The following is a 57,671-nucleotide window of genomic DNA, read 5'->3' on the forward strand; positions in this document are numbered from 1 at the left end:
CGGTCGCAAGCTCCTTATACATATTGGCCAGTGACGGTGGTGTTTTAACCCCAGGTAATACCGAAAAACTCAGGCCATGAGCCTGATCGAGACCGTGATAAGGGTCCTGTCCCAGAATAACGACTTTAACCTGATTAAATGGAGTGGAATCAAAAGCATTGAAGACATCTTTTTCTGCAGGGTAAATGACTTTTCCCTCGGCGCGCTCTGTCGCAACAAACTGTTCTATGTGCTGGAAATAAGCTTGTTGTTTTTCCTGCTCAATGATCTCATGCCAAGTGAGTGAATGGCCCATTAGATGCTCCTGATACTTTTTAAGCCCTATATTCTACCTGCATCAGGCCTGAAGGTCAGGAGCAAATTACCGTCATTGCTGACACCTCTTCAGGTATGTCTTCGTTCCGGATTAATCCGCCACTAGTCGTTTACGTTTGCGAATGAGCGTAACGTCATAATTTCTTGCTGCCAGAGATCCGGGTTAATGGTTTCCAGCACCAAGGGAATATTGTCAAATCGGTTATCGCGCATCAGGTAGCGGAAACAGTCCCAACCAATCTCGCCTTCACCTAAGCTGTGGTGGCGATCGAGATGGCTGCCTAGGCCGCCTTTCGAATCATTTAAATGCATACCGCGTAAATAATTCATCCCGACGACCTGATCGAACTCTGCAAATGTTGCCTCTGTCGCCGCTTCGGTACGCAGATCATAACCGGCAGCAAAAGTATGGCAGGTGTCGATACAGACTCCGACCCGGCTCTTATCATCAACTTGCGCAATAATTTCAGCCAGATGCTCAAAACGCCAGCCTAAATTGGAACCCTGTCCAGCAGTATTCTCAATGACCGCGACGACATCTGGCACCTGTTGATGGGCAAGATTAATCGACTCCGCAATTAACGACAGGCAATCGTGCTCTGAAATTTTCTTCAAATGACTCCCCGGATGGAAATTCAACAGGGTTAAACCAAGCTGATTGCAGCGCTGCATTTCATCAATAAAGGCTGCGCGTGACTTTTCCAGCTTATCGGTTTCAGGCGCCCCCAGGTTAATCAGATAGGAGTCGTGAGGCAATATGGCATCGGCACTGAAACCATATTGCTGGCAACGCGCCTTGAATGCGTTAATCACATCTTGTTCAAGGGGTTTCGCTGCCCACTGTCTTTGATTCTTGGTAAACAATGCAAATGCATTTGCTCCGATCCTGGCCGCATTTTCCGGCGCATTAAACACCCCACCCGCTGCAGACACATGCGCACCGATTAACTTCATTTTTTACCTCTTCGTTGTGTTGTTTTTCCACGATAGTTACAACAAATTGATCAGACACAGGCCACATTCCCCCGCTAAAACAATGAAAAGCACCTCACACTTTGTTGTAATTTTACTACAAATGATCGGTTAAAATTTTTTTGAAAGAATAAAAAATTATTATGATCACTCGTAAAATAAGGTTATATTGATTTAGCTCAAAAAAACAGCCCTATTTAAATAAGGTTTATTGTTGTTTTTTGATCCACATCAATATCATTTTCTTGATTGCGGGGTATATAATACGCAACTCAACAAGAAATTGAAAAATCTAACAACATCCTTCGAAGGAGAAAGTCATGATCACCGGTATTCAAATTACTAAAACAGCAAACAACGAACTACTTAACTCTATCTGGTTATTAGATAGCGAAACAAACCAGGCTCGCTGTGTATGTGCACAGTCAGGTTACGAAGAAGATCAAGTTGTAGCAACAGCAGAACTTGGTGAGATTGAGTACCGCGAACTGGCTATCGAAGCTCCGGCTAAAATCGAAGGCGGTCAGCACCTGAACGTTAACGTCCTTAAGCGTGAAACGCTAGAAGATGCCGCTAAACACCCAGAAAAGTATCCTCAGCTAACTATTCGTGTATCGGGTTACGCAGTACGTTTCAACTCGCTAACTCCGGATCAGCAACGCGACGTTATTGCACGTACATTTACTAAGAGCCTGTGATCTCAACAACACAGCTCTGGTAAACTAAGTGGTAAAAACGGCATCCTTTGATGCCGTTTTTTGTATCTGCAAGGCATAACAAAGGGAGCCGATTGGCTCCCTTTTCGATCGCTATGATGCGTATATCAGGCTTAAATTAATCCTGTACGCTTTGCAGCACCGCTTTCAACTGGTCAAAGTCATTATCACGCTCTAGTGACAGCAGCTCCATTGCACCATGTTTGGCTAATGGTGCAGGCAGATCAACATCGATATCAAGGATCTCATCAACCACTTCTTTAAACTTCGCCGGGTGCGCGGTACACAGGAACAGACCGGTTTCACCGTCTTGTAGTTGCTCGTTAAGCACGCGGTAGGCTATCGCACCATGCGGTTCACACAGGTAACCTTCTGCGTTCATCTCACGAAGCGTTTCTGCCGTTTGCTCATCGGTAACCGCACCATATCCAAGCTCATCCAGTCCCCAACCTTTCAGCTGACACAACTCTTCGATACGTGGCCAGTTATTTGGCTCACTCACATCCATTGCGTTTGAGATAGTTGGGATAGTTGCAGTTGGTGTCCACTCGCCGGTTTTCAGATAACGTGGCACAGTATCGTTAGCATTAGTCGCTACAATAAAGCGCTTAACAGGAAGTCCTAATGCTTTCGCCAGCAGGCCTGCGGTTAAGTTACCAAAATTACCACTTGGTACTGAAATCACCAGATTGCCACGCTGGGCTTTTGGCAACTGAGAAACCGCTTCGAAATAGTAGCAGATCTGCGCCATCAACCGGCTGATATTGATTGAATTGGCCGAGTTAAGGCCGACTTCCTGACGCAACTCGGCATCATCAAATGCTTTTTTAACCAGGGCCTGACAATCATCAAACGTGCCATTAACGGCAACGGTATGGATATTACCGCCAAGGGTGCAGAACAATTTTTCCTGCAGCGGGCTGATTTTGCCTTTCGGATACAGGATCACGACCTTGATATTGTCCATACCATAGAAGGCATGAGCAACAGCCGCACCGGTATCGCCGGATGTTGCAGTTAAGATGGTCACTTTACCATTGCTATCCGACACTGCAGCCAGCGACTGGGCCATAAAGCGGCCGCCGAAATCTTTAAATGCCAGCGTCGGGCCATGGAACAGCTCCAGGGCATAAACACTGTCTTTCACCTTTGCAATCGGTGCCGGGAATTGAAATGCGCTACTGACCATCTGGCTGACGGTCTCAGAAGCAAGCTCATCACCAATAAAGGCTGAGAGAATTTTACTGCTGCGGCTAACAAAATCCATCTCTAATAAGGCATCAATATCGCCCAGCTCAGGTAACTCTGATGGGAAAAACAGGCCTTGGTTACGGCCCAAGCCCTGACGTACTGCCTGGCCAAACGAAACCTGCTCTTGAGGTTCTTTTAAGTTATACAACTTCATAGTTTATAGCTCACTTCCTGTTACTTTTGAGCCCTGGCTGTCAAGGCGACAGACATGGACAAATCCTTCATCATTCTGAACATAATTCTCTTCGAGCCAACGTGCAATACGTTTTGCGACTTCGAGGTCATTACAGACACTAAACATCGTCGGCCCAGAGCCAGAGATCCCACTGGCCAGTGCGCCGGCTTCCAGCGCATATTGTCTTGCATTGGAAAAACCCGGTAATAATCTTTCGCGATATGGTTCTGCAACCACATCTTTAATCATTTTCGCTGCAAGCTCCGGCTGTTGTGAATAACACGCATGAATAAAGCCGCCAAGGTAGCGACCATGTGCAATGACATCCTGTCGGCGATATTGAGCCGGTAGAATTGCACGAGCCTCTGCGGTTGGCACTTTAATACCCGGATATGCCATGACCCAATACCAGTCATCAAAACACGGCACGGATTGGCTGATGATCCCCAGTTCTTCAACCATAAACTGCAGCCCCCCCAAATAACAAGGGGCAACATTATCATAGTGCAAACTGCCAGAGATCAGCGCTTCCATCTCGCCCATTAAGGCCAGCAGCTCAACCTCACTGAGGGGCAAATCATGAAAACGGTTCAGTGCATCTAAGGCTGCAACAACCGAGCAGGCACTTGAGCCGAGCCCAGAACCAATCGGCATGTTCTTTTCCAGGGTCATGGCAACGGGCTTTATCACCAGCCCTTTTTTATCCAGCTCGCGGGCAAACACGCGCCAACATTGATATACAATATTATCTTCCTGCTCGGGGGGTAACTTGGCAACAAATTCACCCACACAATCGAGGGTAAACGGTTGTTCGCCGTCAGCCACTCTCACCCGATCCCCCAGGAGAGTGCCATCAATCGGTGAAACTGCAGCGCCTAAGACATCAAACCCGACACTGACATTGCCAATCGACGCTGGCGCATAAACTACAACACTCATCTTATACTCCTAGCTTCCAGCCTAATGTACGCATCAGATCCGCAAACACACCGGCGGCAGTAACTTCAGTACCGGCACCATAACCACGTAGCACCAGTGGGATCGGCTGATAATAACGGCTATAAAACGCCAGCGCATTTTCCCCGTCTTTGATCTTGAACATCGGATCGTCCGGATCGACTGCCGCGATTTTCACCGAACATTTGCCGTGATCAATTTCACCGACATAGCGCAGCACTTTATCTTCTTTCGCAGCCTCTTCTGATAACTGTTTAAAGTACTCATCGGCTTCAGGCAACCGCGCCATGAAATCTTCAATCGAACCTTCAGAGTCAAAACCAGGCGGCAAGGCTTGCTCCACAACAACATCATCAAGTTCCAGTGCCATGCCAGCTTCACGGGCGAGGATCAGCAGCTTGCGCGCGACATCCATTCCTGAAAGATCATCGCGGGGATCGGGTTCGGTAAAGCTATTGTTACGGGCAACCGTCGTTGCTTCGCTAAAGCTCATTCCTTCGTCGAGTTTACCGAAGATATAAGAGAGTGATCCCGATAGAATGCCAGAAAAGCGTTCAAGTTCATCACCCGCAGCCATCAGATTTTGCAGGTTCTCAATTACCGGCAAACCGGCACCGACTGTCGTATCGTACATAAACTTACGACGTTTAGAACGTGCCGCCTGACGCAACTGGTGGTAATACATCATACTTGCAGTATTAGCTTTCTTATTCGGGGTAATGACATGGAAGCCCGCAGCCAGAAAATCGACGTATTGCTCGGCGATACCTTGATCCGATGTGCAATCAATAATAACCGGGTTAATGATGTGATGACGCTTTACTAGCTGGATCATCCTCGCCAGACTCAGCGGCTCATGGGCCGCCCCCATCTGATCACGCCAGTTATCAAGAGGCAAACCGTTACTATCAAGCAGCAGCCCCTTGCTGTTCGCCAACCCACAGACGCGGATAACAATGCCACTTTGGGCTAATTTGGCCTGCTGGCGATGGATCTGCTCAACCAGCTCGCCCCCAACACCACCGACACCAATGACAAAAACATCCAGGAAGTGTTGACTGTTAAACAAGTTCTCATGACATGCTTTGACCGACTCTGACACTTTGTCCACCGGGATCACGGCAGAAATCGCACGCTCTGAAGATCCCTGGGCAATCGCAATAACATTAACGTCGACTTCAGCCAGCGACGTAAAGAACTGTGATGCCACACCACGAGATGTCCGCATGCCATCGCCAACCAGGGTAACAATAGCCGAGTCATCAAGAAACTCAACCGGCTCCAACAGGCCTTCTTTCAGCTCAAGTTCAAAGCAGTTCTGCAACGCCTCCTGAGCAACGCCTTTATCCGCACTCTCAATGCAGAAGCTAATGCTGTACTCCGATGATGACTGAGTGATCAACACAATAGAGACCCCTGACGCTGACATTGCGCTAAACACACGCGCCGCCATGCCAACCATCCCTTTCATGCCCGGGCCAGAGACATTTACCATTGTCAGGTCTTTCAGGGTCGTAATGCCCTTGATAGCCAGCTTGTCTTCACCGGTATCCTGGCCGATCAGGGTTCCGGCACCTTGAGGGTTAAAGCTGTTTTTAATCAAGCAGGGAATATGGAACTGGGCAATCGGCGCGATCGTTTTAGGGTGCAGTACGGAAGCCCCGAAATAAGACAACTCCATCGCTTCCTGGTAGCTCAGGGATTTCAGCAGGCGGGCATCGGGAACGATACGCGGATCACAGCTGTAAACACCATCAACATCCGTCCAGATCTCGCAGCACTCAGCACGTAAGCAAGCCGCTAAAACCGCAGCGGAATAATCGGAACCGTTACGGCCTAACGTCACCAGTTCACCTTTGCTGTTGCCTGCAGTAAAGCCCGGCATGATATTAACGTGACCTTTAGGGAGTGGGTTACGTTTGAAATTTTCGGTGGAAACCTCAATATCAACATGCGCTTCAAGGTAATCACCATGAGCAAGCAAGTATTCAACCGGATCAATCAGGCTCGCCGCCAGGCCTTTGGCTTCCATCAGCGCCTTCATCGCCACAATCGACAGGCGCTCACCTTTACTGATCACTTTGGCATACACATTATCAGGACACAGGCCTAACAACTTCATTCCATGCACATACTGTTTCAGCTGCCCCATCGAGCTGGCCAGTTTGGCATCAAGCAAGGCTTTATCGAATTTAGGCTCCAGGGCCAATAGGCCTTCAAACAGCGAAGTAAATACCGCTTCCAGATCGGCAAGTTGAAGCTCTGCATCGCCGGTATTTACCGTACTGTCGATCACTGACACCAATTTATTCGTAACTTTGCCCGGCGCAGACAGCACCACAGACACATCCCCTTGCTGGACATTATTGGCGATGATATCCGCTGCCCTTAAAAATCGTTCAGCATCAGCCAACGATGAACCACCAAACTTAAATACTCGCATTCCCTACTCCCAAGTTCCTAATTTATTGACTACCACATTGCATAAGTAGCAAAAAAGACCGAATTCATTCAATTCCGTGAAGTTAAAAAAAAGCCCGCACTGTGTGGAGTGCGGGCTTTTTCATATAAATCGTATACGTATCAGCCCGCCCCAGCACTCATTGTGCCGGTAATAATAATGGTGGTGGTTGTGCTGATAACGTTAAACATGTGTTTTGTCGATTTACTCAAAATTCTTCATTGCTTTAGGTGTACCGGAACCAGGATTCAGAGTCAACCTCGTTTTATCGCTTAGTCGATAAAATCACAACAGCCGTAACCCGCTTCGTATACCCAAGTTACCTCTGAAACGAGCATCTTGAGGTTACTTGGGTATACAATCTTATTATTTGTAAGAAGTATAAAAAACAACCATCGTTTATTGCAGTTAGCTTCCCCACGTTGCATAGTGGATAGTAATGACATAAAAAATCAATTCGGAGGGACTCCCGAATGACAGCAGCAATGGAACAGCTTGTCGCCCATACCATCTTGCAAGGCTTTGATGCCATGTATGGCCGATTCCTCGATGTGACCGCTGGCGCGCAGGAAAGGTTTGAACATCAAGACTGGTCAGCGGTTCACCTGGCACTCAAAAAGCGGATCAGCTTTTATGACCACCATGTCGGCTTAGTCACCAGCCAAATTCAGATCATGCTGGGTGAACGCTATGCTAACCGCTCTTTTTTAATGGCCGTTAAATCTGCCTATGAAAATCTGCTGCTCGATTACCCCCGATATGAGATCGCAGAAAGTTTTTTTAACTCAGTCTATTGCCGGATTTTCGAACACCGCAATATCAATCGTGACAAGCTATTTGTCCATAGTTCACAAGAAAACCGTATTCCGACCTATCCGACTCAGCTAACACGCCGCTATACCGCCAACTCTGCTCTCTCGGCGCTATTTGAACGCGTACTCGACGACACTCCTTTCACCTTGGGCTGGGAAGATAAAAATCGAGATATCACGTTAATCATTGACCACTTACAACACGAATTCGGAGGAGCCCTCAACCAAGACACCGCCCTTGAACTGATCCGGGAACCTTTCTACCGTAATAAAGCGGCTTACTTAATCGGATGCATCACACTCCGCCACAACAACCAGGAGCAGACCATTCCTTTGGTATTGCCGGTACTGAGCAGCAGCAACAAGCAGCTCTATATCGATGCCTGTATCTGCCATGTCGATGATGTCAGTATTATCTTTGGTTTTGCCCGTTCTTACTTCATGGTCTACGCTCCGGCCCCGGCGGCCTTGGTACGCTTTCTGTCGAATATCATTCCCAACAAGACCAAAGCCGAGCTGTATACCGCAATTGGTTGTCAGAAACACGGAAAAACCGAGTTATACCGGGAATTTTTAGATCATCTGGAACACTCTGACGATTTGTTTGTCCCAGCTCCGGGGATTAAAGGGATGGTGATGTCGGTATTTACCCTGCCATCTTATGATTTTGTCTTCAAAATCATCAAAGATAAGTTCGCTCCACAAAAAGCCATCAGCCACGCCACGGTAAGAGAGAAATATCAGCTGGTAAAAGAACACGACCGGGTCGGTCGCATGGCTGATACCCAGGAATACCGTAATTTTACCTTTGAACGCCATCGCTTCAGCGACGAGTTGCTGGCTGAACTACTCGACGTCGCTCCTTCGATCATCAAAGTGACCAGGGATAAGATCATTATCAAACATCTCTATATGGAGCGACGGATGATCCCGTTGAACATTTATATTGAGCAGGCTAACGATGATGAGCTTCGTCATGCTGTCGACGAGTATGGCAAAGCAATCAAGCAATTAGCTGCGGCCAATATTTTCCCCGGTGATATGCTATTTAAGAACTTCGGCGTTACCCGTCATAAGCGAGTCGTGTTTTACGACTATGATGAGATCAGCTACATGACAGAAATGAACTTCCGCAAGATCCCGCCGCCTCGCTATCCAGAAGATGAGATGGCCGCAGAGCCCTGGTACAGTGTGGGGATCAACGACGTCTTCCCTGAAGAGTTTCGTACCTTTTTGCTGATCAATCCAAAAGTCCGCGCGCTGTTTAATGAACTGCACAGTGACTTATTTGAGGCCCAATACTGGCAGCAGCTCCAGCAAAACATCACGCACGGCCAGTATGAAGATGTCTATCCCTATAAAAAAGAACATCGGCTGCGAAAATAACGCATTCCAGCCTGATCTTAGTGGTAGCTAACACACCATATCAGGCTGAAAAAAGCCGTCTATTTTGTGACAAAGCCAAATTTTATGCAGAAAGTCTCATTATGTGTCTCATTGCGTTTTAATAATTAGAATTGTGTCCTAATATGGATAAGCATAAGCAAAATTAAGAACAGGGATGGTGAAGTAATGAAAAAATTGCTGATCACATTAGCCCTGCTGATCGTGGCTTTACCAACAACAGCAGCAGAAAAGGGACTTTTCAGCTTAATCGGTGATAATGCTCCCTCTGGGTGGTTCATATCTTCACATTCACGAGCCGCAGATCAATTCGATCTATGGCAGATTGATAGTGGCTATGCCTATTCGCTCAATAATAACCTCGAGCTTTATCTCAGTACCCGACTCTCATCTGGCAATGATCTTATCTCTGCCGGCCGCGGGGTTTTATCGGGGGTAAAATATCAAGTCACACCCAAAGTTAGCCTGAAAAGTGCCATCACATCCGAAACGGTTGATCGGGATACGATACTCGGCGTTGAATTTAGCAGTCAGTATAAAATGACGGAGAAGGTCGACCTGCATGCAACCGTTGATTACGAAGCCTTAGAGCAAATTTACCTGCTTGGAATTGGCTATCGCTTCTGATTCCTAATGACGGCCCATGATGGCACCGCCACTTAATCTGATCAGTTTTATCAGTATTTACAGCACAGACAAGTTCAGAGGCTGACGGCTTAACAAGATACCGTTAAGATCTGCGTAGACGTAATCGCCGGGATAAATCATGGTGTGTCCGACAATCAACGTCATATTCTTATCGCCGCTCTGGCGTTTCACCGTTTTAAACGGGCAGACGCCCAGTGCTTTAACCCCAAGATCCAGCGTAGCCAGAGTACCAACATCGCGAACCGCACCATTAATAATGATCCCCTGCCAGCCATTTTCAACAGCCAGTAAAGCCAGCTGATCACCCAGTAACGCCCGATTACATGAACCATGACCGTCAATAAACAGTACTTTTCCTCTGCCATCATGCGACACAATCTCACGCACTAAACTGTTGTCTTCAAAACAGCGGAGGGTAACGACTTCGCCATAGAATATTTTTTTGCCTCCATAATTGTGAAATATAAGAGGCAGCCAGCTAACATCCTGTTCATAGTGATCACACAAGTCAGGCAATAGATCTTTCATCTCACTTACTCCTTTGTTAACCTTCTCAAGGTTATGGATTCCAATTCCACGAGCAATCTCGAATTCTACTTACCAGCACAAATACCTTTCACATTGAACGCCGTAAATAGATATGAGTTCCATTAAGTGTATACCTAAGTGACCTCAATATGCGGGATCGCTCCCGAAGGGCGAGTTTTCCAGGCACTAATGTTGCGTTGCTGATTTTTGATGTAGAGCGACTATCTCTGCAAATCAGCGCCTGACCTTAGCGCCTGACCTTAGCGCCTGGAAATTCTCGCTGAAACGAGCATCTTGAGGTCACTTGGGTATAGAAAAAAAGGCTGAAAATTCACCTAGTCTTTGTTTTTCAAACCCCTTAAGTAACACTGGCACCAAATATAACTGATTGGCCTCAACCCAGTAGATAGCGTTTTGTTGCCATTTTTTCGCTAATAGATATGCCTGCTCTGCCCTTATATCGACGATATAACCCGCCTCTTCCCAACGACCATCTGACGCGCAACAGCTCACAGGAAAATATGACTCAGTTAACATTGCCAACTCTTTTTCTAATATTTTGTTACGTTTTTGATTGTCCAAACTATTAAGAACAATGCTTCTGGGATTAAATGCTGTTAGAATTGCAAAGGAATGGTAAACGGGGTGTTGCCCAGCCTTGAATGAAATGGTTTGATAGCTTCGCCACAGTGAGGTGTTTTTACACATCGCAGATTATGTCTGTTAATGATGTCTCAATTTATCGCGAAAGTTAATCAACCTGATTAACCGTAATGCATCTTCACCCGATTTGATGTAAATCAAAAAACACCCAGAAAGCGGTATCGAAACAAAACCGCAATATTGTTAGCGAGCTGTTAAGTGCTTACAATCGTCGCCATCCCAGGGAGATTGTAGCCAATACCCGTAGAATATCGGGCCTTTCAGTCTTGTGATGACACAAAACCACACTGAATTTATGGATGGCATACCAAACAGGCTGCTTTACAGCGTAAATAAAAGTATTTTGTCTAATACTTTGCCTGTATGTGAATTTTTTTTATAGAATTTAACTATTCTATTTTTGACCAGTTTTAGTTTTTTGAAATTAGGTACTGCCAATGCAAACCCCTCACATTCTAATTGTAGAAGACGAGCACGTAACACGTAACACCCTTAAAAGTATTTTTGAGGCCGAAGGTTACACGGTATTCGAAGCCAACGATGGCGCTGAAATGCACCAGATGCTTTCAGAGCACCATGTTCACCTGGTGATCATGGACATCAATCTTCCAGGTAAAAATGGCCTATTACTCGCGCGAGAACTGCGTGAACAAGGTGATATGGCGTTAATGTTCCTGACGGGACGCGATAATGAAGTTGATAAGATCCTGGGTCTTGAAATTGGTGCCGATGATTACATCACCAAGCCATTCAACCCTCGTGAGCTGACCATTCGTGCGCGTAACCTGCTGACTCGTGCAATGAATCAAGGCCTGCCAACTGAAGACAAGAAACTGGTAGAGCGATATGAGTTCAACGATTGGTCGCTAGAAATTAACAGCCGCTCTCTAGTCAGCCCAAATGGTGATCAGTTCAAACTACCGCGTTCTGAGTTCCGTGCCCTGCTTCACTTCTGTGAAAACCCGGGTAAGATCCAGACCCGTGCTGATCTGTTGAAGAAAATGACGGGCCGTGAGCTAAAACCTCATGACCGGACAGTTGACGTAACGATTCGTCGTATCCGTAAGCACTTCGAATCCGTAGCTGATACCCCTGAAATCATTGCTACGATTCACGGTGAAGGCTATCGCTTCTGCGGTGATCTCGGCGAAGAATAATTGGCATTGCAGCCATGGTAAGACCCCTTACCTGTCAGCAGCAACCAGTTAGAAAGAAAGAAGGCTCCCGTGGGAGCCTTTTTTAGTGCTGTAAAGTAATAGTTTGCCCGCTGCGGCATCTATGCTTGCTTTTGCTTAGCAAGCCATTCCTTCAAAACCTGAATATCATTCCGATAACCATTTTTGATCTCATCAACCCAATCATTAATGTTCTCCCACCATGCAGGGAGCTCTGGCGACTGAGCTTTCTGGGCGATCTGTTGGATATGTTTCAAACCAATCGAGCCTGCCGCCCCTTTAATTTTATGGGCTTCAAATTTGATACCGTCTTTATCTTTAGCGGTCATATTAGAATCTAAGATCGCAATGTACTCCGGCATCATTTTTTCAAACATCGCGATACTCTCGTACACCGGTTTTGAACCAACAATGTCAACATAAGAGGTGAGCATTTCCAGATCAAGCAGCTGATTAATCATCTCATCACTCGGGCTGTCCGTCGCATTGTCATACCCAGGCTCATCCGGCTCATCAAGGGAGCAAGTCAGTACCAGACGTTGGATCACATCGGTTATAGCTTTAACGCTCAATGGTTTACTCAGGGCCTCATCCATGCCCTTATCAAGGTATTCGGCCTTGTCACTAATGACGTTAGCTGTTAATGCCACTAAAGCTGGCAAATGATCATACTTTTCACGCAGTGCCTGAGCAATGTCAAAACCGGTCATATCCGGTAACTGGATATCGAGCAGAACCAGATCAAAGATTTCAGGATCAAACAGCCGCAGGGCCTCATCACCACGCATTGCAACCGTAACGTCATGACCCAGGCTTTCAAGCAATGCCTTGGCAACGGTAATATTCAGCTCAATGTCTTCAACCATTAAGATATTTAAACTGGCTTGCGGAACCACGGGCATCACTTCCTCTTCATCAACGCTTTCCACCAGCGGAACACGAATGGTGACGGTAAACGTACTGCCTTCACCCACATCTGATGTCACGGTAATATCCCCCCCCATCAGCTGCACCAGCTGACGCGATACCGCCAAGCCGATTCCGGTACCCACGGCATGGAGATTATCGTCACCCTCTTTGACCTGATAATACATCGCGAAAATCTTATCCAGCTCTGATGCCGGAATACCGATACCGCTATCTTCTACCTCAAAGATGATCTCAGCCTCGTTATCGTGGGTCTCGCTACTGATCGACAGAACCACCCCACCTTCTTTGGTGAATTTGGTGGCATTACCGATCAGGTTCCACAACACCTGACGTAGGCGGGTACTATCGACTTCAATGCATGCAGGCAACTCCGTTAACCGCTCTAAATCAAAACGCAGCCCTTTCTGCTCTGCCATTAAACTGGAAATATTTTCCATATCGGCAACAAATTCATGAAAGTCCAAGGGCTTAGGCAACAACTCCAAACGACGGCGATCCGACTTATCCATATCGATAATGTCGTTAAAAATATTACCTAAGGTGATTGCACTGACATGAACGGTTCGCATGTAGCCTCGCTGCTCGTCATCCAGCTTGGTGTCCAGCAACATACGGCTTAAACCGACAATACCATTTAACGGGGTACGTAATTCATGGCTAATGGTTGAAATGAAGGCGGTCTTATCGCGACTGGCTTTTTCCTGTGCATCCTGATACTGCTTACGCTCGGTAATATCCCGGCCAAATCCCATCAGCCCTAAACGGCGTCCGTCACGGCTGTAAAACGGCACTTTACGTAATTCAAATATCGCTTTTCCTCCGTCAGGGTATTCCAGCCACTGCTCATAAGTGAGGGAAACATTTTGCTTAAACACCTGCTGATCCGTTTCAGCGATTTTCGTGGCAACTTCCTTGCTATAGACATCCCACGGGGTCAAACCCACCAGCTGTTTTTCTGTTTTACCCGTCAACTCTTCCATCGCCCGGTTACAACCGGAAAATTCGCCTTTTTCATTGCGGTAATAGATCAGATCCGGTGAAGCATCGAGGAATGACTTTACCAATGCACTCTGCTCTGCCAGCTCAAGCTGAGCATTTTCACGCTGGTATACCTCATTTTCTAAATCTTGCATCGCGAGCTGGCGGGCTTCTTCCGCTTTCTCTCGTTCTTCAATTTCCTGATTCAACTGTGTGATATTGCTCTGTAGCTGTTTATGCAGCTGCATATCACGGGAGCGCATCTCTTCCAGCTTGGTCACAAGTTTAGACAGGCGCTGGCGGGAATCTTCTAACTGATCCACCACCACTGATAAGAAGTAAACAGCCCATGGTGTGATCAACAAACCGAAAAACACCGAACGGACAATATCAATGTCAAGCACTTCACCCTGAAGCACTAAGGTCACACCGACCTGAACCACCACAGCAAGAGCCACCAAGGCCAGCGCCAGTAGCATACTGAACCGCACAATGCCTAACTTAACCAGCAAGTCGACATAGAACTGAGCCAATACTTTGATTTGTTTCATTATTTAACCCGTAGCCTAGAAGTGCTTCATTCGATAATATCGTGCGTAGTGACAGATCCAAAGGATAAGTCCCACAGTTATACTTTAATGTTGTTATTCCTGCCCAGAAAATCCTGCAATTGCAGACTCTAAAATTACATGTAGGTTACATTGTGGTGGGTATAATTACTGTCATTGTTCAATTCGTCGTTATCAGACAGGGACATCGTACAGTTACGTCCTGCGGCTTTCGCTTTATACATCGCAATATCAGCCATTTCGACCAGCTCACCATAGTCCTGTGAAGGCAGCGGGATGAGCGTTGCCACCCCAAGGCTAACCGTCAGTTTCGTGTCCACATCAGAATACTGATGAGTAATCCCTCTGGCTGCCAGCTGTCGGTGAATATTTGCGGCCACGACTTCGCCGCCTTTTAAATCAGTATTTGGCAGCAGGAAGGCAAACTCTTCCCCGCCGTAACGGGCGACCTCGTCAGTTTCACGGTGTATGACACTGCGCAGCACTTTTGCCACTTCCCGCAGGGCAAAATCACCTTGCTGATGACCATAGTTATCATTAAAAGCCTTAAAGTAGTCGATATCGCATAAAATCAACGTCAGCGACTTTTGTTCTCGGACGTGGTTATGCCACATTCTGCGCAACAGCTCATCAAAACTACGGCGGTTGGCGACTTTAGTCAGGCTATCAACAAAGCTGAGTTCCTGAAGCTCCATGATCGCGTCGGCTAATTGTTGCTCCGCCATTTTACGCTCAGTGACATCGCGTGCCATGATCAATACGCCCACAGAGCCATCAGTTGGGTCACAATAGGGAGATTTCGCGACCTCGTACCAAATTGGCGTACCGTCTTCTAAGATAACGTAATCTTCGGTCTTGCTGGTGACTCCTTTTTCCATCACTTCACGATCGATGCCTTCAAATATTTCCCATTTATCCGGTTCAAGCACATCAGAAGCCACTTTACCCAGCAACTCTTCCTGGGTATAACCGAGCGATTGAGCAAACGGTTCGTTACAACCGACATAGACCCAGTGCTCGTTAAACAGACCAATAGGATCCTGGCTCGCACTTAAGATCGTATCCAATAGGTTATTTCGCTGGGCAAGTGCTTGCTCTGTAACTTCCCGTTTCTCAATTTCTTGCTTCAGACTTTCCTGCATCTCATGCCAGTCGGTCACATCATGGCTGATACTCAAGGTACCGATGGTTTCGCCGTGATCATCAATAAGTAACGTCTTATTCGTTTCCAGTAGCCGACTTGAACCATCCGGCGAGGTCGTCCAGGTATGGGTCGAGTTATTGCCTGATAATGACGCTTCGGCTGAATACGACATTTCGTCACTGTCGATCAAGCCTTCATTAACTCGCCCGCGCCAGAATCGATCAAATGCTTTATTGGTTCCGAGAATATTGCCCGCGTTATCCTGGAAGTAGACTAACTCCGAGAGTGAGTTAAGTACGCTCTGGAATACCCGCTGCTCTTGCTCCAGCTGGGTTTGGGTTGACTGTTGATCTTGTGGCTTGAACAAAAACAGCATCCAGGCTGACTGCCACTTATAGCGCACCTGCTGACCTGAAACCTGTAATTTCAATGCCATCCGATCCGATAACTGCAGCACCTCACTTCTGCCTCGCCCTCTTTTGTCATGGCTATAAGGGCGTAGCACATCGCAGATCATCTGGGGTTCGATATCATCCGGATAAAAATAGCTGCTACCGACTTTACGTGCACCGATCAACTCCCGGCAGGTTTTATTGGCATATAACAGCGCGCCGTCTTTACTTCTGACGATCACGACCGCAACGGGCATATTCGTCAGAGTGGCATACATTTTTTTAAATGAAGAGGCTTCAATATTATGCAAGACGAGTACAAGTACGGCGCTGCCCAGGAGAATAAGCAGGACCATCAGGGTAAAAACAAGGATCGGACTGGCCATATCCGCAACGGAAAAAGCAGCCCAGCCCGGTGAAGGGCAGAGTAATAAGGCAAATATGATCAAACTACGACTAAAAAACACCGCGCATTCCCGAACAGCAGTAACAACTCACCTGATCACACCATCAGGCATATACAACCAACCCAATACAGCCTCGAATACAACAAGCTGTTATCAATCAGTTAATTGATGACGCCGGGCTAATCTAACATAATTGCAATTACTCAGTATGTTTATGCCGCTATTTTATTAAAAAGCAAATAAGAAAGCATAACGCTCACCAAGAGGGATGAGCAGTTGTTCAAAAACAGCTTCAAAATGCGGGGGTCTGCATTTGAAGCTGGCTGTCACGGGAAAGGCCGCGATAAGGTGAATATGACACAGGTCACTATTTTTTAGGGGTAACAGGCTGATACACGAATGGCTGGTTCAAAGCTGTCCCCTGCGCGCCGAGCTGATCCAGATTCCGACCGATATCAGTCATCGCCAACCAGCGGTTTTCACACCACGTAGGGGCTAACAATGTGGGACGACGTGCGCTGGCAGAGACACGATGATAAACCACATCAGGGGGGGTCAGACGGATCATCTCAGAAGCAATATCGACATACTTTTCAAGGCTCAGCGCTTCAAGGCGATCGGCTTTCCAGGCTTGTCCCATTTTACTTCCTTCCACAATATGCAAAGGATGAAGCTTAATGCCATCAACACCAACGGCTATCGTGCGCCTGATGGTATCGAGATTATCGTCTTTCGTATCGCCCGGCAGCCCAACAATCAAATGGGTACACACTTTGATCCCCATTGCACGAGCACGCTTTGTGACTTGCTCATAGCAAGCAAAATCATGCCCGCGATTAATCCGTTTTAAGGTTTTATCGTTGGCTGTTTGCAACCCGAGCTCAAGCCAGATTTCATACCCTTGCTGACAATACCCCGCTAGTAAATCCAATACCGCGTCGGGAACACAGTCGGGACGAGTTCCCACACACAGACCAACAATATCTGCAGCTTGCAATGCCTCTTCATACATATTTTTCAGCAGCTGAACTTCAGCGTAGGTATTGGTATAAGCCTGAAAATAAGCCAGATAACGCTTCGCCCTGTCCGTTTGAGCGGCACGTTGAGCAAGTTGCTGGCTAATAGGTAAATACTGGGCTTGTTCATCCGCAAAAGAAGCTACATTACAAAAAGTACAACCGCCCCGTCCGATCGTGCCATCGCGATTTGGACAACTAAAGCCACCATGCAGGGTCAGTTTATGCACCTTCTCCCCATAGCGACGTTGGAGGTCTTGTCCAAATGTATTGACTAATTCGTGCAGCTGCATCATTTCACCTAAGTTTTTATCTCTGTATGTGTTGTCGCCAGTTCTCCACAAGGAGCATGCGAAATAACCTGCGAGCATTGTGCAGGGGCATTTTAAAGTCGCGCAGAGTAACATCACAGCCGCCACTGAATGTTGTGCCAAAGCAAGAAAAAAACGTATATCTCATACCACCAAGGTAATGCCTTTTTATTGTTGATAAAAAACTACAGATAATATTCTTTAGCTCCACCATAAAACCATGAAAAAAATAAGGGTTAGTGCGTACTCAGGCCGGTCAGTATTCATAGTGAGAACCATTATCGAATATCCAGTCATATTGAAACGGATTAAATGCAGATGATGGGGATTTAATGCCAATCTGGCGCTAATTTTTGTTGGTAATTAATGTGTCAAAAATGTAGGATAGTTACACTTGTGTGCAAATTATGAACAACAAATGTGACTAAATCTCCTCGTAAAATAGTGATTTATGCCGCCCATTTGGCAAAACTGCAGTGTTTTTGCATACCAGGTCAAAAGCACTTCAGAATTTAGTTTGCTAATGAATAAGAACTTCATCCCATAGCAAACGCGCATCTCATCAGTGAGCCGGACAGGCCGTCCGCGTATAAAGCTCGATGAAAATGTGACAATAAGATTAGGGATAACCAAGCCTTTGGATAAGGGCTTGTTGAAACTGGAAGGATGTATCTATGACAGATCAAGAGCTTAACGCCCAGGGACTCTATGTGCCTGAATTGGAACACGATGCCTGCGGTATCGGCTTTGTCGCCCACCTGAAAAACCGTAAATCTCACGAGATTGTAACTCAAGCCCTCGACATGCTCGCTCGTATGGAGCACCGCGGTGGTCAGGGTTGCGATCCATGCAGTGGTGACGGTGCCGGTATTCTTCTGCAAAAGCCCCATGAGTTTTTATTAGAAGAAACGGTAAAACAAGGCATTAAACTACCGTCATTTGATAAATACGGTGTCGGTGTTGTGCTATTCCCTAAAGACGAGCACAAACGTCAGCAGTGTCGCGATATTTTAGAGCGTAATGCAAAGCGCCTTGATCTTGAAGTGATTGGCTATCGCGTATTGCCGGTCGACAACTCAATGATTGGTGAAGATCCACTCAGCACTGAACCACAGTTTGAACACGTATTTATTACCGGCGGTGCAAACTTAGACCCTGCCGTACTTGAACGTAAACTGTATGTACTTCGTAACTATACCGTTCGTGTCTGCCTCGAAAGCATTTCAAATATCGGCGATGATTTCTACATCAACTCATTGTCGTATAAAACCTTGGTCTATAAAGGCCAGCTAACCACTGAACAAGTACCGCAGTATTTCTTAGACTTGCAAAACCCATCCATGGTTACCGCGCTGGCATTGGTGCATTCTCGTTTCTCGACCAACACCTTCCCAAGATGGCGCCTGGCTCAACCATTCCGTTACATTGCCCACAACGGTGAAATCAATACTGTTCGCGGCAACCTGAACTGGATGAAAGCACGTGAAGCGATCCTTGAATCTGACCTGTTCAGTCAGCAAGAGATCGACATGCTCCTTCCTATCTGCCAGGAAGGCAGTTCAGATTCATCTAACTTCGACATGGCACTGGAGCTTCTGGTTCTTTCTGGCCGTAGCCTGCCACACGCATTGATGATGCTGATCCCTGAAGCGTGGCAAGAAAACAAAAACATGGATCCGAAACGTCGTGCGTTCTATCAGTACCACGCTAACGTTATGGAACCCTGGGATGGCCCGGCGTCTGTCTGTTTCACCGATGGTGTTCAGGTCGGTGCAACACTTGACCGTAACGGTCTGCGCCCGTCACGTTATACCGTGACCAAAGATGACTTCCTGGTGATGGCATCGGAATCAGGCGTGGTTGAAATCGAACCGGAAAACGTTCAGTTCCGTGGTCGTCTGCAACCAGGCCGTATCTTCGTTGCCGATCTGGAACAAGGCCGGATTATTTCTGATGAAGAAGTAAAAGACAGCATTGCGACAGCACAGCCTTATGAGCAGTGGGTCAAAGACAACCTGCTGACTCTGAAAGCGCTACCTGAAGCTGATAACATGCACCACCAGCCGACACCAGAACGTCTTCTTCACCACCAACAAGCGTTTGGTATGAGCTCTGAAGAAGTGAACGAAATCATCGTTCCTCTGGCAAAAACAGCTTACGAGCCTCTCGGGGCTATGGGGGCCGACTGGCCACTGGCGATCCTTTCGCATCAATCACAGCACTTGTCGAACTACTTCAAGCAGCTATTTGCCCAGGTCACCAACCCGCCGATCGATCCGATCCGTGAGCGCATGGTGATGTCGCTGAACACTTACCTCGGTAAAGATCAGAACCTGCTGACAGAAACACCCGAGCACTGCCAGAAAGTAGAACTGGAATCTCCGGTACTATCAAACGCTGAACTTGAAAAACTGCGAGCTATCGACAAAGAGCACTTGCAGGCTAAAACACTGGATATCGTATTCCGTGCCAATGGTGAGCAAGGCAAATTAGAACGAGCGCTAAAGCGTATTTGTCAGTACTCAGAAGATGCCGTACTTGACGGCTACTCAATCATCATTCTGACGGACCGGGCGGTTAACTCAAACCATGCTGCGATCCCTGCGATGCTTGCGGTAGGTGCTGTGCATCACCACCTGATCCGCAAAGGCCTACGAGCTAAGTGTGACATCATTGTTGAAACCGGTGACGCACGTGAAACGCACCACTTTGCCACCCTGGTCGGTTACGGTGCTAACGCGGTTAACCCGTACCTGGTAACAGAAACGCTGGTTGATCTGCAGAAAAAGCGCAAGCTAGACCCAGAGCTGCCAACAGACGAGTTATTCAATAACTACCGTAAAGGTGTGAATGGCGGCCTGCTTAAGATCTTCTCGAAGATGGGTATTTCAACTCTGCAGTCATACCACGGCGCGCAAATCTTTGAAGCGCTGGGGATCAGCAAAGCCGTTGTTGATAAATACTTCACCGGTACCGTTTCCCGAATTCAGGGTCTGACCATCGATGACATTGCCCAGGAAGTACTGATTCGTCACCGTGTCGGTTACCCGACGCGCGAGATCCCAATCCAAATGCTGGACGTGGGCGGTGTCTACCAGTGGAAACAGCGTGGTGAAAAGCACCTGTTCAACCCTGAAACGATTTCACTGCTGCAACAATCCACCCGCGGCAAAGATTACAGCCAGTTTAAAGAATACTGCCATGCGGTTGATTCTCAAGGTGACCACGCGGCAACCCTGCGTAGCCAGCTTGAGTTCATTAAAAACCCGGCAGGTTCCATTCCGTTGGCTGAAGTAGAACCCATTGAGAGCATCCTGAAGCGTTTCGCAACAGGCGCTATGAGCTTTGGCTCTATCTCCTACGAAGCACACTCTACACTGGCCGTTGCCATGAACCGCATCGGCGCGAAGTCTAACTCCGGTGAAGGCGGTGAAGATCCGGATCGCTTCGAGAAGAAAGATAACGGTGACTGGGAACGCTCTGCGATCAAGCAGGTCGCTTCAGGCCGCTTTGGTGTAACCTCTTACTATCTGACTAACTCTGACGAAATTCAGATCAAGATGGCTCAGGGCGCGAAGCCTGGCGAAGGGGGTCAGCTACCGGGTGATAAAGTCGATGATTGGATTGGTGCTACCCGTCACTCCACCCCTGGAGTAGGCCTGATTTCACCACCGCCACACCACGATATCTACTCAATCGAAGATTTGGCTCAGCTGATCTACGATTTGAAGAATGCGAACCGCAAGGGTCGCGTAAACGTCAAGCTGGTATCAGAAGCCGGTGTCGGTACGATTGCCTCGGGTGTCGCGAAAGCAAAAGCTGACGTCGTGCTGATTGCCGGTTTCGATGGCGGTACCGGTGCATCGCCAATCTCATCAATTCGCCACACCGGTTTACCTTGGGAACTTGGTCTGGCTGAAACTCATCAGACCCTGCTGAAAAACGGCCTGCGTAACCGTATCGTTGTTCAGTCAGACGGTCAGATGAAAACACCTCGCGACCTTGCAGTAGCCACACTGCTGGGGGCTGAAGAGTGGGGTGTCGCAACCGCTGCATTGGTTGTTGAAGGCTGTATCATGATGCGTAAGTGTCATAAGAATACCTGCCCTGTCGGTATCGCGACCCAAAACAAAACATTGCGTGAGCGCTTTGATGGTCGCGTAGATGATGTTGTCACCTTCTTCCAGTACATGGCCGAAGGCCTGCGTGAAGTGATGGCTGAGCTAGGCTTCCGCACCATTGAAGAGATGGTGGGTCAATCTCACAAACTGAAAATCCGTGACGATATCAGCCACTGGAAATACAAGAATCTTGATCTGAGCCCTGTGCTATTTAACGAACCGGCACGTGAAGACGACGGGATCTACAATCAGCGCCAACAAGAACATAACTTAGAAAATGTCCTTGACCGTAAACTGATTAAAGCTGCAGCGCCTGCACTTTACGAAGGCAAACAAGTCGACGTTGAATTTGACATCATCAACACCGACCGAAGTACCGGAACCATGCTGTCGAACGAGATTTCAAAAATCTATAAAGACCAAGGGTTACCACAACCAATGAACGTCAAGTTCAATGGCTCGGCAGGCCAGAGTTTCGGCGCCTTCCTCGCGAAAGGCGTGAACTTCGAAGTCGAAGGCGATGCCAACGATTACTGGGGTAAAGGCCTCTCTGGCGGAACACTGGTACTTTATCCGAATGCGAAATCCGACATTATCCCGGAAGATAACATCGTTGTGGGTAACGTCTGCTTCTACGGTGCGACCTCGGGAGAGTCTTACATCCGCGGCTTAGCGGGCGAGCGTTTCTGTGTCCGTAACTCAGGCGCGAGAGTCGTGGTTGAAGGTGTGGGTGATCACGGCTGTGAATACATGACTGGCGGTGTTGCCGTTATCCTTGGCCAGACAGGACGAAACTTCGCAGCCGGTATGAGTGGCGGTGTGGCGTATGTTTGGGACCAATTCGATGATTTCGAAACTAAGCTGAATCCAGAGCTTGTTGATCTTGACCCGATTGAGCAAGAAGACCAAGACTTGCTCAAAGAGATGCTCACCAAACATATTGAGCTAACGGGTAGTACGGTGGCTGAAACTTTCCTTTCCAACTTTGAAGCGAACCTTCAAAAAATGGTGAAAGTGATGCCAAGGGATTACAAAGCTGTACTGCAGCAGCGTAAAGCTGATGCAGAAAACAAGGAAGAGTTGGAGGCCGTAAATGGGTAAGCCTACAGGATTTTTAGAAGTTGGCCGTGAACTGCCACAAAAGTTAGATCCAAGCGTTCGCATTCAAGACAATAAAGAGTTTGTCTTGAATCAAGAGTTTGGCACTAAGATCAATAAGCAGGCATCACGTTGTATGGATTGCGGTGTGCCTTTCTGTCATAACTCATGCCCGATTGGCAACATCATTCCCGAATTCAATGATGCGGTTTATCGTGACAGCTGGGAAGAAGCGTGGAACATTCTAAGTTCTACCAATAACTTCCCTGAGTTTACCGGTCGTGTCTGCCCGGCCCCTTGTGAAAGTGGCTGTGTATTGGGGATTAACCAAGACCCGATCACTATCTGTAATATCGAAAAAACAATCGTTGAGACGGCGTACCGCGAAGGATACGCCAAGCCGAAAACACCGCGTTCTCGTACCGGTAAAACCATTGCGATTATCGGTTCGGGCCCGGCGGGTTTGGCAGCAGCTGAACAGCTGAACAGTGCCGGTCACTGCGTGACTGTGTTTGAACGGGATGAAAAAGTCGGCGGTCTGCTGCGTTTTGGTATTCCGGATTTCAAACTGGGTATGGATATCATTGACCGTAAAATCAACTTAATGGCCGAAGCGGGAATTAAGTTCGAGGTCAACGCCCATGTCGGTGTTGAGATTAATGCCCTGCAGCTTCGTCAGGATTTTGATGTTGTACTGCTAACGGGCGGCGCAACCGTACCACGTAACCTGCCAATCCCCGGCCGTGAGCTTAAGGGGGTTCATTATGCGATGGAATTCCTTGCGCAAAATAACCGCCGTGCCAACGACATGGCTCTTAAGAGTGAAGAAATTCACGCTAAAGGTAAGCATGTTGTGGTTATCGGCGGCGGTGATACCGGCTCGGACTGTGTCGGAACCTCTAACCGCCATGGCGCGGTAAGTGTTACTCAGGTCGAGATCATGCCGATCCCACCTGAGAAGCGTCCTGCTCATCAACCCTGGCCGTCTTACCCAATGATCATGAAAACATCCACTTCACATGAAGAAGGCTGTGAGCGTCATTGGAATATTCTGACTAAAGAGTTCATCGGTGATGAAGCCGGTAACGTGAAAGCCCTGCGTATTGCAGATATTCAGTGGCAGGAAGCGAAACCCGATGAGCGTCCTGGCTTTGATGAAGTCGTCGGCTCTGAGCGCATCATTCCATGTGACATGGCATTTCTGGCGATGGGTTTCTTACATCCGGAACCTTCCGGTGTCTTAGCCCAGCTGGACATCAAACTGGATGAACGTGGCAATGTCGCAACAACAGGTTTTGCCACCAGCCAGAAAGGTGTCTTTGCCGCAGGTGACATGCGTACCGGCCAGTCTCTGGTCGTTCGTTGTATCAATGAAGGCCGCGAATGTGCCCGTGAAATCGATGACTTCCTGATGGGTAATACCAATCTGGAAGCGAAAGCTCATTCACTGATGCTGTCACGAGCCTGATCAGACATCTGATTGCACTTTATATAAAAGCCAGCTCTTGTGAGCTGGCTTTTTTGTATACCAAACCGGCAACTTGAACGAGTTAAATCACCCTTACCCTACCTAACACTCAGCCTTCCCCCCCTGAAAAATGTAAATGAAAGACTAAACCAAACTTAGGCCATCAAAAAACAATGCCTAATCAGAAAAATCTGCTGTAATTACTGAAACAAAGACAGGATGTAATGGTTATTTGATCTTTTTGTAAATTGCCGTTAACTTGAAAGTTGCTGGAAGCAGAAATGACGATCAGGGAGGTTGTCATAATTATGCAGTAACCCAGCTCAGCTGAGCTGGGCGGAAGCAAGGGAGAGTTGCAATGACACTGTATGACCCAACGCTGGAAAAAGATAACTGTGGTTTTGGTTTAATTGCCCATATTGGGGGCGAAACCAGCCACAAACTTGTTCGTACCGCGATATCGGCATTGGATCGTATGACCCACCGTGGTGGTATTGCGGCTGATGGCAAAACCGGTGACGGCTGCGGTCTGTTAATGAAAAAGCCCGAGAGCTTTTACCGTATTGTCGCGGAGGAAAAAGGCTGGAAACTCGCACGCGAATTTGCCATCGGCATGTTGTTTCTCAGCCAGGACCCCGTCAGGGCCGAACAAGCCCGGATCATTATCAACGAAGAACTCGCCAAAGAAACCCTATCAATTACTGGCTGGCGTGAAGTGCCAATCAACCCGCGGGTATTAGGCCCCATTGCCACAGAATCTTTGCCTGATATTGAGCAGGTATTCATTAATGCACCAGCGGGCTGGAAGCCACGAGATGTCGATCGCCGCCTGTATATTGCCCGGCGCCGCATTGAAAAACGCATTACTGACGATCCTGATTTCTACATCTGCAGCCTGTCGACGCAAGTCACTGTCTACAAAGGCTTATGTATGCCTGCTGACTTGCCGAAGTTCTATACCGATCTCGCTGATTTACGGCTGGAATCATCCATCTGTCTGTTCCACCAGCGCTTCTCGACCAATACCCAACCCCGCTGGCCACTGGCTCAGCCATTTCGTTACTTAGCTCATAACGGTGAGATCAATACCATTGCCGGTAATCGCCAGTGGGCGCGGGCACGCGCATACAAATTTGCTTCCCCCTTGCTGCCGGATCTGCAAACCGCCACACCGTTTGTTAACGAAACCGGCTCGGATTCTTCCAGCCTCGATAACATGCTGGAGCTATTTCTGGCCGGTGGTCTCGATCTGTTCCGTGCGATGCGCATGCTGGTTCCACCTGCATGGCAGAACCACCCGGATATGGAACCCGAACTTCGCGCATTCTACGACTTTAACTCCATGCATATGGAGCCGTGGGATGGCCCGGCCGGTATCGTAATGTCAGATGGCCGTTATGCCGCCTGTAACCTTGACCGTAACGGACTGCGCCCTGCCCGCTACGTGATCACCAAAGACAAGCTGATCACCCTCGCCTCAGAAGTGGGGATCTGGGATTACGCCCCCGATGAAGTCGCAGAGAAAGGCCGTGTCGGACCGGGGGAGCTGCTGGTTATAGATACTAAGTTTGGCAAGATCTGGCATTCCAATGACATCGATAACGAACTGATGAGCCGCCATCCATACAAAAAATGGATGGACAGCCACGTCAAACGCCTGATCCCATTCAAAGATCTTGGTGACGATCAGGTCGGCCACCGCTCCTTCGATGATAATGAACTCAATACCTACCAGAAACTCTTCGGTGTTAACCGTGAAGAGCTTGATCAGGTATTGCGGGTTGTCGGTGAAAATGGCCAGGAGCCGACAGGTTCAATGGGGGATGACGCGCCGATGGCCGTACTGTCTTCGAAAGAGCGCGCCGTCACCGATTACTTCCGCCAGATGTTTGCTCAGGTCACCAACCCGCCCATCGACCCGTTACGTGAAAAACACGTGATGTCGCTGGCAACCTGTATCGGCCGTGAAATGAACGTGTTCAGTGAAACCGACGGCCATGCCTATCGGGTGGCCTTCAACTCCCCCGTACTGCTGTACTCCGATCTGGTTCAGTTGCTGGAGCTCGATAGCCATTACTATCGCAACAGCATCATCGATATCAACTATGATCCGAACGAGAAAAACCTCAAGCAAGCCATTAATGATGTGTGCGATCAGGCTGAACGCCTGGTCCGCAGCGGCACCGTGCTGATCGTACTGTCTGACCGCGGCATTGACCCAGACAAGCTGCCGATCCCGGCGGTGATGGCGGTGGGCGCAGTGCAAAGCCGCTTAGTGGCAACTAATTTACGTTGCGATGCCAACATGATCGTGGAAACGGCCACCGCTCGCGATCCGCACCAGTTCGCAGTACTCATCGGCTTCGGTGCCACTGCGGTTTATCCCTATTTAGCGTATGAATCACTGGGAAAACTCATCGACAACGGTGCGATTACCAAACCCTACCGTGAAATAATGATGAACTTCCGCGACGGCATGAACAAAGGCCTGTATAAGATCATGTCGAAAATGGGGATTTCCACCGTCGCCTCTTACCGTTGCTCCCAGCTGTTTGAAGCAGTTGGACTGCATCAGGAAGTCATTGATCTGTGCTTTAAAGGGGTCTCAAGCCGCATATCCGGTGCCAGCTTCGAAGACTTCCAGCAGGATCTGTTTAACCTGTCGCGCCGAGCCTGGCTGAAACGCAAACCGATTGAACACGGTGGTCTGCTGAAATATGTTCATGGCGGGGAGTTCCACGCCTACAATCCCGACGTCGTCAGCACCCTGCAGAAGGCCGTTAAAACAGGTAATTACCAGGATTACCTTGCGTTTGCCACTATCGTCAATAAGAGTCCAATCTCTGCAATTCGTGATCTGCTGAAACTCAAAGAGCCAGAAGACCCGATCGAAGTGGAACAGGTTGAAGCCGCCACGGAGTTATATAAACGCTTTGACTCTGCAGCTATGTCAATTGGTGCCCTCAGCCCGGAAGCTCACGAAGCCCTGGCTATTGCCATGAACCGCTTAGGCGGCAGCTCCAACTCCGGTGAGGGGGGCGAAGACCCGCGTCGCTTTGGTAATGAGCGTAACTCTCGTATCAAGCAGGTGGCATCGGGTCGTTTTGGCGTAACACCCCACTATCTCGTCAATGCTGATGTCATTCAGATCAAAGTTGCTCAAGGCGCGAAACCCGGTGAAGGCGGCCAGCTGCCTGGCCACAAAGTCACGACTGAGATCGCTAAACTGCGTTTTGCCGTTCCGGGGGTCACCCTGATCTCCCCCCCTCCACATCACGATATTTATTCAATCGAGGATCTGGCCCAGCTGATCTTCGACTTAAAACAAGTCAACCCAAAGGCCATGGTATCGGTCAAACTGGTTTCTGAACCCGGCGTGGGCACTATCGCAACGGGTGTCGCTAAAGCCTATGCTGATCTGATCACGATCTCCGGTTACGACGGCGGTACCGGTGCCAGTCCGTTAAGCTCGGTGAAATATGCCGGCAGCCCATGGGAACTCGGTTTAGCCGAAACCCAGCAAGCACTGGTCGCCAACGGGTTACGCCATAAAATTCGTCTGCAAGTTGATGGCGGCCTGAAAACCGGTCTCGATGTGGTCAAAGCCGCCATTCTGGGGGCGGAAAGTTTCGGCTTTGGAACGGCACCTATGGTGGCTCTGGGCTGTAAATACCTCCGTATCTGCCACCTTAATAACTGCGCCACCGGGGTCGCCACCCAGGATGAGACGCTGCGCCGTGACTTCTTTAAAGGTCTGCCGAAGCAGGTGATGAATTACTTTATTGGTTTAGGCCAGGAAGTGCGTGAATTACTCGCCAGCCTGGGCATAGAAAAACTGACCGATCTGATCGGCCGCACCGATCTGCTCGCCGTGATCGAAGGGGTTACCGCCAAACAAAACAAGCTGGATCTGAGTGGCCTGCTGCATGCGCCCACCCCCGTCGAAGGTAAAACCCTGTATTGCAGCGAACCAAACACCCCGTTTGATCCCGCAGTATTAAGCAATACCCTGCTCACTGAAGCATTACCGGCGATTGAACGTCGCAGCGGTGCGGAGCTGTTCCATAGTATCCGCAATACCGACCGGTCGATTGGTGCCCGTCTGTCTGGTGAAATTGCCCTGCGTTATGGCAATCAGGGGATGGCCTCTCAGCCAATCAACCTGCACCTGACCGGCACTGCGGGCCAGTCATTCGGCGTCTGGAATGCCGGCGGACTGAACCTGTATCTGACCGGTGATGCCAACGACTACGTCGGCAAAGGTATGACTGGCGGCAAGATCGTCATCAGGCCGCCGATGGGCTCCGCATTTAAGTCTCATGAAGCGACGATTATCGGCAACACCTGCCTGTATGGCGCGACCGGGGGCAAATTGTTTGCCGCAGGTACCGCCGGTGAACGATTCGGGGTACGAAACTCCGGCACGATAGCCATCGTTGAAGGGGCAGGCGACAACGCCTGTGAATACATGACTGGCGGTATTGTCGCGATATTAGGTAAAACCGGGGTTAACTTCGGTGCCGGAATGACGGGAGGATTTGCCTACATCCTCGATGAAGACGGCGATTTCGCAGGTCGGGTGAACCAGGAGCTGATTGATACACTGCCGCTGGATAATCTGAAAATTCACCAAGAACACCTGCGGGGCCTGATAGATCGTCATCTGGAAGAGACAGGCTCAAGCCGGGCTCAGGAGATCCTGGCAGATTTCGACCGGTGGATCCCTAAGTTCTATCTGGCAAAACCAAAGTCTGCCGACGTCAATACCCTCTTGGGTCATCAAAGCCGTTCAGCTGCCGAGCTGCGCGTTCAAGCACAATAAGGAAGGGAAACCGAATGAGCCAGAACGTTTACCAATTTATTGATGTCGAGCGCGTTGATCCGCCTAAAAAGCCGCTCAGCATCCGTAAAATTGAGTTTGTCGAAGTCTACGAACCTTTTACTCCGCAACAAGCCAGTGCTCAGGCTGATCGCTGTCTTGATTGTGGTAACCCGTATTGCGAATGGAAGTGCCCGGTACATAACTACATCCCGCAATGGTTAAGCTTAGCCAATGAGGGGCGGATCCTCGAAGCGGTTGAGCTGGCACACCAGACTAACACCCTGCCAGAAGTGTGTGGCCGGGTATGTCCGCAAGATCGGCTGTGTGAAGGTTCCTGTACACTGAATGATGACTTTGGCGCAGTCGCTATCGGCAATATCGAAAAATACATCACCGATAAAGCCTTTGAAATGGGCTGGAAACCAGATATGTCTCATGTTGAGTGGGTCGACAAAAAAGTCGCGATTATCGGCGCGGGACCGGCAGGCTTGTCGTGTGCCGATATTCTGGTTCGTAACGGCGTTAAACCCGTAGTCTTTGATCGCTACCCGGAGATTGGTGGCTTACTGACCTTTGGGATCCCATCATTCAAGCTGGAAAAAAGTGTGATGGCCAATCGCCGCAGGATCTTTACAGAAATGGGCGTTGATTTCCGCCTCAATACCGAGATTGGTAAAAACATCCAGATGAAACAGCTGCTCAGTGAATATGATGCGGTTTTCCTGGGGGTCGGTACGTATAAAAACATGCGGGCAGGTCTGGAAAATGAAGAAGCTCAGGGCGTTTACGACGCGCTGCCATTCTTAGTTTCCAATGCCTACCGGGTAATGGGGCTGAAAAGTGACGCTGACTTTCTCGACATGAAAGGAAAACGTGTGGTGGTGCTAGGAGGAGGCGATACGGCGATGGACTGTGTGCGGACCTCTATTCGCCAGAACGCAAAAGAAGTGATCTGTGCTTATCGTCGCGATGCTGCCAATATGCCGGGTTCCAAGCGTGAATTTAAAAATGCCCGCGAGGAAGGGGTTAATTTCATGTTTAACCTGCAGCCTCTGAGTATCCACATTAATGGCCACGGCCAGGTGACAGGCGTCAACGTCGTCAACACAGCGTTGGGGGCGCCAGATGAAGCAGGCCGTCGTCACCCCGAGCTTGTTGAAGGCAGCGAACACGTACTGGAGGCTGATGTCGTTATTATGGCCTTTGGTTTCCAACCGCATGTCATGCCTTGGCTGGAAAACTTTAATGTCGAGCTGGATCAGAATGGCCGGATCAAAGCCCCGGAAGAATCTCGCTACCCGTTCCAGACATCCAACGAGAAGATTTTTGCCGGTGGTGATGCCGTACGTGGCTCTGATTTAGTCGTCACGGCCATTAATGAAGGGCGTTTAGCAGCACAAGGGATCCTTGATTATCTCGACATCTGACCCATGAGTTAAGGAGCAAAGCTGTTCTCCACACGTTGTCCAAAAATAACGAGAGTGCTATCCCAGCCTCTCGTTTTTTGTTGCTTCAACCATCCCCGCTCCGTGTTACAATTATTACTTTTCTCGTTGCGACTAGCGCAACAAGTATTGACCAACAAGAGAACAGATTGATGAAAATCGGCATTATTGGCGCGATGGAGCAAGAAGTTGCCATCCTGAAAGAGCAACTGACGCACTGCGAAACCCACAAAAAAGCAGGTTGTACCTTTTACACCGGTACCCTGAACGGTGCTGATGTTGTCTTGTTGCAATCTGGCATCGGTAAAGTTGCTGCGGCCATTGGAACGGCTGTTTTACTGGAAAATTTCCAGCCAGATGTCGTACTTAATACTGGCTCTGCCGGTGGTTTTGCCCCAAGCCTGAATCTGGGTGATGTGGTTATTTCAACTGAAGTACGTTACCACGATGCTGACGTGACAGCATTTGGTTATGAAATAGGTCAGATGGCACAGCAGCCAGCTGCGTTTACATCAGACGAAAAACTGATGAATTGCGCAGAACAGGCACTGGCGACGATGGATGACATGCACGCGGTTCGCGGCCTGATCTGTACCGGCGATGCATTTGTCTGCAGCGCTGAAAAGCAGAATTTTATTCGCCAGAACTTCCCGACAGCTATCGCAGTAGAAATGGAAGCCGCAGCTATTGCTCAGGCTTGTCACCAGTTTGATATCCCTTTTGTGGTGGTTCGTGCCATCTCTGATGTGGCTGACAAAGAATCACCGATGAGCTTTGAAGAGTTCTTGCCACTCGCGGCAAAGAGTTCGTCGATCATGATTACTAAAATGGTTGAGCTATTGAATCAGTAATGACTGATACCCTGGCGCTCTTGCTAAATAACAGCTCCCTGCTTGCAATGTGGGGAGCGTTAGCCATTCATTGGTTTGTTCCCATTCCTGCCACGCTTCATCCTCTGCATATCTGGCAACGTTTAGCGATTTTAATCGCTGATAAGGTGAACAACCCTAAAGATAATCGCCGGCAACGCTTACTTTCAGGCTTGCTGGCCTGGGCGCTGATGTGGGTCACGGTACTTATCTTACTCATTGCGCTGTACCAGCTGGTATGGATAGAAACCCTGTTTCAGTTAACCCTGTTGTGGATAGCGCTCGATTGGAAAAACACCGCCAGGCTCAGCAAACACTTTATCAGCGCTTACGCCAAAGAAGACAAAACCCGCTGTCGCCAGTTGCTGGCCTATCCCCTCAACCGAAATACTCAGAACCTGTCATTGCTCGGGCTGGGTAAGGCTTGCGCTGAAACGCAGTTACTCAGTTACGGCCGCCTAGTTGCCGGGGTTTTATTCTGGTATGCCTTAGCCGGAGGGATCGGGGCTCTCTTGTATCGTTTGGCTGTCAGCCTGGCTCGCACATGGTCACCAAGCCGACATCAATATGATGTATTTGGCCTTCCCGCTGTACGCATTCTGGCGATATTGGATATTGTTCCACTACGCATTTTAGCCTTGCTGATCAGTCTTGGTCACAATGCAAAAGCGGCATTACAAGGCCTGATTAAACAAGGGGAGGACTGGCTGTTACCCGGACCGGGCTGGTTACTGATCGCAACCGGTCATAAATTATCGTTATCACTGGGTGGACCTGCCATCTATGATGATAGAAAAAGGGAGCGCCCCCGTGTCGGTGGTAAAATTGCTCCGTCTGCATTTCATTTGGCCCAAATACAACAGATGATCACCAGTCGGCTGCTTATCTGGGTGATCATCCAAAGCGCTCTCATTTTCATATTTAAAGGAGAAATATAAGTGCGCCTGCCCTGTCTCTGTTTACTCTTTTTTTCAGCGGTGAGTGCTGCCAACCAAGCTGTTGAGCGTGTCATTAGCCTGTCTCCCCACACGACGGAACTGGCTTATGCCGCGGGCCTCGGTGACCAATTAATCGCAGTCAGTGATTACAGCGATTATCCGGAAGCGGCAACCAAACTGGAACGGGTGGCTAACTACCGCGGCGTTAAACTCGAACGGATAGTCGCCCTGAAACCGGACCTGATCCTGGCTTGGAAAGGGGGGAACCCACCGCGGGAAATGGCTAAGCTAGAACAATTAGGTATCGAAGTTTATTACTCAAATCCCACTCGACTTGAAGATATTCCAAATACGATTGAGGCGCTTGGCCAGTATTCTTCCCAGCCCGAATACGCCGAAAATACCGCAAATCAGTTCCGCCAGCAATTAACCGACCTTCAGCGTCAGCACCAGGATCTGCGCCCTGTTCGTTTTTTCTATCAGCTGAGCGCTTCGCCGATCATTACCGCGGCCAATGGTAGCTGGCCGACTCCGATATTTACCGTTTGCGGCGGACAGAATATCTTCGCTGACAGTATTGCGACCTACCCACAAGTCTCTGAAGAACAGGTGGTTACTCGCCAACCCGAGGTGATATTTGGCACTCCCCACTCAGGCACTGACACCAGTGTCTGGAATAAGTGGCTAGGCAAATTGCCTGCGGTCGATAACCAACATATTTTCACCTTGCAAGCTGATTGGTTAAACCGTCCGACTCCACGTACTATCAAAGCCGTCAAGCAGGTTTGCGAGTTGCTGGATAGCGTAAGAAAAGACGACCTGTAACAGGTTACCAACATTCGGTGTGAATCGGCTCACAAAGCGATGTCAGCAAGTTGAGCCGGTTTCATTTCCTCGTACAATCTCAGCCGGCTTCTCTCGCTCTTTTCTCCAATAGGTACAGACATGCTTATCTATATTCTCGATATGTTCGGCACTGCCGTTTTCGCTGCATCGGGTGTGTTACTGGCGGGCCGTTTACGAATGGACCCTTTTGGTGTGGTTGTACTGGCCAGTGTAACGGCTATTGGCGGTGGTACGATCCGTGATATGGCCCTGGGGGCAACCCCGGTCTTCTGGATCACTGATACCAACTACCTGTGGGTTATTTTCGTCACTTGCTTTCTTGCCATGCTGGCCGTTCGCCGTCCTAGACGCATGCCGTGGTACTTTCTGCCGGTCGCCGATGCCATCGGCCTGGCGGTGTTTGTTGCCATCGGGGTGGAAAAGGCCCTGCGTTTTGGCGCATCGCCTATGGTCGCGGTTATTATGGGGGTTATTACTGGCTGTGGCGGTGGCGTGATCCGTGACGTTCTGGCCAGAGAAATTCCCATGGTATTGCGCACCGAAGTATATGCGACAGCCTGTATTCTTGGCGGTATCATTCATACTGTCGGCTTGAGCTTCGACGTTGATCCTGCGGTTGCGACTCTGGCAGGGATCATTACCACCCTGACGATTCGCCTTGCGGCAATCCGCTGGCATTTATCGTTACCGACGTTAGCCCTGCGGGGTTAAATTCAATAAACATCAAAAAAAGGCGCTTTAAGCGCCTTTTCTCTATCAACTAGTCATACCCGAAAGCATTACTTCAATGTGACACGTGCAAACTTACGCTTACCCACCTGATAGACCGCAGTACCCGCTGCAGGTACCAGCTTAGTATCTTCGATTTTATCACCATCGATTTTAGCCGCACCCTGACGGATCATACGCATAGCATCAGAGGTTGAGTTAACCAAACCCGCATCTTTCAGCAAGTTACCAATCGCGATACCGGCTTCGAATTCAAATTCTGGCATCTCGTCTGGCATCGCGCCTTTCTGGAAGCGATTGATGAACTCCTGCTCGGCCGCATCAGCATCCGCTTCAGAATGGAAACGTGCAATGATTTCTTTCGCAAGGCGGATTTTGATATCGCGCGGGTTCTGACCGTTCGCCATATCAACTTTGAACTGCTCGATTTCTTCGATCGGACGGAAAGAAAGCAGCTCGTAGTAATTCCACATCAGATCATCAGAGATAGACATGATCTTACCGAACATCTCGCTTGGCACATCAGCAATACCAATGTAGTTATTAGCTGATTTAGACATCTTCTTCTCGCCGTCTAGGCCAACAAGAAGAGGCAGGGTCAGGACAACCTGAGGCTTCTGGCCATGGGCTCTCTGCAATTCACGGCCCATCAGCAGATTGAATTTCTGATCGGTGCCGCCAAGCTCTACGTCCGTTTCCATGGCGACCGAATCGTAACCCTGCAGCAGCGGATACATGAACTCGTGGATCGCAATCGGACGGCCTTCGTTGTAACGCTTTTTAAAATCGTCACGCTCAAGCATACGAGCAACCGTCTGGTTGGCTGCAAGGCGGATTAACCCCTCAGCACCCAGATCAGATAGCCATGAAGAGTTAAACTCGATTTTGGTTTTAGCCGGATCAAGAATTTTGAAAACCTGCTCTTTATAGGTTTCAGCATTCGCCAGCACGTCTTCGCGCGTTAGCGGCGGACGCGTCGTATTTTTACCCGTAGGATCACCAACCATTCCGGTAAAGTCACCGATCAGGAAAGTGACGTCATGGCCGAGTTCCTGGAAAGTACGCAGCTTGTTAAGAATGACGGTGTGACCTAAGTGAATATCAGGAGCGGTTGGATCGGCACCTAATTTAATACGTAAAGGACGGTTTTCTTTTAATTTGGCAATCAGCTCTTCTTCTGGAATCAGCTCATCAACACCACGCTTAATTTCAGCTAAAGCTTGTTCAATGCTGGCCATTCTTGTTCGCTCCCACAGAATTGGCAAAAAAGTAATAATCAACCATCTTACTTGAATAGAGATGTTTTTTGAAACCAGTTAGACTAGGCACTGTCTTATTTTTTTCTTTTGCGCTTAAATTACTTTACCAATGTTACTATCGAAACTTGCCCGACTGCCTAGGATGCATCAAATCCTCATCACTTTCCTCAGTGCCTTTGTGGTACTGCTGCTCCTTATTCCGGGTCCAGAAAAAGTCGCCCAGACGGAACGTAAGTTTGAAATTGGTAAAGCCTACTCGCTTGATCTCAGCCTTGATTCCCATCAGCTTAAACCCGCAATAGAAGACGAAGAGCCGCAATATCCGGCGTTAAGGTGGAAAAACCACCAAGTACAGTCCGGCGAAAGCCTGGCTGTGGTATTTGATAAAGTCGGGTTAAGCCCAGGAACGCTTTATCGTTTAGTAAATGCCGATGACGGTACCAAAAGCCTGACGTCATTACGTCCGGGCGATACCCTAAAATTTGGCTTTGATGATAAGAATGACCTGATTCAGCTAATCCAACCGAAAAATGCCACCCAAACCCTTGTCATCACTCGGGCGGGTGACACCTTCCATTCCAAGGAAGAAAAGAAAAAGATCGACACCCAATTCAACTTTGCCCAGGCGACGATCACTTCGAGCTTCTGGAATGCCGCTGATAAAGCCGGTTTAACCGCCAACCAGATCATGGAAATTGCCGGTATCTTTGGCTGGGATATCGACTTTGCCCTTGATATCCGTGAAGGTGACAATTTCTCGGTGCTATTTGAAGAGCACTTTGTCGAAGGCGATCCCATTGGCCGTGGCAATATCCTGGCTGCCACTTTTACCAACCTCGGGCAAACCTTTACTGCAGTACGTAGCGAAGACGGCAAATATTACGATCAAAATGGCAATGCCATGCGTAAAGCATTCCTCCGTTCACCGATTAATTTCCGTTATGTGAGCTCAAACTTCAATCCCCGCCGCCTGCACCCTGTGACAGGTCAGGTAAAAGCCCACCGAGGCACCGATTATGTCGCCCCTGTGGGTACCCCGATCTGGGCGGCAGGCGATGGCGTGGTGTTGAAATCGGGTTACAACAAGTTCAATGGTAACTATGTATTTATTCGCCATAGCTCTACTTACATCACGAAGTACCTGCACATGACGAAGCGAAAAGTGAAAACCGGAGAGCGGGTTAAACAAGGACAGCTGGTAGGGACATTAGGTGGAACTGGCCGCGTTACCGGCCCTCACCTGCACTATGAATTTCTGGTCAACGGCGTTCACAAGAATCCCCGTACAGTGAAATTACCACAAGCAGAGTCGCTGCGAGGCAAAGAGAAAACCGCCTTCCAGAAGCATGCCCGTAAGCGGTTAAGCCAGCTGACTCAATTTAGCCAGCTGCTGGCTGACAACAGTCCGTTAATTGCCAACCGGGGCTAGCGCGCTCTGGTTGGCCAATAGCCCTAGTTAGCTAAACAGAACAATAAAAAAGCCGCCACATTGTGACGGCTTTTCTTTTACCGATTCGATACTTAATCGCGGGTATCCCCGGTAACTTTCTATACGCTGAATGATGCTCCGCAACCACAAGTCGTTGTTGCATTAGGATTATTCACGAAGAAACGAGAACCTTCCAACCCTTCGGTATAATCAACAACACCACCGATCAGGTACTGCAGGCTCATGGGATCAACCACCAGAGTCACCCCGCTATTCTCGATAGTCATATCGCCGTCATTCACTTTTTCATCAAAAGTAAAGCCATACTGGAAACCACTGCAACCACCACCGGTGATATACACGCGTAGTTTCAGGTTCGGGTTTTCTTCCTCGGCGATTAGCGCTTTCACTTTATTCGCAGCAACATCAGAAAACGTCAGTGGCAAATTGGCATCGCTCATTAAAAACCTCTCAAACACATGCGGTAATTAATGTGATTATCTAATACCTGACTATCTCGTTCAAGTATTCACCACATCAGATCGGTTATCTTGCCGTAATTTTTCTTTCTTTATCGTGCGAAGCAGCAATTGTGAATAAATTGGCTGACCGCCTAGCACCTGTGCCAACATGGTGGCACCCAAAGTCGTGATAATCAATGGTAAGATCAGATCATAATTATTGGTCATCTCAATAACCAGCAAAATACCGGTGATCGGTGCCCGTACTGTTGCAGCAAATAATGCCCCCATCCCGGCAATCGCAAACATACCCGGCTCCAATCCCAAGTCCGGAAACATCAGCTGAGCGACAGAACCAAAAAAAGTGCCAAACAAGGTGCCCAATGCCAGCATCGGAGCAAAAATACCACCGGGCGCTCCCGAGCCAAAGCACAATAAGGTCGTTGCCACCCGTGCTAAGAATAGGATCAGCAACAGGCTGATACTGTAATCACCATTGGTCGCATTGGGAATAATGGCAATCCCGCCCCCCGTCAATTCTGGCAGATACAATAATATCAGACCAAAACAACCGCCCAGCAAGGTTCCGGTGATCAGATAACGCTTACGGTCATTGCGGTGAATGCGAACAAAAAGATCTTGCGACAACGTGATCAGGCGATTAAAAATCACCCCAAACACACCAAAAAACATCCCCAGCAATAAAAATAACCACAGCGCTTTCAGCATGGGGGCGTCATATTGCGGCATCGTGATCACCGCATGCTGCCCCTTAATACTGCGAAAAACAATATTCGCAACGATTGCCGAAATAATGACACATTTAATGGAGATCAAGCTGTAACGAAATTGCGGTCGCATTTCCTCGACCACAAACATAATGCCGGCCAACGGGGCATTAAAAGCAGCGGCTAAACCACCGGCAGCACCAGAAGCCAACAAAGCATGGCGGCCTTCCTTATCTTTCAAGCGAAAGATATCAGACACCATACGGCCAAGATTTCCGCCCATCTGCACCGTCGGCCCTTCACGCCCCAATACCATTCCGGATCCCAAGGCCCCCAGTCCACCGATAAATTTGACCGGTAATACCCGCCACCAGCGAACCGGACGCATATCATCCATCGCCCCTTCGATTTCAGGGATCCCCGATCCTGCAGCTTCCGGGGCAAAACGATGAACCAAAAAATACCCCACCAGTGCCAGCCCAGCACTGATCATAAAAGCCACCAACCACAAGGGAAAAACACTGCTGATCACATCACGCAGCCACTCGGTGCGCTGCTCCGAAACCCAATGCACGCCGATCTCGAACAAGGTCGCAAGCAATCCGGCTAACAGCCCTACCAACGCGGCAAGAAAAAGAACAGAAACGGGGGTTTTATCGCGAGAGAGAAATCTCCGAACCAGTCCACTAGGTTGCAGGCGTTCAGGCGCAGGAGTGCCTCGGGTGTTATCAGTCATTAGTCAGCCGTATCTTAGAGTAGATTGCTCCGGAAGGAGCAGACAGGAAGGACGAAAATCGTCCGCAACAAGAGTAGCCGAGTGAGCCCTCTTTTTACAGCATCAATGTTGAAAACTAGCTTTCCATCTGTGACCGAAGTAACGAAAATCAAACTCGCCAAGCTCCCGATATATTAGGTACAATCGCCGGATAAACTAGAAAATAGGACATCACAATGAGCAAATCAGCTGATTTATTTGCTAAAGCACAAAAAACGATCCCAGGTGGTGTTAACTCACCAGTTCGCGCCTTTGCCGGTGTTGGCGGCAGCCCGCTGTTCATCGAGCGAGCAGACGGCGCATATATTTTTGATGCTGATGGTAAAGCGTATATCGACTACGTAGGCTCTTGGGGTCCGATGATTCTGGGTCATAACCATGTCGCTGTCCGTGATGCGGTCATCAACGCAGCACAGCAAGGCCTGAGTTTTGGTGCGCCGACCGAAATGGAAATCACCATGGCTGAACTGGTTTCTAAGCTTGTGCCTTCCATGGAGCAAGTCCGTATGGTGAGCTCTGGAACGGAAGCCACCATGAGTGCTATCCGCCTCGCTCGTGGCTATACCAACCGTGACAAAATCATCAAATTTGAAGGCTGTTACCATGGCCATGCTGACTGCCTGCTGGTGAAAGCCGGTTCTGGTGCCCTTACCCTAGGCCAGCCAAGCTCTCCGGGCGTACCGGCTGATTTTGCTAAACATACGCTGACTTGTACTTATAACGACCTTGATTCTGTACGTGAAGCGTTTGCTGAGCACCCTGATCAAGTTGCTTGTATCATTGTGGAACCTGTCGCTGGCAACATGAACTGTATTCCACCCGTTCCGGGCTTCCTTGAAGGATTGCGTGAAATTTGCGATCAGTTTGGCGCACTCTTAATTCTTGATGAGGTAATGACAGGCTTCCGTGTATCTGAAGGTGGTGCTCAGGGCTATTACAACGTCAAGCCGGATCTGACGACACTCGGTAAAATCATCGGTGGTGGCATGCCAGTCGGTGCATTTGGTGGCCGTAAAGACGTCATGCAGTATATTGCGCCAACCGGCCCGGTTTATCAGGCGGGTACCTTATCGGGCAACCCGGTAGCCATGGCTGCAGGTCATGCCTGCCTGACTGTTTTAACCCAAGAAGGCAATGAGAAGCGTCTGGCGAATACCACTAAGCGTCTGGCCGAAGGCTTTAAAGCGCTGGCTGACAAGTATGGTATTCCACTGGCCATCAACCAGGTTGGCGGCATGTTCGGTTTCTTCTTTACCGATCAAGAGCAAGTCACCAGCTATGCTGACGTGACCAAATGCGACATTGAACGCTTCAAGCGCTTCTTTAACCTGATGCTGAAAAATGGTGTCTACCTGGCACCATCAGCCTATGAAGCCTGCTTTACCTCGCTGGCCCATGGCGAAAAAGAAATTGAAGCGACACTCGGTGCCGCAGAGATGGCTTTTGCTACTCTGGCAAAAGAAGCCCAAGCTTAATTCGCTATTTTGACAGCGACCCGCAATAACTAACAACGCCACTCACAGAGTGGCGTTGTTATATTGTCATCTCTAAGACGGCCCCGTATCAGCTTTCTGCACCCGCTATTTACTGCCAGAAGTAGATAACAAGCAGACACACCCCAAACACCACCAGACCCGCTAATGGTAACTTGCGTTTTTTCTTGGTGTCACCACCGCAATCACAGCATCCCATCACACCCTACCGAATAAGTTTTTGATTAAAAATATAATTAACAGCGCATTCACATTGCTACCTATGAGGAATAGATGCGATTATATGCCCAGACTACCTCAAGATGCAGAATTCAGCGAGAAGGACAATAAAGTGCCAAAACAGTTTAAAGTAGAACCTAGCCACTGGCTGCTAATGGCTGCACTGGGGCTTGCCGCCTATGCCAGCTACCGACTGGTAGAACCCTATCTTGGCCCGATTGTCATGGCGTTTATTATCTCTTTGCTCTATTCCCCCCTGCACACCAGAATAGAAGCCAAGATGCCCAAGAAGCCAAACAGTGCCGCAATGATTTCCTGCACCCTGCTGACCTTTATCATTGTGATCCCGCTGCTGATCGTATTTTCCTCCATTGTGCATCAGGGCACCACCTTCTCAAAAGAAAGCTATACTTGGCTATCCGAAGGGGGCGCCAAAGAACTACTTGCCCACCCATACGCCCAAAAAGCACTTTTATTAATCGATAAATTGTCACCGTTTGAAGGCATTGATGCCCAGGCGATCCTTCAGAAAATTGCCTTGGCGGCATCTAAATTCGGTTCACAACTACTCAATATCAGCGCAAAGATCCTTGGGGATGCTACCAATTTTGTGATCAATTTTATGCTGATGCTGTTTGTGCTGTTTTTCTTATTACGCGATCACGGCAAGATGGTTAAGGCCTTACGCCACGTTCTGCCGCTGTCCCGCAGCCAGGAAGATGCGCTGCTGACCGAAGTTGAGCAAGTCGCAAAATCAGCCGTACTCGGATCCTTTCTGACCGCATTAGCCCAGGGCTTTGCCGGTGGTTTTGCCATGTGGCTGACAGGTTTTCCTGGGCTATTCTGGGGGTCGATGATGGCCTTCGCCTCCTTCATTCCGGTATTTGGTACCGCGCTGATCTGGCTTCCCGCTGCCATCTACCTGCTCCTGATCAATCAATGGGAATGGGCACTGTTCCTCTGTGGCTGGGGGATCATAGTCGTGGGCTCCATCGATAATATTTTGCGGCCATTATTAATGCAGGGTAACTCAGGAATGAATACCTTGCTGATCTTCTTCTCGATCTTAGGAGGACTGCACTTATTCGGCTTGATTGGTTTAATTTACGGCCCAATTATTTTCTCGGTCACCTTAGTGCTATTTAAACTTTATGAGATTGAATTTAAAGAATTTCTTGATAATCAAGACCAAAGTTAATAACCACTAGTGTCAGTTAAGCCTCGGTCACCGCGAGTATCACTTCAATTCTCGCAGCCAGGCAGTACGCCCTTACTTATAGCGCCACACTTATCGTGTGGCGCCTATCAGCTTTCCATACTCAGTGTTTTATGGAACAATTCGCGCCCTTAACCTAGTTATGTTTTATTGAGGCCATCTATGTCTTATACCGCCGCGAGCCAGGTCGTTGCCCGCCAGTTAGCGTTTTTTGAAGATCGAAAGGTACTTGTCGTCGGCGAGTTAAGCGATGCATTTCCGCTTGAACTAACCAATGTCGCTAAGTCTGTTGCGATCTTTACCACTAACTATGGCTACTACCGCTCGATGAGCCACCACGCTCAGCTTGAATGTCACTTCGGCGCTCAGCTGGAGGCCTCATTAGACATCGATATGGTCTTAATTTACTGGCCGAAAGCAAAAGCTGAAGCTGACTATCTACTGTCGATGGTACTGGCAAAGTTTGGCCCTGACACTGAAGTCTGCATTGTCGGCGAGAACCGCAGCGGGGTTCGCAGTGCAGAAAAAATGTTTCAGTCATATGGACCGTTAACCAAGTATGATACCGCTCGTCGTTGTAGCTTTTACTGGGGGCGCTGTGATAACGAAGCACAGCCATTTGACATCAACCAATGGTTCCGCAGCTATCCCATCAACGTTGCAGGTGTCGAGTTAACCGTTCGTTCACTACCAGGTGTATTCAGCCACGGTGAATTCGATAAAGGCTCTGAACTGTTATTAAATACGTTACCGTCACTACGCGGCAGAGTGCTCGATTTCGGCTGTGGTGCCGGGGTGATCGGCGCTGTAATGAAAGCGAAGAATCCGCGTATCGAGTTAGAGCTGTGTGACATCAGTGCGCTGGCTCTCGCCTCGGCCAAAGAGACGTTTGAGGTCAACAACCTTACGGCAACCTTTACCGCGACAGATGTCTATTCAGCACTGGAAGGACGGTATAACTATTTAATCAGTAACCCTCCGTTTCACGCTGGTTTAAAAACCTTCTACCGCGCCACCGAAGACTTTATCGCTCACGCGCCAAACCATCTGGCTGAGGGTGGTAAACTCATAATTGTTGCCAACAGCTTCCTGCGATACCCGCCACTGATTGAACAGAGCCTGGGACAATGCGAGATCAGCGCTAAAACAAATAAATTCAATATTTATTCCTCCACAAAATAACTATCACTGCAGCAGGCTGCCTCCCACCCAGCCTGCCCGTTATCGGACTTTTTTGGCCCCATTGCTCCGTCAACATTGTCAATTCTGTGTATCAGTACACGCTTCCCTTCCAACTTACTTGATTGCAAAAAAAAACTCCGTATAAAGAGTTATACGCAAAAAATAAAATCAACAATACGCACAATACGCACAAAACGTCAAAACACATCCATCACCATGACCCAGGCATTGTTAAAAATAGATGGCCGACTTCACTCGAATTCAAATACGTTAAATTCAGGCACAGGAATGCAGAATACCAAACTATTCAAACGTCTACAGCATACTTTGATGCTGGCTTTTTTAGTGCTCAGCATAACCCCACTGACGCTATCAGCTTTCTTTTTCCTCAACTCTCACTCTAACGATCTGGCCGAGCAGAGCACCAACCATCTGGCGTCTCTGCTCGATAACAAGAAAAAACAACTCAACAGTTTTTTTGCGGCAAAAGAATCTGAAGTGCAGAGTTTTGCCCGTTCTGAACTGTCAAATGCCAGTGGCGGCCGTTTTTATGGCCTGGTGGGTGCCTTTAATCAGTTAGGAGATATAGCGGCACTCACAAAAAACATCAGCAACAGCCGCTATTATACCGAAACCCTCTCGGAAAAATCGACGAACAACCTTAATACAAGCTCAGCCAATTATGTTGGTCACGAACGTTACCGACTGATGTATAAACGTTACAACAGGGTTTATCAGGAGTACCTGAAGCGCTCTGACTTCAGTGATATTATGCTGGTTGATATCAACGGAAATATTGTTTACTCCGTTTATAACCCTGATAAGTTCGGCCTTAATCTGCTCTCGGATGAATCCCATTTCGATGCATTAACCCAGACCTTTGCCGCCATTGCTGAAAAGACCCAAAAGTATCAGGCCGAGCCGGATCAAGTGCCCGTCGTATTTACTGATTTCAGCCAGCGCCCTGATGGCACCGAAACCATCGCGTGGTTTGCCGCTCCAATCATTCAGCAAGGTTATTTACACAGCTACGTATTTTTTGAATTAAGCAATCAGGCGATCAGCGAACTGATTAATGATCGTGACAGTAGCAACAACTTCGCCCAGACCCTATTAGTCGGCCCGGATCATCAACTGCGGATCCCGCCCGGTCAAAACATACCGGGAAAGCTGAGCAGCCAAAGCATAGAAGCCGCACTGACCGGTAATACCGGAGTAGGTCGTTTTACCAATTTCAATCAAGTACCTGTACTCAGCGCTTTCTCACCGGTAAATGTTCTGGGTTACCCCTGGGCCTTGGTGATTGAACTGCCGGAAGAAGAAGCTTTTGCGCGAATTCGCCAAGTGGAAAAAATCTTTTTCGCCGCCATGCTAACCGCCATCGTGTTCGTCATTATCATTTCGCACTGGCTGTCAAATTCTATCACCGCGCCCTTACTGCGCCTGACCTGGGCTGCAGAACGGGTATCAGCCGGCGACTTAGAGCAGAAGATTGAAAGTACCGAGCGTCGTGATGAAATCGGTCGCCTGGCGGTCAGTTTTGCCCGAATGCAGCGTTCAGTCAGGGAGAAAATTACCCTGATCCGTGAGCAAAATAACGAATTGGAACAGAACCTGACCGTTATTCAGCAACAAAATGAAGACTTGCAGATCGCCGATAAACTAAAGGATGAATTTCTGGCCACCACATCACATGAATTACGCACCCCGCTTCATGGCATGGTAGGCATTGCCGAATCACTGTTGGCTGGCGTTAATGGCCCGGTACAAATTTCACAACGCCGTCAACTGGAAATGCTGATCAACAGCGGACAACGCCTGACGGATCTGGTTGATGATCTGCTTGATTACCACAAAATGCGCTACGGCGATCTTGATATCGAGAAGCATCCCGTCGATCTGGCATCTGCGATCCGGTTAGTCCTGGAGTTATCAAGCCATCTGCTGGGCAGTAAGCCAATCCGTATTATCAATCAGATCCCCGATGATCTCCCCCCCGTCATGGCCGATGAACAGCGCTTAGAACAAGTGTTGTACAACTTGGTCGGCAATGCCATCAAATACACATCGGAAGGAAAAATCGTCCTCTCGGCAACAGTGCTGGAAAATCAAATTCGTATTCAGGTCGTCGACACCGGTCAGGGGATCCCAGCTGAGCAGCTGGAACATATTTTTGAACCGCTAATTCAGGCGAACACAAGCTCCTCCAACTATCGCCAGGGTGCCGGGCTCGGACTGTCAATCAGCCGCCAGCTCATTGAGCTAATGGGGGGAAGGCTCTATGTCAGCAGCCAGCCGATGGTTGGCGCAACATTTAGCTTTACGCTAAACCAGGCCTCAAAAGACGAGATTGCCAGTAACAAGCCGACTCTGCGCAATAGTCACTTTCAGGTATCTTCACTCAATACCGCCAGCTGTGAAACGGAGAGTCTGCCGGAAAATCCTGATGGCGAGCTGCTGCTTATCGTCGATGACGAACCCGTGAACCGGCAAGTGCTCAATAATTTCTTACGGCTGGAAGGTTATCGGGTACTCACGGCAGAAAACGGCCCTCAGGCACTTAAATTGCTTGAACAACACCAACCCGCATTGATGCTACTCGATGTCATGATGCCGGAAATGAGTGGCTATGAGGTTTGTCTGACCTTACGCAAACAGCATTCACGACTTGAGCTGCCTGTCATCATGCTGTCAGCATTGGGCCAGGTCCAAGATCGGATCAAAGGATTTGAATGCGGTGCGAATGATTACCTGACAAAGCCATTCAACAAAGAAGAATTGATCGCCCGCATCGGTGCTCATCTTCAGGCTGGCCAGACAGAGATCCAACGCCAGAAGAATCAGGCTCTGCAACAGGAAATCCAACGCCGGGAGCTAATCGAAGAGGGGTTATTAGAAACCCAGAGCCGACTGCTCGGCCTGATGGAGTCGACCAATGAAGCGATCCTGTGCGTCCAGAATGAAGGCCGGATCCGCTACGCCAACAATGCAGCGGGAAAGCTGTTTAAACGCGCCCCAGAGCAGCTGGAACGACACAATATCGATGATCTTCTGCTTACCCATTTGCCAGATGATATCAGTAACAGTCATCACTTTAACGGCAGCCTGACCTATCGGATAGGTGATGAACTGAAGCCACTAGAGACGAATGTGATCAATCTACCGGAAGAATCGGGACTTAAACGGATGTTTGTCTTTGATATTGAAGGACCTTCCGTACAGCATCGCATCAACATGTTAGAAAGTGCTATTGAGGTACTGTCAGGTTTTGCATTCGATGGTGATAAAAATAACCTCCAGCAGTTACGAGAACTCGGGGGAGAATTCACTCGTCTTGCCGATAAGCTGGGTGACAATGGAAAAAATAAGACCGACATGGTTCGACAACTGCTGGTCGATGTCATGAAAGCAACACTAAAATATTGGGAAACATCTGCCAAGAAGACTAAATTTGAACTGGCCGAGGAAAGCGGTTTATGGCGGGTCTATTTAGACCGCAGTACCCTGCAAACACGTACACTCGATAAGTATCTTCATCTCGAAACGCTACCGAAAACGCCTCGCTGGCGCACTGTCATCAATACTATCGATTTTGTGTTAGATCGTTGTAATGAAGCCTCATCTGAACGTCATGACGTCAAAGCCATGCGGGACAAGCTGCAGCATATAATCAGTTAAGATTCCCAAGCGACTAAAGATAATGCCGACATAACGAAGCCCGCTGATGCGGGCTTTTCTTTATTTATCATTTCCGCCCCCAGATCTTGCTGTTATATCCGTAGTGAAAAGCGTGAATGCCATCACGCTAAAAATATAGATTCACCAACCAAAAAAAGGGGTAAAACTGCTATCACACACTCAGATTCACCACAATTGTTGGCATCAAATCGTTCACAATACGACCAGCACAAAGATATTTCAGTTTATGAGAAGCAACTCACAACAAACGACGAGGGAAAAATTCACGACAGGAATTAACTTCAAAATGCTTATTGCGTTACATCACAATATAAAGAAGCAACCAATAAGGTATTGAAAAAGAATAAAATAAACAATAGTAAACACTCACACACCATGTGAAACGTGGTTTCTGATATGTGAGCATGGACGCAAAACCATGCCTGACGTAAGTTATCAATTAATTGGAAATTAACGTTTTTGACAGCAAGTCCGCATCTTTTAACGTTTTTAACGGGCGACCACGTTGACCATTTTGGCTATCCGGAGTTTCCTAATGGCACTGAGAACCTGCAAGGCCATTCATTAGAAGAGTACTTTTCATTCTATCGAAGCAGGTTCAAGGACTACCCCTCGGGGTACTCATTTTCCATAAGTGAAACGAAAAGCACAGAGTAAGGAACAGCTATGCTTGCCAATATTAAGAAAACTAAGTTAGCGCTTGCGGTTTTTGCCGCTGCCACCTCAGCATTGACGGCGCCTATTGCCACCGCTGCTGAACGAACTGAACTAACGATGGTTCCAAAGTTTTACCCTACATTTGTACGTAACTTTAACCCGTTCCTCCAAACTCAATTAGATACCGTTCAAGACTTTATCTATGAGCCTTTAGTGGTATTCAACGAATTGAAAGGCAACGAGCCGGTGATGCGCTTGGCGACAGACTATTACATGTCTGACGACCTAATGCAGGTGACTTTCGTAATCCGTGACGGGGTGAAATGGTCTGACGGTAAAGCGTATACAGCTGAAGACGTTGCATTTACGTATGACATGCTGAAAAAACACCCTGAACTAGACCGTACAGGTATTAACCAGCGCCTGAAATCAGTGACCGCTTCTGGTGATAAAGTTACTTTCAACCTGACTGAAGCAAACTCAAATGTTCCATACCTGATCAATGAAGTATCAGTTGTTCCTAAACATATCTGGAGCAAGATAGAAGATCCTACACGCTTTACCAATGAGAACCCGGTAGGTACCGGTCCATTTACTGAAATCGAAAAATTCACTCCGCAGCTATACACCCAATGCCGTAACCCGCAATACTGGGATAACAGCAACCTGGATGTTGACTGTCTGCGTCTACCGCAAGTTGCAGGTAACGATCAGTTCCTGGGCCAGGTACTGAGCGGTCAATTCGACTGGACGTACTCGTTCATCCCGGATGTTGACAGCACATACGCAGCAGCCAGCCCTGACAATAAATACTGGTACCCAGCGGGTGGTAGCCAGGCATTTATGTTCAACTACGAGTCGCCAAATGCGGGTAACAATGAAGCAATCAATAACATCGATTTCCGTCGCGCCTTTTCTATGGCCATCGACCGTGAAACGATCATTGATATCGCTTTCTACGGCGGCGGCGTAGTCAATGATTACGCCTCAGGTCTAGGTCAGGCATTTGCCTCGTGGTCTGATAACACGGTGTACAACAAATACAAGCCATTCATGACTTACAACGTAGACAACGCCAAAGCATTGCTGAAAAAAGCGGGCTTTAAAGATCTTGATGGCGATGGCTTTGTTGAAACCCCAACAGGTAAGAAACTTGAGCTGGCAATTCAATCACCAAGTGGTTGGACTGACTTCAACAACACGGTACAGCTAGGTGTTGAAATGCTTGAAGAAGTCGGGATCAAAGCGAAAGCAAGCACTCCTGATTTCTCGGTATACAACCAGGCAATGCTTGATGCTAAATACGATGTTGCTTACACCAACTACTTCCACGGTGCAGATCCGTACACATACTGGGACAGCGCTTATCACTCACGCTTCCAGGCAAACGAAGGCATGCCTCGCTTCGCGCTTCACTACTGGAAAAATGCTGAGCTAGACAAGTTACTTGAAGGTTTCTACCAAACCGCCGATCGTGGCGAACAAGTTAAGATGGCTCACAAGATCCAGAAAATCATTGCTGAAAACCAAGTAACTGTGCCTGTCATGTCAGGTGCTTACACTTCTCAATACAACACCTCGCGCTTTACGGGCTGGTGGAACGAGAAGAACCCGAAAGGCCGTCCAATGCCTATCACTAACACCCAAGAACGTCTGCTACAAGTACTTGATCTAGAACCTAAAGTATAATTTAGGTATTAACTTGCGGTGCGCACATTGCGCACCGCCTCTTCCCCCTCCTATTGAAAGTTATGGCGCTTTGCGTCAGGGGGATTTCTGTCCTGAATCTAGCAAAAACATCAATGCTGGATGATTAAGGTGTGAGTTATGGGATTCTTTATACGACGGCTGTCTTTTTATCTGATAGCGCTTTTATTTGCGATTACGCTGAACTTTATTTTACCGCGAGCGATGCCCGGAGATCCGGTGACCATGATGTTCGCCAACGCAGCAGTACAGGTAACACCTGAGCGTATCGCTGCAATGAAACAATTATTAGGGTTTGTCGGTGGCCCAATCCACGAAGAATACTTTATCTACCTCAAAGGAATTCTTTCCTGGGATCTGGGTATCTCGATTCAGACCTTTCCGCAGACCGTGAATGAAATCATGGCCCGTGCAGTTGGTTGGTCAATGTTCCTAGCGGGTACCGCGGTTATTCTGGCCTTCTGTTTAGGCTCGACCCTCGGTATTTTTGCGGCCTGGAAACGCGGCAGCAAATACGATGCATTCATTTCACCTGGGATGATGGTCATTCAGGCCGTTCCTCCCGTGGTCGTTGCCATGCTGGTGCTATACACCTTCGCCATCGGCCTTCGCTGGTTCCCATCAACCTATGCCTATACCGCAGGTACAACGCCTGACTGGACCAGCTGGGAATTCATTAAAGATGTTCTCTACCACGCTGTGTTACCTCTGTTTTGTGCCACCATCATCCAGATTGGCGGCTTCTTGATCAACATGCGTAATAACATGATCAACTTGCTGAACGAAGACTACATCACGATGGCAAAGGGCAAGGGGTTAAGTGAAAACCGCGTGGTGTTCAACTACGCGGCACGTAACGCCATGCTACCCAGTGTGACGGCACTATCGATGGCGCTGGGTATGGCTATTGGTGGCCAGCTAATTATCGAGATGATCTTCAACTACCCCGGCCTCGGCACCGTTCTTCTTAACGCGATTAATGCGCGTGACTATCAGGTTCTGCAAGGTCAGCTGCTTATCATGACCCTGTTTATGCTGTTCTTTAACTTCATGGCTGACATCCTCATCGTGGCACTTGACCCTCGCCTACGTAAAGGAGGCAAATAATTATGAAAAGTTTAATTAAGTTACTTTCCAGCAACCATAAGGCCCTTGCCGGCCTAATCATTATCACGCTGTTTATTTTGGCCGCTATTTTTGCCCCGTTCATTACTGAACATGTGCCTAACAAGAAAACGGGTAACCCACACGAATACCCTGCGTTTGTCGTTAAGGCTGCCCAAAATAACCCCGATGGCTGGGTTGCCGAAAACCTCGCCGACAGCAGCCGTACCTTGCGGATGTCGAAAAAAGCCGAACACGTACTCGGCACCACCCGAATGGGACGTGATGTCTGGTCTCAAGTCGTATATGGCGCACGTACTTCACTGGCTGTCGGCTTCGGTGCAGGTTTGATGGTCTGTTTTCTCGCAACCTTAGTGGGGGTTTCCGCCGGTTACTTTGGTGGCCGGGTCGATGACATCCTCTCTGCCGCCATGAACATCATGCTGGTAATACCACAGCTGCCCTTATTGTTTGTTATCGCCGCCTTCATTGGTGAAGCGGGGCCTGTAACGATAACCCTGGTTATCGGGATAACTGCCTGGGCATGGGGCGCCAGGGTTGTTCGCGCCCAGACATTGTCAATCAGAGAAAAAGAGTTCATTAAAGCCGCCGAGGTATTAGGTGAATCTTCTTGGCGCATCATCTTTGTTGAAATCCTGCCAAACCTGATTTCTATCGTCGGTGCCAGCTTCATCGGCTCGGTTATGCTGGCGATTATGACCGAAGCAACATTGTCATACTTAGGCCTTGGCGATCCGGGAACTATCAGCTGGGGCAACATGCTGTACAACGTTCAAACATCCTCTTCGATGCTTGTCGGCGCATGGTGGGAGCTGTTAGTACCGTGTATCGCGCTTACTCTTGTTGCGATCGGTCTTGCACTGCTTAACTTCGCGGTGGATGAAATTGCTAACCCGCAGCTTCGTTCGCACAAAGGAATGCGCCGCTGGAAAAATATGGAAAAACAAAATAAAGATGCCCAAAAAGCGACATTAGAAACGGCTCAGCCAGCCCTTCAGGGAGGAGAATAGTAATGACCAGTCCACAAATCTCCATTCGCAATCTTTGTGTTGACTACATCACAGATGCTGGTGATGTACGTGCGGTAAACAATGTCAGCTTTGATATCGGTAAGGGCGAAATATTCGGTCTGGCTGGTGAATCTGGCTGTGGTAAATCAACCGTGGCAATGGCTTTAATGCGTCTGCATAAGCCGCCCGCTTTTATCTCTGGTGGCGAAGTATTGTTCGACGGCCATGGCGATATTCTTAAGCTCAGCGAAGCTAATATGACGGCCTTTCGCTGGAGCCAGATATCCATGGTCTTTCAGAGTGCAATGAATGCACTCAACCCGGTACTGACACTCGAAGAGCAGTTTTGTGACGTCATTATGCGCCACACCAATATGGATCGTAAGCAGGCTATTCGCCGTGCTGAAGGGCTATTGGAAATCGTCGACATTCATCCCAATCGTCTGCGGGACTATCCGCACCAGTTCTCGGGGGGAATGCGCCAGCGCCTGGTGATAGCTATTGCACTGGCACTGAACCCGAAAATGATCATCATGGATGAACCAACAACAGCCCTTGATGTTGTGGTTCAACGTGAAATTCTGCAAAAAATCTATGCCCTGAAAGAGGAGTTTGGCTTCTCGATCCTGTTCATTACCCATGATATTTCACTGATGGTCGAGTTCTCAGACCGTATCGGCATCATGTATTCAGGTGAACTCATCGAAGTTGCACCATCAAAACAGATCCTGGAACAGCCATTCCACCCTTACACCGAAGGGCTGGGAAGTTCCTTTCCACCACTGACCGGCCCGAAAACCCGCCTCACTGGTATTCCTGGCAATCCATTGAACTTGCTGGAAATACCTCAAGGCTGCCGTTTTCAGGCGCGCTGTAACAAAGCCCATGATGCCTGTTTCAGCACTGCCACTCAATTACGCCAACTTGAACCAGGTCGTTTATCAAACTGCCACCTATTCAATAAAAGCAGTTAATAAAAAATAGGAAGCAATTAGGAGGCATTATGAACAAACCTGTCGGACAACCCATTATTGAAGGTAAAAATCTGATTAAAGATTTTGAGGTCAATAGTAACTCGTTGAAGAAATCCAAGATGCGTGCAATCAATGACGTGTCATTTAAAATGTACAAAAGCCGAGGCTTGGCCGTGGTGGGCGAATCGGGCTCCGGTAAGTCAACCACCGCTAAAATGATTGCAAAAATGTATCCGTCAACAGGGGGGCACATTGAGTATTTCGGACAAGACATTGCCGATATCAAGAGTCGACGCGATTTAATGCAGTACCGCCAGGGCGTCCAGATGGTATGGCAAGACCCGTTTGGTTCACTGAACCCGACCCATACTATTTTTCACCATATCGCCCGCCCGCTGCTGATCCATAACAAAGTCAGTAAAGGCAATAAAAAAGAGCTCGAAGAAAAGGTCTACGGCCTGCTTGACCAGGTCGGGCTGAACCCACCGAAAGAGACGGCGGCTAAATTCCCTCACCAACTATCGGGAGGCCAGCGTCAGCGTGTCAACCTGGCCCGTAACATTGCCGTTGGCGCTGAAGTGGTCCTGGCTGACGAACCGACGTCCATGCTTGATGTATCGATCCGTGCCGGGGTACTGAACCTGATGGAGGAGATGAAGTTTGAGCGTGAGATGGCGCTGCTTTATATCACCCACGATATCGCGACGGCACGCTATATCGCCGAGGATCTGGCGGTAATGTATGTCGGCCACATGGTCGAATGGGGAGATACCGAGGAGATCATTCATGATCCCCAGCATCCTTACACCCAGCTACTGGTCTCGGCCGTACCGGATCCCAGCAAGTCTATCCACGAAAAACTCAAGGGCAACAAGGGTGAGATCCCGCTCTGGACACCAAAAAGCCTTGGCTGCCCGTTTGCGGGGCGTTGTACTCACGCAACAGCAAGATGCCGGGAAGAATTGCCAAGTGTGACTCAGCTTTCTGAGAACCACTTTGTACGTTGTTACTTATTTGAAAGCTAATCGATATTTATTAAGTGTGTTATGTAGCTGCTAATACAGCAGCTACATCTTGGAGGATACATGCAGCTGTTAACGAACCATCTTGGATATGAACGTCTTGGGGCCAAACAAGCCATTGTTTTGGCCCAGCCTGATCTTGCGGTAACGACGGCACAGATCATCTGCTGTGATGACGGCCAGTCCATTATGCAGCTGCCTCTTAATGCATGTGGTCCGGTCGCACAGTGGCACACGGGTTATGCCTACTCGATCGATTTCACCCCACTGGAGCAATCTGGCGAATACCGTATTCAGCTCGGCGATACCCAATCGGCACCGTTTTATATTGCCGAGGGGCAGTTAATGCAACGCACCTTTAGCGATCTCTTGCATTACTTTAAGTCGCAGCGTTGCTCTGGGAGCTATGAACACGCCGATCAGCACATCCGCCTCTTCGGTAGTGATGAAACAGCAGATGTTCGTGGCGGCTGGTACGACGCGTCTGGCGATGTCAGTAAGTACCTCAGTCACCTGTCTAACGGTAATTATTTAAATCCTCAACAAACCCCGATGGTGGTTTGGAACATGCTTAAAGCTTATGAGGTACTGGAAGACGAAGAAAGTATTGCTGATTTTACCCGCCAACGCCTTATGGAAGAGGCGCTTCATGGCGCGGATTTTTTGCTGCGGATGCAAAACCCGCAGGGTTATTTTTATATGACGGTGTTCGACAAGTGGAGTAAGTCCACGGGGCAACGGGAGATTTGTTCGTATTCAACCCAGGACGGTATCAAGTCTGATAATTATCAGGCCGGTTTCCGCCAGGGTGGCGGAGTTTCAATTGCAGCCCTCGCAGCAGCGGCGCGTTTGCCTCAATTTGCCTCGGCTTCGCGTCTGCACACCGGAACCATTCCAGCAGACGCTTATCTTCAGGCAGCAGAAAAAGGCTATTGGCACCTGCAGGAGATGAACCCGCACTACCTCGATAATGGTCAGGAGAACATCATCGACGAGTACTGTGCACTCCTCGCCACTGTTGAGCTCTATCGAACAACGCAACAAGAACGCTACTTGGAGCAAGCACGTCATTGGGCTCAACGCTTAGCTGCACGTCAGGTCTCCGATCACCAAATAACGCATTACTGGTCTGCCAATGATGATGGCAGCCGTCCTTACTTTCATGCCGCGGAAGCCGGGTTACCCGCCATTGCATTAATGCAATATTTAGCCATTGAGCATGATGTCATTAAAAGTGAACACGCTTACCAAGTATTACTCAATGCCTTGGATTTTGAATTAAATATCACAACAGAAGTCAACAACCCGTTTGGTTATCCACGCCAGTATGTCAAAGCGGTGGATGATGATAAGCAGACGGCTTTTTTCATGCCTCACAACAATGAGACCGGTTATTGGTGGCAAGGTGAAAATGCCCGTATTGCCTCGCTTGCGGCAATGGCTTATATGGCACAAAACATCGTTGATGATACCGAAGTCAAAACGAAGCTCATGACCTATGGTCAGCGCCTTACCGATTGGATTGTAGGATTAAATCCGTTTGATATGTGCATGGTCGATGGCCATGGCCGCAATAATCCGGATTACCTGCCCGAACTCGGCTTTAGCAATGCGAAAGGCGGGGTGTGCAACGGTATTACTTCCGGTTTTGAGAACGAGCAAGACATTGCATTTAAACCGGAAAAACAGAAAGACGACATGTTACAGAACTGGCGCTGGGGCGAGCAATGGATCCCTCATGGCGGTTGGTATTTATTGGCAATAACTTTGCAATTTAAGGAGCGTTATCATGGCTAGTCAAATTAAATATTATGTTGGTGTCGACGGTGGGGGGACATCCTGCCGTGCTCGGATCTGCGATCTTAACGGTCAACTTCTTGGTGAGGCCAAAACAGGCAGTGCCAATATATTATTAGGTGGCGAAGTGGCAATGGCATCTATTCTAGATGCCATTGCCACTGCCGCTGATCTGGCAGGATTAACCCCTGATGATTTCAGTTCGATGTCAGTCGGCCTCGCTTTAGCCGGTGCCGAGCAGAAGGATGCCTGGTATTCCTTCATGTCGCTCTCCCATCCTTATGCCTCGATGACGTTAAATACCGATGCGTATGGCGCTTGCCTCGGGGCATGGCGCGGTGAAGACGGCGCCATTCTTATCGCTGGCACAGGCTCTTGCGGCATCTTAATTAAAGATAACCAACAGCTGGTGGTCGGTGGACGTGAGTTTCCAATCTCCGATCATGGCGGCGGTGCAGTGATGGGGCTTCGCCTGATCCAGCAGGTGCTGTTAAGTGTTGATAAAATAGTACCGCATACACCGCTCGCTCATCATGTTATGGCTCACTTCGAGCACGATGTTGACGCCATTGTCAGTTGGTCAAAGACTGCCCGCCCTTGTGACTACGGTCAATTCTCACCGGCTATTTTCGCTCATGCGGCCGAAGGCGATAGCTTGGCTATCGAATTACTGAAACAAACCGCCGACGATGTGGAAATGTTGCTGGTGGCACTGATAAAGCGCGGTGCCGAGCAGGTGTGCTTAATGGGCAGTATTGGGGAACGAATTCAAGCCTGGCTCGCACCGCCGTTACAAAATCGTCTTGCACAGCCTCAAGGTGATGCAATGGATGGTGCTATCGCAATGGCAAAAGGTTGTCACAACCTTTATCCGCTTTAAGGAGACACAATGAGCTACCGCGTCGATTTCACCGTGATAAGCAAAGCAGAACATGAATCTCGCTTTGCACTAACGCTTCACAACCTCAGTGATCAGCCTGTAGAAAAGTGGTCACTGCACTTTGTTATTAATCGCTGGATTGAGCCGACGTCGGTTTTAAATGGCCAGGTTAAACAGCTAGGGAGCTACTGCGTTATAACGTCAGAAGAGCTCCCTCTGCTCGCCTCAAATTCTCATTTCTATACCGAATTTACCATGGGTACGGCTCCCTTCACCTTGCATGATGACGGGATCCAAGAGGCTTTCCTGGTCGCAAACACCAGCGTGGGCTTTATTAAACCACTACCGGTTGAAGTCACCTGTATTGACTTAGGCCAGCCCGCAATAGATCGATTTACGACCAAGCTTCCACCAGCAAAGGCATTGAATATCATACCGATGCCAGCATCGGTAACGCCACTCAGTGGTCGGTTTAAGTTAACTCAATCTACTGCGATAGCCTCCCCCAATGCGCTAGCTTCAGGTGCAGCCCGGTGGCTGCAAGAAGAGTTGACTGAATTACTCCATGATGATTTCCCGATACATCGGGATGGTAATATCCATTACCAGGCTCACCCTGAAATGGCAGAAGGCGCATACCGCTTACTTATCGAGCAAGATAACATTTGTCTGCAGGCAAGCTCAAAATCAGGCTTTACCCATGCAACATCGAGCCTGCTGCAGCTATTGCCAGCGAATCCTGAGCACTATGCCGCTGCCGCTTACAGCATTCCAATGGTTGATATCCAAGATCAGCCACATTACCCATATCGCGGCATGATGTTAGATTGCGCACGCCATTTTCACTCGATAAAACGCCTTAAACACCTCATCGCTCAATTAGCCCGTTATAAATTCAACACCTTCCATTGGCACCTTACGGATGACGAAGGGTGGCGAATTGAAATTGATGCTTATCCGGAACTGACTCGCATCGGCGCATGGCGTGGTCCGAATGAAGTGTTACTCCCCCAATTTACCACCATCAATCAGCGCTATGGTGGCTACTACAGCAAACAAGATGCAAAAGAGCTTATTGCATACGCCAGTGATCGGGGCATAACGATTATTCCTGAGATCGACATTCCCGGGCATTGCCGTGCTGCGATCAAATCGTTGCCGGAACTACTGGTTGATCCTGAAGATAAATCTCAATATCGCAGTATTCAGAACTATCCGGATAATGTGTTATCCCCGGCACTGAAAGGCACTTACACCTTTATCTCCAATGTACTCACTGAAATCTGTGAATTATTTCCCGCCCCCTTTGTTCACATTGGTGGCGATGAAGTACCTGCCGGTGTCTGGACCGATAGCGAAGCTTGCCAGAATTTAATGGATCAACACGGCTATCAAGATCCCAAGGAGCTGCAAGGACACCTATTACGCTTTGCTGAAGAAGTGCTGCAAGCCAAAGGCAAGCAGATGATGGGCTGGGAAGAAGCCACGGATGGTGACAAAGTCAGCAAGAAAACGACCATTTTCTCATGGCGCAGTGAAAATGCAGGGCTCATCTGTGCACAACAGGGATATGACGTCGTCATGCAGCCTGCACAATTTACCTATCTCGACTTAGCACAAGGTTATTCTGCCGACGAGAAGGGTGTCGACTGGGCAGGAAAATTGCCTCTTGATGATGTGTATCAGTATCGTCCATTAGCCGAACTCGCCCCTGAAGATCCGGCTCACCAACAAATTATAGGTATTCAAACGGCACTGTGGTGTGAACTCGTCAATAACCAAAGTCGCTTTGAATACATGATTTATCCACGCTTATTAGCCATCTCAGAAATCTGCTGGAGCAACCCTCAACAGCGCAACTGGGACGACTTTAAAGCG

General features: G+C 48.6%; 38 protein-coding genes and 1 other annotated feature (2 of these 39 running past the window's edge). Of the genes, 25 read left to right on the forward strand and 13 right to left on the reverse strand.

The window, feature by feature from the left end; genetic code table 11:
* Positions 1–295: the beginning of a uracil-DNA glycosylase gene (gene ung, locus C9I89_RS14745; protein ID WP_107284100.1), read on the reverse strand. 374 nt of this gene lie to the left of the window's left edge; only the first 295 of its 669 coding nucleotides appear in the window; its start codon is at positions 293–295; its stop codon lies beyond the left edge, outside the window.
* Between the two features lie 122 nt (positions 296–417).
* Positions 418–1,269 carry a deoxyribonuclease IV gene (nfo, locus tag C9I89_RS14750; protein ID WP_107284101.1) on the reverse strand — a complete coding sequence of 284 codons (852 nt, stop codon included), beginning with the start codon at positions 1,267–1,269 and terminating at the stop codon, positions 418–420.
* Between the two features lie 338 nt (positions 1,270–1,607).
* Here nfo and grcA point away from each other — a divergent pair, with 338 nt between their 5' ends.
* Entirely contained in the window at positions 1,608–1,985 is a 378-nt protein-coding gene (gene grcA, locus C9I89_RS14755; protein ID WP_107284102.1) for an autonomous glycyl radical cofactor GrcA, read from the forward strand.
* Between the two features lie 136 nt (positions 1,986–2,121).
* Here the strand turns inward: grcA and thrC are convergent, their stop codons facing one another.
* Genes thrC through thrA form a run of 3 tightly spaced genes read right to left on the reverse strand, consistent with a single transcriptional unit; the run spans position 2,122 to position 6,829 of the window.
* A complete protein-coding gene (gene thrC / locus C9I89_RS14760; protein ID WP_107284103.1) occupies positions 2,122–3,408 on the reverse strand; it encodes a threonine synthase in 1,287 nt (428 codons plus the stop codon).
* A gap of 3 nt (positions 3,409–3,411) precedes the next feature.
* A complete protein-coding gene (gene thrB / locus C9I89_RS14765) occupies positions 3,412–4,368 on the reverse strand; it encodes a homoserine kinase (protein WP_107284104.1) in 957 nt (318 codons plus the stop codon).
* A 1-nt stretch (position 4,369) separates the two neighbouring features.
* Positions 4,370–6,829: a bifunctional aspartate kinase/homoserine dehydrogenase I gene (gene thrA / locus C9I89_RS14770; RefSeq protein ID WP_107284105.1), complete on the reverse strand. Its 2,460-nt coding sequence runs from the start codon at positions 6,827–6,829 to the stop codon at positions 4,370–4,372.
* Between the two features lie 83 nt (positions 6,830–6,912).
* Positions 6,913–7,028: a sequence feature (Thr leader region), on the reverse strand.
* A 292-nt stretch (positions 7,029–7,320) separates the two neighbouring features.
* On the opposite strand from thrA, the gene aceK reads away from it, so the two are divergent.
* Together aceK and C9I89_RS14780 are read left to right on the forward strand one after the other, a co-directional pair.
* Positions 7,321–9,045 carry a bifunctional isocitrate dehydrogenase kinase/phosphatase gene (gene aceK / locus C9I89_RS14775; RefSeq protein WP_107284106.1) on the forward strand — a complete coding sequence of 575 codons (1,725 nt, stop codon included), beginning with the start codon at positions 7,321–7,323 and terminating at the stop codon, positions 9,043–9,045.
* Positions 9,046–9,231: 186 nt separating this feature from the next.
* The gene (locus tag C9I89_RS14780) at positions 9,232–9,690 is read left to right on the forward strand and encodes a hypothetical protein (protein ID WP_107284107.1); all 459 of its coding nucleotides are present in this window, start codon (positions 9,232–9,234) and stop codon (positions 9,688–9,690) included.
* Between the two features lie 57 nt (positions 9,691–9,747).
* Here the strand turns inward: C9I89_RS14780 and C9I89_RS14785 are convergent, their stop codons facing one another.
* Both C9I89_RS14785 and C9I89_RS14790 read right to left on the reverse strand, forming a co-directional pair.
* Complete coding sequence (locus tag C9I89_RS14785; protein ID WP_107284108.1) at positions 9,748–10,239, reverse strand: putative 4-hydroxy-4-methyl-2-oxoglutarate aldolase; 492 nt, start codon at positions 10,237–10,239, stop codon at positions 9,748–9,750.
* Positions 10,240–10,539: 300 nt separating this feature from the next.
* The gene (locus C9I89_RS14790) at positions 10,540–10,947 is read right to left on the reverse strand and encodes a DUF3293 domain-containing protein (RefSeq protein ID WP_107284109.1); all 408 of its coding nucleotides are present in this window, start codon (positions 10,945–10,947) and stop codon (positions 10,540–10,542) included.
* 392 nt (positions 10,948–11,339) lie between these two features.
* Here C9I89_RS14790 and arcA point away from each other — a divergent pair, with 392 nt between their 5' ends.
* On the forward strand, positions 11,340–12,059 hold the full coding sequence (gene arcA / locus C9I89_RS14795) for a two-component system response regulator ArcA (RefSeq protein ID WP_107284110.1): 720 nt from the start codon (positions 11,340–11,342) through the stop codon (positions 12,057–12,059).
* 119 nt (positions 12,060–12,178) lie between these two features.
* Here arcA and arcB read toward each other — a convergent pair whose 3' ends face one another.
* The 3 genes from arcB to mnmL form a co-directional block, all read right to left on the reverse strand.
* Positions 12,179–14,536, reverse strand: coding sequence for an aerobic respiration two-component sensor histidine kinase ArcB (arcB, locus tag C9I89_RS14800; protein WP_107284111.1), 2,358 nt, complete (start codon positions 14,534–14,536; stop codon positions 12,179–12,181).
* A 134-nt stretch (positions 14,537–14,670) separates the two neighbouring features.
* Positions 14,671–16,557, reverse strand: coding sequence for a sensor domain-containing diguanylate cyclase (locus C9I89_RS14805; RefSeq protein ID WP_245905497.1), 1,887 nt, complete (start codon positions 16,555–16,557; stop codon positions 14,671–14,673).
* A gap of 307 nt (positions 16,558–16,864) precedes the next feature.
* Positions 16,865–17,806 (reverse strand): tRNA modification radical SAM protein MnmL/YtqA, encoded by a 942-nt coding sequence (gene mnmL, locus C9I89_RS14810; RefSeq protein ID WP_107284112.1) that lies wholly within the window; start codon positions 17,804–17,806, stop codon positions 16,865–16,867.
* A 692-nt stretch (positions 17,807–18,498) separates the two neighbouring features.
* Between mnmL and gltB (C9I89_RS14815) the strand changes: the two genes are divergently transcribed.
* The 8 genes from gltB (C9I89_RS14815) (at position 18,499) to C9I89_RS14850 (ending at position 34,142) form a co-directional block, all read left to right on the forward strand.
* Positions 18,499–23,046 (forward strand): glutamate synthase large subunit, encoded by a 4,548-nt coding sequence (gene gltB, locus C9I89_RS14815; RefSeq protein ID WP_107284113.1) that lies wholly within the window; start codon positions 18,499–18,501, stop codon positions 23,044–23,046.
* Positions 23,039–24,511, forward strand: a complete 1,473-nt coding sequence (locus C9I89_RS14820) for a glutamate synthase subunit beta (protein ID WP_107284114.1) — start codon at positions 23,039–23,041, stop codon at positions 24,509–24,511. The genes gltB (C9I89_RS14815) and C9I89_RS14820 overlap by 8 nt, the downstream gene beginning before the upstream one ends.
* A 358-nt stretch (positions 24,512–24,869) precedes the next feature.
* Positions 24,870–29,333, forward strand: coding sequence for a glutamate synthase large subunit (gltB, locus tag C9I89_RS14825; RefSeq protein ID WP_107284115.1), 4,464 nt, complete (start codon positions 24,870–24,872; stop codon positions 29,331–29,333).
* 14 nt (positions 29,334–29,347) lie between these two features.
* Positions 29,348–30,760, forward strand: a complete 1,413-nt coding sequence (locus tag C9I89_RS14830; protein ID WP_107284116.1) for an FAD-dependent oxidoreductase — start codon at positions 29,348–29,350, stop codon at positions 30,758–30,760.
* Positions 30,761–30,930: 170 nt separating this feature from the next.
* Positions 30,931–31,629 carry a 5'-methylthioadenosine/S-adenosylhomocysteine nucleosidase gene (gene mtnN, locus C9I89_RS14835; protein WP_107284117.1) on the forward strand — a complete coding sequence of 233 codons (699 nt, stop codon included), beginning with the start codon at positions 30,931–30,933 and terminating at the stop codon, positions 31,627–31,629.
* Positions 31,629–32,585, forward strand: a complete 957-nt coding sequence (locus C9I89_RS14840) for a cobalamin biosynthesis family protein (protein WP_107284118.1) — start codon at positions 31,629–31,631, stop codon at positions 32,583–32,585. The genes mtnN and C9I89_RS14840 overlap by 1 nt, the downstream gene beginning before the upstream one ends.
* Positions 32,586–33,410 carry a vitamin B12 ABC transporter substrate-binding protein BtuF gene (btuF, locus tag C9I89_RS14845; RefSeq protein ID WP_107284119.1) on the forward strand — a complete coding sequence of 275 codons (825 nt, stop codon included), beginning with the start codon at positions 32,586–32,588 and terminating at the stop codon, positions 33,408–33,410. It begins immediately after the preceding gene.
* 120 nt (positions 33,411–33,530) lie between these two features.
* Entirely contained in the window at positions 33,531–34,142 is a 612-nt protein-coding gene (locus tag C9I89_RS14850) for a TRIC cation channel family protein (protein WP_107284120.1), read from the forward strand.
* 68 nt (positions 34,143–34,210) lie between these two features.
* Here C9I89_RS14850 and tyrS read toward each other — a convergent pair whose 3' ends face one another.
* Positions 34,211–35,398 (reverse strand): tyrosine--tRNA ligase, encoded by a 1,188-nt coding sequence (tyrS, locus tag C9I89_RS14855; protein WP_107284121.1) that lies wholly within the window; start codon positions 35,396–35,398, stop codon positions 34,211–34,213.
* A gap of 130 nt (positions 35,399–35,528) precedes the next feature.
* Between tyrS and shyC the strand changes: the two genes are divergently transcribed.
* Entirely contained in the window at positions 35,529–36,848 is a 1,320-nt protein-coding gene (gene shyC / locus C9I89_RS14860; RefSeq protein ID WP_107284122.1) for a peptidoglycan DD-endopeptidase ShyC, read from the forward strand.
* Positions 36,849–36,967: 119 nt separating this feature from the next.
* Here shyC and erpA read toward each other — a convergent pair whose 3' ends face one another.
* The gene (erpA, locus tag C9I89_RS14865; protein ID WP_107284123.1) at positions 36,968–37,309 is read right to left on the reverse strand and encodes an iron-sulfur cluster insertion protein ErpA; all 342 of its coding nucleotides are present in this window, start codon (positions 37,307–37,309) and stop codon (positions 36,968–36,970) included.
* A 60-nt stretch (positions 37,310–37,369) separates the two neighbouring features.
* Positions 37,370–38,773 (reverse strand): H(+)/Cl(-) exchange transporter ClcA, encoded by a 1,404-nt coding sequence (gene clcA, locus C9I89_RS14870; RefSeq protein WP_107284124.1) that lies wholly within the window; start codon positions 38,771–38,773, stop codon positions 37,370–37,372.
* A gap of 215 nt (positions 38,774–38,988) precedes the next feature.
* Between clcA and hemL the strand changes: the two genes are divergently transcribed.
* The 12 genes from hemL to C9I89_RS14930 form a co-directional block, all read left to right on the forward strand.
* Positions 38,989–40,287, forward strand: coding sequence for a glutamate-1-semialdehyde 2,1-aminomutase (hemL, locus tag C9I89_RS14875; protein ID WP_107284125.1), 1,299 nt, complete (start codon positions 38,989–38,991; stop codon positions 40,285–40,287).
* A gap of 349 nt (positions 40,288–40,636) precedes the next feature.
* Complete coding sequence (locus tag C9I89_RS14880) at positions 40,637–41,722, forward strand: AI-2E family transporter (protein WP_107284143.1); 1,086 nt, start codon at positions 40,637–40,639, stop codon at positions 41,720–41,722.
* 180 nt (positions 41,723–41,902) lie between these two features.
* Complete coding sequence (rsmC, locus tag C9I89_RS14885; protein WP_107284126.1) at positions 41,903–42,922, forward strand: 16S rRNA (guanine(1207)-N(2))-methyltransferase RsmC; 1,020 nt, start codon at positions 41,903–41,905, stop codon at positions 42,920–42,922.
* Positions 42,923–43,210: 288 nt separating this feature from the next.
* Positions 43,211–46,600: a response regulator gene (locus C9I89_RS14890; protein ID WP_170107707.1), complete on the forward strand. Its 3,390-nt coding sequence runs from the start codon at positions 43,211–43,213 to the stop codon at positions 46,598–46,600.
* Between the two features lie 687 nt (positions 46,601–47,287).
* Positions 47,288–48,967, forward strand: a complete 1,680-nt coding sequence (locus tag C9I89_RS14895; RefSeq protein WP_107284127.1) for an ABC transporter substrate-binding protein — start codon at positions 47,288–47,290, stop codon at positions 48,965–48,967.
* 138 nt (positions 48,968–49,105) lie between these two features.
* Entirely contained in the window at positions 49,106–50,092 is a 987-nt protein-coding gene (locus tag C9I89_RS14900) for an ABC transporter permease (RefSeq protein ID WP_107284128.1), read from the forward strand.
* Between the two features lie 2 nt (positions 50,093–50,094).
* Positions 50,095–51,120 carry an ABC transporter permease gene (locus C9I89_RS14905; RefSeq protein ID WP_107284129.1) on the forward strand — a complete coding sequence of 342 codons (1,026 nt, stop codon included), beginning with the start codon at positions 50,095–50,097 and terminating at the stop codon, positions 51,118–51,120.
* A gap of 2 nt (positions 51,121–51,122) precedes the next feature.
* A complete protein-coding gene (locus C9I89_RS14910) occupies positions 51,123–52,094 on the forward strand; it encodes an ABC transporter ATP-binding protein (RefSeq protein WP_107284130.1) in 972 nt (323 codons plus the stop codon).
* Positions 52,095–52,123: 29 nt separating this feature from the next.
* Positions 52,124–53,119 (forward strand): ABC transporter ATP-binding protein, encoded by a 996-nt coding sequence (locus C9I89_RS14915; protein ID WP_107284131.1) that lies wholly within the window; start codon positions 52,124–52,126, stop codon positions 53,117–53,119.
* A gap of 60 nt (positions 53,120–53,179) precedes the next feature.
* On the forward strand, positions 53,180–54,913 hold the full coding sequence (locus tag C9I89_RS14920; protein WP_107284132.1) for a glycoside hydrolase family 9 protein: 1,734 nt from the start codon (positions 53,180–53,182) through the stop codon (positions 54,911–54,913).
* Positions 54,906–55,793, forward strand: a complete 888-nt coding sequence (locus C9I89_RS14925) for a glucosamine kinase nucleotide-binding domain-containing protein (protein ID WP_107284133.1) — start codon at positions 54,906–54,908, stop codon at positions 55,791–55,793. The genes C9I89_RS14920 and C9I89_RS14925 overlap by 8 nt, the downstream gene beginning before the upstream one ends.
* Positions 55,794–55,802: 9 nt before the next feature.
* Positions 55,803–57,671, forward strand: partial view of a beta-N-acetylhexosaminidase gene (locus C9I89_RS14930; protein ID WP_107284134.1) — the 5' portion only. 63 nt of this gene lie beyond the right edge of the window; 1,869 of the gene's 1,932 nt are visible here — the first part of the coding sequence; its start codon is at positions 55,803–55,805; its stop codon lies off the right edge, out of view.

The sequence above is a fragment of the Photobacterium lipolyticum genome, from assembly GCF_003026475.1.
GTDB lineage: Bacteria > Pseudomonadota > Gammaproteobacteria > Enterobacterales > Vibrionaceae > Photobacterium > Photobacterium lipolyticum.

Coding starts and splice junctions, on each gene's coding strand:
- shyC (WP_107284122.1), top strand. CDS start 35,529: ATGTTACTATCGAAACTTGCCCGACTGCCTAGGATGCATCAAATCCTC.
- clcA (WP_107284124.1), bottom strand. CDS start 38,773: ATGACTGATAACACCCGAGGCACTCCTGCGCCTGAACGCCTGCAACCT.
- nfo (WP_107284101.1), bottom strand. CDS start 1,269: ATGAAGTTAATCGGTGCGCATGTGTCTGCAGCGGGTGGGGTGTTTAAT.
- C9I89_RS14925 (WP_107284133.1), top strand. CDS start 54,906: ATGGCTAGTCAAATTAAATATTATGTTGGTGTCGACGGTGGGGGGACA.
- C9I89_RS14910 (WP_107284130.1), top strand. CDS start 51,123: ATGACCAGTCCACAAATCTCCATTCGCAATCTTTGTGTTGACTACATC.
- C9I89_RS14915 (WP_107284131.1), top strand. CDS start 52,124: ATGAACAAACCTGTCGGACAACCCATTATTGAAGGTAAAAATCTGATT.
- C9I89_RS14890 (WP_170107707.1), top strand. CDS start 43,211: ATGCAGAATACCAAACTATTCAAACGTCTACAGCATACTTTGATGCTG.
- C9I89_RS14920 (WP_107284132.1), top strand. CDS start 53,180: ATGCAGCTGTTAACGAACCATCTTGGATATGAACGTCTTGGGGCCAAA.
- C9I89_RS14850 (WP_107284120.1), top strand. CDS start 33,531: ATGCTTATCTATATTCTCGATATGTTCGGCACTGCCGTTTTCGCTGCA.
- erpA (WP_107284123.1), bottom strand. CDS start 37,309: ATGAGCGATGCCAATTTGCCACTGACGTTTTCTGATGTTGCTGCGAAT.
- thrC (WP_107284103.1), bottom strand. CDS start 3,408: ATGAAGTTGTATAACTTAAAAGAACCTCAAGAGCAGGTTTCGTTTGGC.
- C9I89_RS14785 (WP_107284108.1), bottom strand. CDS start 10,239: ATGAAAGATCTATTGCCTGACTTGTGTGATCACTATGAACAGGATGTT.
- gltB (WP_107284113.1), top strand. CDS start 18,499: ATGACAGATCAAGAGCTTAACGCCCAGGGACTCTATGTGCCTGAATTG.
- arcA (WP_107284110.1), top strand. CDS start 11,340: ATGCAAACCCCTCACATTCTAATTGTAGAAGACGAGCACGTAACACGT.
- C9I89_RS14830 (WP_107284116.1), top strand. CDS start 29,348: ATGAGCCAGAACGTTTACCAATTTATTGATGTCGAGCGCGTTGATCCG.
- thrB (WP_107284104.1), bottom strand. CDS start 4,368: ATGAGTGTTGTAGTTTATGCGCCAGCGTCGATTGGCAATGTCAGTGTC.
- C9I89_RS14790 (WP_107284109.1), bottom strand. CDS start 10,947: ATGTGTAAAAACACCTCACTGTGGCGAAGCTATCAAACCATTTCATTC.
- grcA (WP_107284102.1), top strand. CDS start 1,608: ATGATCACCGGTATTCAAATTACTAAAACAGCAAACAACGAACTACTT.
- hemL (WP_107284125.1), top strand. CDS start 38,989: ATGAGCAAATCAGCTGATTTATTTGCTAAAGCACAAAAAACGATCCCA.
- C9I89_RS14820 (WP_107284114.1), top strand. CDS start 23,039: ATGGGTAAGCCTACAGGATTTTTAGAAGTTGGCCGTGAACTGCCACAA.
- C9I89_RS14905 (WP_107284129.1), top strand. CDS start 50,095: ATGAAAAGTTTAATTAAGTTACTTTCCAGCAACCATAAGGCCCTTGCC.
- mnmL (WP_107284112.1), bottom strand. CDS start 17,806: ATGCAGCTGCACGAATTAGTCAATACATTTGGACAAGACCTCCAACGT.
- gltB (WP_107284115.1), top strand. CDS start 24,870: ATGACACTGTATGACCCAACGCTGGAAAAAGATAACTGTGGTTTTGGT.
- mtnN (WP_107284117.1), top strand. CDS start 30,931: ATGAAAATCGGCATTATTGGCGCGATGGAGCAAGAAGTTGCCATCCTG.
- aceK (WP_107284106.1), top strand. CDS start 7,321: ATGACAGCAGCAATGGAACAGCTTGTCGCCCATACCATCTTGCAAGGC.
- thrA (WP_107284105.1), bottom strand. CDS start 6,829: ATGCGAGTATTTAAGTTTGGTGGTTCATCGTTGGCTGATGCTGAACGA.
- C9I89_RS14900 (WP_107284128.1), top strand. CDS start 49,106: ATGGGATTCTTTATACGACGGCTGTCTTTTTATCTGATAGCGCTTTTA.
- tyrS (WP_107284121.1), bottom strand. CDS start 35,398: ATGGCCAGCATTGAACAAGCTTTAGCTGAAATTAAGCGTGGTGTTGAT.
- C9I89_RS14840 (WP_107284118.1), top strand. CDS start 31,629: ATGACTGATACCCTGGCGCTCTTGCTAAATAACAGCTCCCTGCTTGCA.
- C9I89_RS14780 (WP_107284107.1), top strand. CDS start 9,232: ATGAAAAAATTGCTGATCACATTAGCCCTGCTGATCGTGGCTTTACCA.
- C9I89_RS14895 (WP_107284127.1), top strand. CDS start 47,288: ATGCTTGCCAATATTAAGAAAACTAAGTTAGCGCTTGCGGTTTTTGCC.
- arcB (WP_107284111.1), bottom strand. CDS start 14,536: ATGAAACAAATCAAAGTATTGGCTCAGTTCTATGTCGACTTGCTGGTT.
- rsmC (WP_107284126.1), top strand. CDS start 41,903: ATGTCTTATACCGCCGCGAGCCAGGTCGTTGCCCGCCAGTTAGCGTTT.